Annotated in this window: 60 protein-coding genes and 1 tRNA gene (2 of these 61 running past the window's edge); 22 read left to right on the top strand and 39 right to left on the bottom strand. The window is 68.6% G+C overall.

All coding sequences use genetic code 11. The annotated features are described in order from the left end of the window. Positions 1-409: the 5' portion of a 4-hydroxybenzoate polyprenyltransferase gene (locus KBY65_RS08450; protein WP_255001263.1), read on the bottom strand. Its footprint begins 527 nt before the window's first position; the window shows 409 of its 936 coding nt (coding positions 1-409); it begins with the start codon at positions 407-409; its stop codon lies beyond the left edge, outside the window. Between the two features lie 90 nt (positions 410-499). Here KBY65_RS08450 and KBY65_RS08445 point away from each other — a divergent pair, with 90 nt between their 5' ends. Beyond that, on the top strand, positions 500-2,110 hold the full coding sequence (locus KBY65_RS08445; protein WP_255001261.1) for a Ppx/GppA phosphatase family protein: 1,611 nt from the start codon (positions 500-502) through the stop codon (positions 2,108-2,110). On the opposite strand, the gene KBY65_RS08440 is transcribed toward KBY65_RS08445, so the two are convergent. After that, positions 2,091-2,852, bottom strand: coding sequence for a helix-turn-helix domain-containing protein (locus tag KBY65_RS08440; protein WP_255001260.1), 762 nt, complete (start codon positions 2,850-2,852; stop codon positions 2,091-2,093). The genes KBY65_RS08445 and KBY65_RS08440 overlap by 20 nt on opposite strands. Before the next feature lie 133 nt (positions 2,853-2,985). Then, positions 2,986-3,057 (bottom strand) — tRNA-Val (locus KBY65_RS08435). Positions 3,058-3,126: 69 nt separating this feature from the next. Between KBY65_RS08435 and KBY65_RS08430 the strand changes: the two genes are divergently transcribed. Beyond that, positions 3,127-4,605: an FAD-dependent oxidoreductase gene (locus KBY65_RS08430; RefSeq protein ID WP_255001259.1), complete on the top strand. Its 1,479-nt coding sequence runs from the start codon at positions 3,127-3,129 to the stop codon at positions 4,603-4,605. On the opposite strand, the gene cobM is transcribed toward KBY65_RS08430, so the two are convergent. The 4 genes from cobM to petC are packed head-to-tail and all read right to left on the bottom strand — an operon-like array spanning position 4,567 to position 7,757. Beyond that, positions 4,567-5,355 (bottom strand): precorrin-4 C(11)-methyltransferase, encoded by a 789-nt coding sequence (gene cobM / locus KBY65_RS08425; protein WP_255001258.1) that lies wholly within the window; start codon positions 5,353-5,355, stop codon positions 4,567-4,569. The two genes, KBY65_RS08430 and cobM, sit on opposite strands and share 39 nt — an antisense overlap. Beyond that, entirely contained in the window at positions 5,352-6,212 is an 861-nt protein-coding gene (lgt, locus tag KBY65_RS08420; protein WP_255001312.1) for a prolipoprotein diacylglyceryl transferase, read from the bottom strand. The genes cobM and lgt overlap by 4 nt, the downstream gene beginning before the upstream one ends. Then, entirely contained in the window at positions 6,209-7,156 is a 948-nt protein-coding gene (gene petA / locus KBY65_RS08415; RefSeq protein WP_094559731.1) for a cytochrome f, read from the bottom strand. Before petA ends, lgt begins: the two co-directional genes overlap by 4 nt. Positions 7,157-7,208: 52 nt before the next feature. Next, positions 7,209-7,757, bottom strand: coding sequence for a cytochrome b6-f complex iron-sulfur subunit (gene petC / locus KBY65_RS08410; RefSeq protein WP_094559732.1), 549 nt, complete (start codon positions 7,755-7,757; stop codon positions 7,209-7,211). A 130-nt stretch (positions 7,758-7,887) separates the two neighbouring features. Here petC and KBY65_RS08405 point away from each other — a divergent pair, with 130 nt between their 5' ends. Next, on the top strand, positions 7,888-8,244 hold the full coding sequence (locus KBY65_RS08405; protein WP_233128511.1) for a DUF3067 family protein: 357 nt from the start codon (positions 7,888-7,890) through the stop codon (positions 8,242-8,244). Positions 8,245-8,254: 10 nt separating this feature from the next. On the opposite strand, the gene tatC is transcribed toward KBY65_RS08405, so the two are convergent. Further along, on the bottom strand, positions 8,255-9,091 hold the full coding sequence (tatC, locus tag KBY65_RS08400) for a twin-arginine translocase subunit TatC (RefSeq protein WP_094559734.1): 837 nt from the start codon (positions 9,089-9,091) through the stop codon (positions 8,255-8,257). Then, positions 9,088-10,755: an NFACT family protein gene (locus KBY65_RS08395; protein WP_315860062.1), complete on the bottom strand. Its 1,668-nt coding sequence runs from the start codon at positions 10,753-10,755 to the stop codon at positions 9,088-9,090. Before KBY65_RS08395 ends, tatC begins: the two co-directional genes overlap by 4 nt. Positions 10,756-10,851: 96 nt before the next feature. Between KBY65_RS08395 and gmk the strand changes: the two genes are divergently transcribed. Continuing rightward, positions 10,852-11,415, top strand: coding sequence for a guanylate kinase (gene gmk, locus KBY65_RS08390; protein WP_254994795.1), 564 nt, complete (start codon positions 10,852-10,854; stop codon positions 11,413-11,415). A gap of 69 nt (positions 11,416-11,484) precedes the next feature. Here gmk and psaJ read toward each other — a convergent pair whose 3' ends face one another. Next, positions 11,485-11,601 carry a photosystem I reaction center subunit IX gene (gene psaJ / locus KBY65_RS08385; protein WP_094559737.1) on the bottom strand — a complete coding sequence of 39 codons (117 nt, stop codon included), beginning with the start codon at positions 11,599-11,601 and terminating at the stop codon, positions 11,485-11,487. A 70-nt stretch (positions 11,602-11,671) separates the two neighbouring features. Further along, on the bottom strand, positions 11,672-12,166 hold the full coding sequence (locus KBY65_RS08380) for a Photosystem I reaction center subunit III (RefSeq protein ID WP_254994796.1): 495 nt from the start codon (positions 12,164-12,166) through the stop codon (positions 11,672-11,674). Positions 12,167-12,227: 61 nt separating this feature from the next. On the opposite strand from KBY65_RS08380, the gene tsaD reads away from it, so the two are divergent. Beyond that, positions 12,228-13,307 carry a tRNA (adenosine(37)-N6)-threonylcarbamoyltransferase complex transferase subunit TsaD gene (gene tsaD / locus KBY65_RS08375; protein ID WP_255001254.1) on the top strand — a complete coding sequence of 360 codons (1,080 nt, stop codon included), beginning with the start codon at positions 12,228-12,230 and terminating at the stop codon, positions 13,305-13,307. Positions 13,308-13,347: 40 nt separating this feature from the next. After that, on the top strand, positions 13,348-13,542 hold the full coding sequence (locus KBY65_RS08370; RefSeq protein ID WP_255001252.1) for a high light inducible protein: 195 nt from the start codon (positions 13,348-13,350) through the stop codon (positions 13,540-13,542). 12 nt (positions 13,543-13,554) lie between these two features. On the opposite strand, the gene KBY65_RS08365 is transcribed toward KBY65_RS08370, so the two are convergent. Continuing rightward, positions 13,555-14,724, bottom strand: coding sequence for a type IV pilus twitching motility protein PilT (locus tag KBY65_RS08365; RefSeq protein ID WP_255001250.1), 1,170 nt, complete (start codon positions 14,722-14,724; stop codon positions 13,555-13,557). Between the two features lie 101 nt (positions 14,725-14,825). On the opposite strand from KBY65_RS08365, the gene wecB reads away from it, so the two are divergent. Continuing rightward, positions 14,826-15,935 (top strand): non-hydrolyzing UDP-N-acetylglucosamine 2-epimerase, encoded by a 1,110-nt coding sequence (gene wecB / locus KBY65_RS08360; RefSeq protein WP_255001248.1) that lies wholly within the window; start codon positions 14,826-14,828, stop codon positions 15,933-15,935. Here wecB and KBY65_RS08355 read toward each other — a convergent pair. Further along, entirely contained in the window at positions 15,932-17,092 is a 1,161-nt protein-coding gene (locus KBY65_RS08355; RefSeq protein ID WP_254987499.1) for an efflux RND transporter periplasmic adaptor subunit, read from the bottom strand. The genes wecB and KBY65_RS08355 overlap by 4 nt on opposite strands. Before the next feature lie 96 nt (positions 17,093-17,188). Between KBY65_RS08355 and ychF the strand changes: the two genes are divergently transcribed. Further along, entirely contained in the window at positions 17,189-18,280 is a 1,092-nt protein-coding gene (gene ychF, locus KBY65_RS08350) for a redox-regulated ATPase YchF (protein WP_254987498.1), read from the top strand. A gap of 131 nt (positions 18,281-18,411) precedes the next feature. Next, entirely contained in the window at positions 18,412-18,621 is a 210-nt protein-coding gene (locus KBY65_RS08345) for a hypothetical protein (RefSeq protein ID WP_255001246.1), read from the top strand. On the opposite strand, the gene KBY65_RS08340 is transcribed toward KBY65_RS08345, so the two are convergent. Then, positions 18,575-19,837, bottom strand: coding sequence for an MFS transporter (locus KBY65_RS08340; RefSeq protein WP_261355932.1), 1,263 nt, complete (start codon positions 19,835-19,837; stop codon positions 18,575-18,577). The two genes, KBY65_RS08345 and KBY65_RS08340, sit on opposite strands and share 47 nt — an antisense overlap. A gap of 78 nt (positions 19,838-19,915) precedes the next feature. On the opposite strand from KBY65_RS08340, the gene KBY65_RS08335 reads away from it, so the two are divergent. From KBY65_RS08335 to KBY65_RS08325, 3 genes are read left to right on the top strand one after another with little or no spacing between them, the layout of a single operon-like run. Beyond that, positions 19,916-21,559, top strand: a complete 1,644-nt coding sequence (locus KBY65_RS08335) for an alpha/beta hydrolase (RefSeq protein WP_255001244.1) — start codon at positions 19,916-19,918, stop codon at positions 21,557-21,559. Between the two features lie 56 nt (positions 21,560-21,615). Continuing rightward, the gene (locus tag KBY65_RS08330; RefSeq protein ID WP_255001242.1) at positions 21,616-21,888 is read left to right on the top strand and encodes a DUF1778 domain-containing protein; all 273 of its coding nucleotides are present in this window, start codon (positions 21,616-21,618) and stop codon (positions 21,886-21,888) included. Then, positions 21,888-22,424 carry a GNAT family N-acetyltransferase gene (locus tag KBY65_RS08325; protein WP_255001240.1) on the top strand — a complete coding sequence of 179 codons (537 nt, stop codon included), beginning with the start codon at positions 21,888-21,890 and terminating at the stop codon, positions 22,422-22,424. The genes KBY65_RS08330 and KBY65_RS08325 overlap by 1 nt, the downstream gene beginning before the upstream one ends. Positions 22,425-22,523: 99 nt before the next feature. Here the strand turns inward: KBY65_RS08325 and KBY65_RS08320 are convergent, their stop codons facing one another. The 16 genes from KBY65_RS08320 to KBY65_RS08245 all read right to left on the bottom strand — a co-directional run bounded on the left by KBY65_RS08320 (position 22,524) and on the right by KBY65_RS08245 (position 34,865). Next, a complete protein-coding gene (locus tag KBY65_RS08320; RefSeq protein ID WP_094559745.1) occupies positions 22,524-23,555 on the bottom strand; it encodes an ABC transporter permease in 1,032 nt (343 codons plus the stop codon). Further along, positions 23,552-25,144, bottom strand: coding sequence for an ABC transporter substrate-binding protein (locus KBY65_RS08315; protein ID WP_409996639.1), 1,593 nt, complete (start codon positions 25,142-25,144; stop codon positions 23,552-23,554). Before KBY65_RS08315 ends, KBY65_RS08320 begins: the two co-directional genes overlap by 4 nt. Positions 25,145-25,217: 73 nt before the next feature. Then, positions 25,218-25,430 carry a hypothetical protein gene (locus tag KBY65_RS08310; protein ID WP_094559746.1) on the bottom strand — a complete coding sequence of 71 codons (213 nt, stop codon included), beginning with the start codon at positions 25,428-25,430 and terminating at the stop codon, positions 25,218-25,220. Between the two features lie 299 nt (positions 25,431-25,729). Further along, the gene (locus KBY65_RS08305) at positions 25,730-27,046 is read right to left on the bottom strand and encodes a homoserine dehydrogenase (RefSeq protein ID WP_255001239.1); all 1,317 of its coding nucleotides are present in this window, start codon (positions 27,044-27,046) and stop codon (positions 25,730-25,732) included. 54 nt (positions 27,047-27,100) lie between these two features. Then, entirely contained in the window at positions 27,101-27,526 is a 426-nt protein-coding gene (locus KBY65_RS08300; RefSeq protein ID WP_094559748.1) for a SufE family protein, read from the bottom strand. Then, positions 27,526-28,023: a hypothetical protein gene (locus tag KBY65_RS08295; protein ID WP_255001237.1), complete on the bottom strand. Its 498-nt coding sequence runs from the start codon at positions 28,021-28,023 to the stop codon at positions 27,526-27,528. Before KBY65_RS08295 ends, KBY65_RS08300 begins: the two co-directional genes overlap by 1 nt. 7 nt (positions 28,024-28,030) lie before the next feature. Next, positions 28,031-28,207, bottom strand: coding sequence for a hypothetical protein (locus KBY65_RS08290; protein ID WP_255001230.1), 177 nt, complete (start codon positions 28,205-28,207; stop codon positions 28,031-28,033). Positions 28,208-28,335: 128 nt separating this feature from the next. Next, positions 28,336-28,959, bottom strand: a complete 624-nt coding sequence (locus tag KBY65_RS08285; protein ID WP_255001228.1) for a 5-formyltetrahydrofolate cyclo-ligase — start codon at positions 28,957-28,959, stop codon at positions 28,336-28,338. Continuing rightward, complete coding sequence (gene ruvC, locus KBY65_RS08280) at positions 28,956-29,435, bottom strand: crossover junction endodeoxyribonuclease RuvC (protein ID WP_094559752.1); 480 nt, start codon at positions 29,433-29,435, stop codon at positions 28,956-28,958. The genes KBY65_RS08285 and ruvC overlap by 4 nt, the downstream gene beginning before the upstream one ends. Positions 29,436-29,438: 3 nt before the next feature. Beyond that, complete coding sequence (locus tag KBY65_RS08275) at positions 29,439-29,837, bottom strand: type II toxin-antitoxin system VapC family toxin (protein ID WP_233128496.1); 399 nt, start codon at positions 29,835-29,837, stop codon at positions 29,439-29,441. A gap of 1 nt (position 29,838) precedes the next feature. Further along, positions 29,839-30,057 carry a CopG family transcriptional regulator gene (locus KBY65_RS08270; RefSeq protein ID WP_255001227.1) on the bottom strand — a complete coding sequence of 73 codons (219 nt, stop codon included), beginning with the start codon at positions 30,055-30,057 and terminating at the stop codon, positions 29,839-29,841. 97 nt (positions 30,058-30,154) lie between these two features. Next, the gene (gene bchI / locus KBY65_RS08265; RefSeq protein ID WP_255001225.1) at positions 30,155-31,246 is read right to left on the bottom strand and encodes a magnesium chelatase ATPase subunit I; all 1,092 of its coding nucleotides are present in this window, start codon (positions 31,244-31,246) and stop codon (positions 30,155-30,157) included. Then, positions 31,243-32,697 (bottom strand): DUF3370 domain-containing protein, encoded by a 1,455-nt coding sequence (locus KBY65_RS08260; protein ID WP_255001223.1) that lies wholly within the window; start codon positions 32,695-32,697, stop codon positions 31,243-31,245. The genes bchI and KBY65_RS08260 overlap by 4 nt, the downstream gene beginning before the upstream one ends. After that, positions 32,694-33,752: a serine hydrolase gene (locus KBY65_RS08255; protein ID WP_233128497.1), complete on the bottom strand. Its 1,059-nt coding sequence runs from the start codon at positions 33,750-33,752 to the stop codon at positions 32,694-32,696. Before KBY65_RS08255 ends, KBY65_RS08260 begins: the two co-directional genes overlap by 4 nt. 28 nt (positions 33,753-33,780) lie before the next feature. After that, the gene (locus KBY65_RS08250) at positions 33,781-34,551 is read right to left on the bottom strand and encodes an RNA methyltransferase (protein WP_254987484.1); all 771 of its coding nucleotides are present in this window, start codon (positions 34,549-34,551) and stop codon (positions 33,781-33,783) included. Beyond that, complete coding sequence (locus KBY65_RS08245) at positions 34,548-34,865, bottom strand: c-type cytochrome (RefSeq protein ID WP_094559844.1); 318 nt, start codon at positions 34,863-34,865, stop codon at positions 34,548-34,550. The genes KBY65_RS08250 and KBY65_RS08245 overlap by 4 nt, the downstream gene beginning before the upstream one ends. Before the next feature lie 207 nt (positions 34,866-35,072). Here KBY65_RS08245 and petG point away from each other — a divergent pair, with 207 nt between their 5' ends. Beyond that, positions 35,073-35,183, top strand: a complete 111-nt coding sequence (gene petG / locus KBY65_RS08240; RefSeq protein ID WP_094559756.1) for a cytochrome b6-f complex subunit V — start codon at positions 35,073-35,075, stop codon at positions 35,181-35,183. 24 nt (positions 35,184-35,207) lie between these two features. Here petG and rsmD read toward each other — a convergent pair whose 3' ends face one another. From rsmD to KBY65_RS08205, 7 genes are all read right to left on the bottom strand, one after another. Further along, a complete protein-coding gene (rsmD, locus tag KBY65_RS08235) occupies positions 35,208-35,780 on the bottom strand; it encodes a 16S rRNA (guanine(966)-N(2))-methyltransferase RsmD (RefSeq protein ID WP_094559757.1) in 573 nt (190 codons plus the stop codon). Beyond that, positions 35,777-36,400, bottom strand: coding sequence for an imidazole glycerol phosphate synthase subunit HisH (hisH, locus tag KBY65_RS08230; RefSeq protein WP_254987479.1), 624 nt, complete (start codon positions 36,398-36,400; stop codon positions 35,777-35,779). Before hisH ends, rsmD begins: the two co-directional genes overlap by 4 nt. After that, on the bottom strand, positions 36,397-37,365 hold the full coding sequence (locus KBY65_RS08225; RefSeq protein ID WP_254987477.1) for a TIGR00730 family Rossman fold protein: 969 nt from the start codon (positions 37,363-37,365) through the stop codon (positions 36,397-36,399). Before KBY65_RS08225 ends, hisH begins: the two co-directional genes overlap by 4 nt. Positions 37,366-37,488: 123 nt before the next feature. Next, a complete protein-coding gene (gene trxA / locus KBY65_RS08220) occupies positions 37,489-37,812 on the bottom strand; it encodes a thioredoxin (protein ID WP_094559760.1) in 324 nt (107 codons plus the stop codon). A gap of 197 nt (positions 37,813-38,009) precedes the next feature. Beyond that, positions 38,010-39,173, bottom strand: coding sequence for a GuaB3 family IMP dehydrogenase-related protein (locus tag KBY65_RS08215; protein WP_094559761.1), 1,164 nt, complete (start codon positions 39,171-39,173; stop codon positions 38,010-38,012). A 67-nt stretch (positions 39,174-39,240) separates the two neighbouring features. Next, a complete protein-coding gene (locus KBY65_RS08210) occupies positions 39,241-39,840 on the bottom strand; it encodes a CAAD domain-containing protein (protein ID WP_255001220.1) in 600 nt (199 codons plus the stop codon). An 83-nt stretch (positions 39,841-39,923) separates the two neighbouring features. Beyond that, the gene (locus KBY65_RS08205) at positions 39,924-41,081 is read right to left on the bottom strand and encodes a homocysteine biosynthesis protein (RefSeq protein WP_255001218.1); all 1,158 of its coding nucleotides are present in this window, start codon (positions 41,079-41,081) and stop codon (positions 39,924-39,926) included. 73 nt (positions 41,082-41,154) lie between these two features. On the opposite strand from KBY65_RS08205, the gene gyrA reads away from it, so the two are divergent. The 8 genes from gyrA to KBY65_RS08165 all read left to right on the top strand — a co-directional run bounded on the left by gyrA (position 41,155) and on the right by KBY65_RS08165 (position 50,589). Further along, the gene (gyrA, locus tag KBY65_RS08200; protein WP_094559764.1) at positions 41,155-43,821 is read left to right on the top strand and encodes a DNA gyrase subunit A; all 2,667 of its coding nucleotides are present in this window, start codon (positions 41,155-41,157) and stop codon (positions 43,819-43,821) included. A gap of 17 nt (positions 43,822-43,838) precedes the next feature. After that, complete coding sequence (locus KBY65_RS08195) at positions 43,839-44,972, top strand: CARDB domain-containing protein (protein ID WP_255001215.1); 1,134 nt, start codon at positions 43,839-43,841, stop codon at positions 44,970-44,972. After that, on the top strand, positions 44,965-46,251 hold the full coding sequence (gene crtL, locus KBY65_RS08190; protein WP_255001214.1) for a lycopene beta cyclase: 1,287 nt from the start codon (positions 44,965-44,967) through the stop codon (positions 46,249-46,251). The genes KBY65_RS08195 and crtL overlap by 8 nt, the downstream gene beginning before the upstream one ends. After that, entirely contained in the window at positions 46,251-48,158 is a 1,908-nt protein-coding gene (locus tag KBY65_RS08185) for a cation:dicarboxylate symporter family transporter (RefSeq protein WP_255001213.1), read from the top strand. Before crtL ends, KBY65_RS08185 begins: the two co-directional genes overlap by 1 nt. Continuing rightward, complete coding sequence (locus tag KBY65_RS08180) at positions 48,142-48,417, top strand: hypothetical protein (protein WP_255001212.1); 276 nt, start codon at positions 48,142-48,144, stop codon at positions 48,415-48,417. The genes KBY65_RS08185 and KBY65_RS08180 overlap by 17 nt, the downstream gene beginning before the upstream one ends. Positions 48,418-48,676: 259 nt before the next feature. Next, positions 48,677-49,810: an ATP-binding protein gene (locus KBY65_RS08175; RefSeq protein ID WP_094559769.1), complete on the top strand. Its 1,134-nt coding sequence runs from the start codon at positions 48,677-48,679 to the stop codon at positions 49,808-49,810. A 9-nt stretch (positions 49,811-49,819) separates the two neighbouring features. After that, on the top strand, positions 49,820-49,978 hold the full coding sequence (locus KBY65_RS08170) for a hypothetical protein (protein ID WP_255001210.1): 159 nt from the start codon (positions 49,820-49,822) through the stop codon (positions 49,976-49,978). Positions 49,979-50,073: 95 nt separating this feature from the next. Beyond that, positions 50,074-50,589 carry a GNAT family N-acetyltransferase gene (locus KBY65_RS08165; protein WP_255001209.1) on the top strand — a complete coding sequence of 172 codons (516 nt, stop codon included), beginning with the start codon at positions 50,074-50,076 and terminating at the stop codon, positions 50,587-50,589. Between the two features lie 52 nt (positions 50,590-50,641). Here KBY65_RS08165 and KBY65_RS08160 read toward each other — a convergent pair whose 3' ends face one another. Further along, positions 50,642-51,472, bottom strand: a complete 831-nt coding sequence (locus KBY65_RS08160) for a 2-dehydropantoate 2-reductase (protein ID WP_255001305.1) — start codon at positions 51,470-51,472, stop codon at positions 50,642-50,644. Positions 51,473-51,647: 175 nt separating this feature from the next. On the opposite strand from KBY65_RS08160, the gene KBY65_RS08155 reads away from it, so the two are divergent. Next, entirely contained in the window at positions 51,648-52,067 is a 420-nt protein-coding gene (locus KBY65_RS08155) for a hypothetical protein (RefSeq protein WP_255001207.1), read from the top strand. A gap of 39 nt (positions 52,068-52,106) precedes the next feature. On the opposite strand, the gene KBY65_RS08150 is transcribed toward KBY65_RS08155, so the two are convergent. After that, positions 52,107-53,625 carry the 3' portion of a glycoside hydrolase family 57 protein gene (locus KBY65_RS08150; RefSeq protein WP_255001206.1) on the bottom strand. Its footprint extends 53 nt past the window's final position, so the window shows 1,519 of its 1,572 coding nt (coding positions 54-1,572); its start codon lies beyond the right edge, outside the window; its stop codon occupies positions 52,107-52,109.

Raw genomic sequence — 53,625 nt, 5'->3', positions numbered from 1 at the left:
CCGGCGGCAGCGCCGCCAGCGCCAGCAGCAGGCAGAGGCTGCGGCCGCTAGCCGGCAGACCCAGCATCAGCACCAGCAGCACCGTCAGGGCCACCACCAGGGCGAGCAGCAGCAGCGCCAAGGCCTCCCGCACCCCCACCCGGCCATCGGCCAGAGGGCGGTTGCGGGTGCGCTCCACCAGGGGGTCGATGCGGCGGTCCCAAAGGTCGTTGGCGATGCAGCCGGCGGCGCTCACCGCCAGCCCCCCCAGCACGATCAGCCCCACCAGCAGCGGCGCCGGTGGGGCGTTGGGGGTAAGCCAGAGGCTCCAGCCTGCGGGGATCAACAAAATCAGGCGGCCACTCGGCTTGTGCCAGCGCACCAGCTCCAGCCAGGCCCCCAGCCTGGTGCCGCTTGCGGAGTTGGCCATGCCCCATTTCCGTTGCGAGGCACCCTAGTTGTGCCGGCAGAGGGGGCCATGGGTGGCAAAGTGGCGCCCCTGCGGCTGCTGCCGAACCCCATGGTTCAGGCCCCCAACCTCAAGCAAGCCGGGCGTCGCCGGGTGGCCGCCATCGATATCGGCACCAATTCGATCCACCTGCTCGTGGCGGAGGTGGATCCGGAGCTGTGCAGCTTCAGCGTGGTGCTGGCCGAAAAAGCCACCACCCGGCTCGGGGAGCGCGACCCCCACACCGGCGACCTCAGTGCCGAGTCGATCGAGCGCGCCTTTCGCACCTTGCGCCACGATCGCGACCTGGCCCTGAGCCACGGTGTTGAGCAGATCGTTACGGCGGCCACCAGCGCTGTACGAGAGGCCCCCAACGGCCGCGACTTCCTGGTGGCGCTTCAGGAGCAGCTGGGGCTGGAGGTGGATCTGGTCAGCGGCCCGGAGGAGGCCCGGCTGATCTACCTGGGGGTGCTCTCGGGCATGGCCTTCGGCAACCAGCCCCACCTGATCATCGACATCGGCGGCGGCTCCACCGAACTGGTCCTGGCCGACGGCCGGGACGCCCGCAGCCTCAGCAGCACCAGGATTGGGGCGGTGCGGCTGCAGCGGGAGTTCTGCCAACAAGACCCCCTATCAGCAGACCGACGCTCCTTTCTGCAGGCCTACATCCAGGGCGCTCTCGATCCGGCCGTGGCGGAGGTGAAGGCGGCCCTGCAGCGCGGTGAGCAACCGTTGATGGTGGGCACCAGTGGCACGGCCATGGCCCTGGCGGCTCTGGCGGCATCGGAGGATCCCAAGCCGCCGCTGAAGCTGCAGGGCTACCGGCTCAGCCGTGAGCGCATCGACCAGCTCACCGCTCGGTTGTTGGCGATGTCGCCGGAGCAACGCCGCGCCCTGCCCGCCATCAACGACCGGCGGGCCGAGATCATCGTGCCTGGAGCCATGATCCTGCAGACGGCGATGGCCATGCTCCAGGTGCGGGAGCTGGTGGTGTGTGATCGGGCCCTGCGGGAGGGTCTGATCGTCGACTGGATGCTGCGCAATGGGCTGCTGGGGGATCGCTTTTCATTCCAGAGCACGATCCGGGAGCGCACGGTGCTGCATCTGGCCCAGCGCTTCGGTGTGGACCGGGCCAGGGCCGATCGGGTAGCGGCCCATGCCCTCAGCCTTTACGACCAGTCCCGCGGCCTGTTGCACCACGACGACGGCCCGGGTCGGGAGTTGCTGTGGGCTGCCGCCCAGCTGCACACCTGCGGCAAAAGCATCAACATTTCCGCCTATCACAAGCACAGCTGGTATCTGATCCGCCACGGTGAGCTCCTTGGCTATTCCGAGGCGGAGCACCTGATGGTAGCGGCCATCGGTCGTTACCACCGCCGCAGCCTGCCGAAGAAGCGCCATGAGTCGTGGCAGCTGATCGAAGACCGCGATCAGCGCCGCACGGTGACGTCGATGGCGTTGCTGCTGCGCCTGGCTGCCGCTCTGGATCGTCGCCCTGCCGCGGTGATCGGAGCGCTGCAGGTGCAGCCCCTCGCTGGCGCCGTGAGCATCGGCCTCGAGCCACTGGTAGCAGCCCCGGGTGAGCAGCCTGTGGATCTGAGCCTGGAGCGCTGGAGCTTGCGCTCCTGCGCCGATGTGGTGCAGGAGGCCTGCGGGCTCGACCTCAGGGTGCCGGAGCCTTGAACTGCTGCCAGCGCACCTGATCGATCCGGCCTAGGGGTTTGGCCGGCCCGTTGCCCAGCTGGGCCTTCACCAGGTCGGGCCGTCCGGCCAGCACGCTCAGCCCGCTGCCGAGTGGGAAGCTCCGCTCGCCTTCGAAGGTGCCTCGGAACAGACTCTCGCCACCCTGCTGCTTCACCTCCAGCCAGCAGGGCTGGCTGCTGCTCAGCAGCAGCTCGGAGCCGCTTGGGGTTTGGGGAGCTGAGGCTTGGGGTGTGGTGATTTGTGGTGCGTTGGCCGGTTCCGGTTCGGCTGGACGGGACGCCTGAAGGCGCTGCCACTGCTGCCAGCCCGCTGTGCCACCGGCGCCCAGGGCCGCCACAAGCCCAGCCGCCAGGGCTAGTCGACCGACGGCCTGTACGGGCGACGGCCGACCGGCTCCAGGGGCCTCTCCCCGAGGGGCGAGTTCGGCCACCTTCACCGGCCTGGGTTGGAACCCGCCGCTCTCCCGCAGGGTCTGCAGGGGGGCGTCAACGTTGATGGCCAGGGTGTTGGCCACCCGGCGGGCCTGGGCGATCACGAACACAGGCTCGGGGAGCCGGTCGGCATCGCCATCTTCCAGGGCTTGCAGCTGTTCTTGGCCCATGTTGAGCCGTTGGGCCAGCTCGGCGATCGCGAGCCCCTGCCCCTCACGGCCTTGGCGCAGTGCTTGGCCTAGGGCCTGCAGGGCAGCGATGGGCTCGTGGCGAGAGGAGTCAGACGCCAAATGGGTCAAGCCGGATACAAATCTGAATTATTTTGCCGAGTCGAGCTGGGCGCGCAAGCAGTTGATGCGGGCGCGCCAGAGCTTGGTCGGGGGGCTTTGCCGGAGGGGCTTGGGCCCGAATTACCAGGTCAAATGGGCGATACTGGATTCGAACCAGTGACCCCTTCCGTGTGAAGGAAGTGCGCTACCGCTGTGCTAATCGCCCGCACCAAGAGAGCTTAAAACACCACCGGCACCCCATCGGCGAGCATGGGTTCAGAACCAGCCGTCTCGCGTGAGCGCCACCCCCATCTCTGCCCCGGCTCCTGCTGAACAGCCAGCCCCTGCGGCACAGGGGGAGGCAGACGTCGATGTGTTGATCGTGGGCGGTGGGGTGTGTGGAACGGCCCTGCTGTTTGAGTTGGCTCGCTACACCGATGTGGAGCGGATCCTGCTGGTGGAGCGCTACGACCAGCTGGCCCGGGTGAATTCCAAGGCCACCAACAACAGCCAGACGATCCACTGCGGCGACATCGAGACCAACTACACCCTCGAGAAGGCGGTGAAGGTCAAGCGCACCGCTGAGATGATCGTGCACTACGCCGAGCTGCTCGATCCGGCCACCCGCGAGCGCTGCGTGTTTCGCACCCCGAAGATGGTGCTGGGCGTGGGCGAGACGGAATGCGCCTTTCTGCGGGAGCGCTTTGCGCGTTTTTCGCCCCACTTCCCGGCGATGGAACTGCTCGACAAGGAGCAGATTGCAGCGTGGGAGCCCCAGGTGGGTTTGGTGGACGGTGCGCTGCGGCCGGAGGAGCTTGTGGCGATCGGCATCCGTCGCACCTACACCGCCGTCGATTACGAGGAGCTCTCGGCCTCATTTGTGGCCCAGGCCAAGAAGGGCGTGGCCGGCACAGCTCGCCAGCTCACGGTGCAGCTCGGCACCAGCGTGGGCACGATCACCGCTGAGGGCGACGGCTATCGGGTGGAGCTGGCCCCCACCCCCGGCTGCAGCGCCGGCCTGGCTCCACGCTCGGTGTGGGCCCGGCACGTGGTGGTGAATGCCGGCGCCCACAGCTTGCTGATGGCCCAGCGGATGGGCTACGGCCTGGAGTATTCCTGCCTGCCGGTGGCGGGCAGCTTCTACTTCACGCCCGACCTGCTTCAGGGCAAGGTGTACACGGTGCAGAACGACAAGCTGCCCTTCGCCGCCATCCACGGCGACCCGGATGTGCGCGCCCCCGGCAAGACCCGCTTCGGCCCCACGGCCCTGCTGCTGCCGCTACTGGAGCGCTACAAGCCGGCGTCCTTCTGGGAGTTTCTGCAGGTGCTGCGGCTGGATTGGGCCGTGCTGGCGGTGTTCTGGCAGCTGTTCCGCATCGCCGACATCCGCAACTACATCTTTAAAAATCTGCTGTTTGAGGTGCCCTGGCTGCGGCGACGCCTGTTTCTGGCTGATGCCCGCAAGATCGTGCCCGGCATGCAGCTCAGTGATCTCACCTTTGCCGAGGGCTATGGCGGCGTGCGGCCTCAGTTGATTGACAAGGCCAACCGCAAGCTAATGCTGGGTGAGGCCAGCATCCCCGCCCGGCCGGGTCTCGTGTTCAACGTCACCCCGTCACCAGGGGGCACCTGCTGCCTTGGCAATGCCGCCCGCGATGTGGAGGCGATCGCCGAGCGGCTGGGCTGCAGGTTTGATCGCGAGCGGTTGGCCCAGGAGCTCTATGGAGAGACGGCCTCAGATGCCGCCGCGGAACAGGTGGTTGTGGCTGGCTGAGTAGAGCTTGGAGCGGGCTTCTGCCGGCCCCGCCAGGGCCGGACTCACCACATAGAGGGTGGTGCGGATCAGCTGCCGCTCCTGGCTCACCCGGGCCATCTCAGCCAGGGGCACCACCTGGATCCACTCGTCGGGCCAGCTCACCCGGTAGGCAATCGCCACGGGCGTGTCGGCGGGGTAGTGGCGCAGCAGCTCGCTCTGCACCTCCTCCACGTGGCGGGCGCTCAGGTAGAGGCACAGGGAAGCCCGCAGGGCCGCCAGCCGCTCCAGGCTCTCGCGCTCCGGTACACCGGTGCGGCCGCCGGCACGGCCGAGCACGATCGTCTGCACCAGGCCGGGAATGGTCAGTTCGCTCTGCAGCGCTGAGGCGGCGGCCTGGTAGGCACTGAGGCCGGGTACCACCTCCACGCCGATGCCGGCATCGGCCAAACGGCAGATCTGCTCGGCGATGGCGCCGTAGAGGCAGGGATCGCCGTCGTGGAGTCGCACCACGGTTTTGCCGGCCCGGGCCCGATCCAGCACCACCTCCATCACCTGCTCCAGGGTGAGGGTGCTGGTGCGCACCTGTTCACAGCCCTCGGGCGCCAGGGCTGCGACCTGGGGATTGACGAGGGAGTCGGTCCACACCAGCACCTCCGCCTGCTCCAGCACCTTGGCGGCGCGCAGGGTGAGCAGGTCGGGGGAGCCGGGGCCAGCCCCGACGATCCACACGGGTTTGGAGCTCAGCTCAGCTGCATCGGTTGGGGTCAAACGGACACTCCACTGGGGTCGGGAAGGGGACGGCGGCGGCGGTAGAGCCACCAGAGGCCCACGCCACCCAGGGCGATCAGCAGCAGGCTCACCACTTGGGCCATGCGCAGACCACCCTCACAGAAGGGGGGACTGGAGAGCAGGCAGAGCGGATCGAGCCGCAGGCCCTCAATCCACACCCGGCCGCTGCTGTAGGCCATCAAATAAACGCAGCTCAGGGCTCCCGGCAGCAGCTGGATGCGGCCGCGGCTGGCGACGCGGAACAGCCACAGCAGCAGGATGCAAACCCCCAGATTCCAGATGGATTCGTAGAGGAAGGTGGGGTGAAAGTAGAGCTGCTCGAGAAATTCGGCCGGGCGGCTGTCGGCCGGAATCTTCAGTTTCCAGGGCAGATCGGTGGGTAGCCCAAAGGCCTCGGAATTGAAGAAGTTGCCCCAGCGGCCGATCGCCTGGCCCAGGGCCACCGCCGGCACCAGCACATCGAGCAGCGACCAGAAGGGCTGCTTGCGCCAGCGGCAGTAGAGCACCGTGGCCAGGCTGCCCCCCAGCAGGGCGCCGTGGATGGCGATGCCGCCGCGCCAGATGGCGAAGGCATCCAGCCAGTTGCCCGAGTATTGGCGCCACTCCAGGGCAACGTAATAGAGACGGGCGCCGATCACCGCACCCAGCACCAGCACGGGCAGCAGGTCGGCGATCAGGGCGGGTTCGATGCCCCGAGCCCGGCCCAGGCGGGTCGCCAGGCTGAGACCCAGCAGCACGGCCACGGCGATCAGCAGGCCGTACCAGCGCAAGGCAAAGGGGCCCAGCTGGAAAACCAGGGGCCCCGGTGAGGTGAAAGTGGCCAGCACGCTGCTCAGACGAGGCCTTCTGCCGCCTGAACTTTCTCCACCTGACGCTTCTTGAGCACCAGCATGATCTGGGCCAGGGCGATGGCGGCGAAGAAGGCCAGCAGGCCGTATATCCGAACGGGGTTCTGCAGCACGATCTCGGCGTCGATCTGGCCAAAGCCGCCGACGTTGGGATCGTTGGTGAGAGCCGCACCAGCCACCACGGCATCGCCCACGGCAGCGGTGAGGGTGGGGCCGGCGGGCACGGTTTCCGTGGCCTTGCTGCCGTCTTCAGCGGTGATTTCCACCACGGTGGCGCCATTGTCGCCAGGGGTGATCGCGGAGATGGTGCCGGCGACCGGTGCGTTGAAGACGCCGTTGTTGCTCTTCTCACCGGTGGGATACACCTGGCCGCGACCGCGGTTGCCGCCCACGTGGATCTGGGTCTTGCCGAAGTGGATGCTGCTGTCGGTGGCGGGGTCGGGCGAGAGGATCGGGAAGACGATCTCCTGGTGCTGGTCACCGGGGAGAGGACCCACCAGCAGGATGTTGGGCTGGTCGTCGGAGTACTGGGTGTAGTAGACGCCGGCGGTCTCTTCCTTGAGTTCGTCGCTGAGACGGTCCTGGGGAGCCAGGGTGAAGCCGTCGGGCAACATCACCACCGCACCCACGTTGAGGCCGGTGGGGCTGCCGTCGCCCGACACCTGCTGGACGCTGGTGTCGTAGGGGATTTCGACCACCGCCTTGAACACCGTGTCGGGGAAGACGGCCTGGGGCACCTCCACCCGGGTGGCCTTCTTGGCCAGGTGGCAGTTGGCGCAGACGATCTTGCCGGTGGCTTCCCGGGGGCTGGCGTAGTTCTGCTGGGCCCAGAAGGGATAGGCCCAGCTGGGGCTGGCGCCGCTGAGCAGCACGGCCAGGCTCAGGGAGGTGCCGATCAGGGTGCCGAGCAGGAGGGAGAGGGAGCGACGCATCACGGGATCAGGCGACAGACGGGGAGGGAAAACGCGGGGATCGGGCGGGGGATCAGGCCCACCAGGGCTTGTCGCCGTTGCGGAAGTCCGTTTCGGTCCACTGGCTCAAGAACACGGTGTCGTTCTCAACCGACACGTGGGCCAGGGCCAGGGAGAGCGGGGCGGGGCCGCGCACCACCTTGCCGGTGGCGTCGTACTGCGAGCCGTGGCAGGGGCACATGAACTTGTTGGCGCCGCTGTTCCAGGGCACCACGCAGCCCAGGTGGGTGCAGATGGCGTTGATGCCGTAGCTGCCGATGGCGTCGCTGCCTTCGACAATCAGATAGGTGGGGTCGCCCTTGAGGCCCTGCACCAGGCTGCGATCGCCTTCCTTGTGGGTGCTGAGCCAGCCGCTGGCGGTGACGGTGTTGCCCAGTTCATCCTTGGCGGTGGTGCCACCGCCGCCGCCGGCTGCCTTGGGGGGGATGAAGTAGCGGGCCACGGGATAGAGGGCACCCAGGGCGACGCCAGTCACCGACCCGAAGGTCAGCAGGTTCATGAATTGCCGACGACCCATTCCGGGCACGTCTCCAGTGGAAGCGCTCGCTGGCATCTGGGTCATGAAGACGCGCCGGGACAATGTGGCGCCCATTATGAACCTTGCCTGCGCGGCCCCGGGGCCCGCTCGCCAGGGTGCGCCTGGGCCTGCAACATGCTGTTGTGCAATTCGTCGTGTGCGCCCCGGCGTGTCCCTGCCCTCCAGCGCCCTGCCACCCTCCGCCGATGACGGCGCACCCCTGTTGGCCCAGGAGCTCTGGGACCTGCTGCAGGAGCGCTGGCAGGCCTCCTACGACCTGCAACTGGTGCAGCGCCGCGGCCGGATGTATCTGCAGGTGATGTGGGCCTACCTGGAGCAGCAATCCTTTCCCCTCAGTGAGGAGGGCTACCGCAACAAGCTGGAGGAGCTGGTGGGGTTGCTCAACGGGCTGGGGGTGGCGGCCCAGGTGCGCAGCTGGCTCCGCACCACCAGCGACAAGCCGCGGCTGGGCAAGGCCATGGGGCTGGCCCTGGAGATTCCCGCTGGCCGGGCCAGTGAATTCCTGCTTTAGGCGGGCCGCTTCAGGCTGGACGCAGCCGCTCGGTGAAGGCCACCAGCGCCACGCCCACCAGGTAGAGGGCCGTGATGGCCCCGGAGAGCAGCAGCATCGTCACCGGGTCGGTGGACGGGGTGAGCACGGCGCCGGCCAGGGCGCTGGCCAGCACCACCCAGCGCCAGCCGGCCAGCATCGGCTTGGCCTTCACCAGCCCAAGGGCGCCGAGCAGCAGCTGCAGCACCGGCAGCTGGAAGGCCAGGGCGGTGGCCACCATCAGCAGCAGCACGAAGTCGAGGTAGCGCTCGATCGACCAGCTCGGCTCCACCACATCGGCGCCGTAGCTGACCAGAAAGCGCAGGGCCGCTGGCACCAGGGCCCACCAGGCGAAGGCCAGCCCGGCGGCGAACAGCACCGCCGAGCCCGCCACCGCGGGAGCCACCAGGCGCCGTTCGCGGCGGGTGAGGCCCGGCAGCACGAAGCAGAGCCCTTCGTAGAGCACATAGGGCAGGGCCAGGGTGAGGCCGGCGTAGCCCGCCACCTTCAGCGACACAAACAAAAACTCCCCGGGGGCCAGCTGCAGGAAGCGAATGCCCTCGGCCGGCATCTCCAGCAGGCGCACCAGCGGCTTCACCGCCGCCAGGCAGACCGCCGCCGCCACCACCACCGCCAGCAGGCTGCGCAGCACCCGCCGGCGCAGCTCCTCGAGGTGGTCCACCAGGCTCATCTCGACTTCGTCAGGGAAGTCGTTGTCGGGTTTGTCTCCAGCACCGGAGGGGGCAGGCACCCGGATCGGCGGTGGCGGCGCAAGGGGCGGTGGCGCCAGGGGTGGCTCGGTGGTGGTGGAGTCGGGTTCGGCGCTCATGGTCGCTGCTCTGGCAAAAGGCTAAGAGCGCGTTGCGGCTCGCCCCAGAGCACGGTGCCGCCGCGATGTCGCACCGTACCGGGAGCGGCGCCTGGAATGCGTTGCAGCTCCTCGATGGGCACCATCACCACCGGCACGCGCCGGTTGCCCCGGCCGCGGCTGAAGTGGGCCGCCAGATCGGCAGCCGCCTGCAGATCGCCCTCACTGGCCTCCTGCTGCGAGCTTTTCAGCACCACGTGGCTGCCCGGCAGTTCCTGGGCGTGGAACCAGAGATCGCCGCGGCGGGCCTGGCGAAAAGCGATCCACTCGTTCTGGCGGTGGTTGCGCCCCACGTGCAGCGGCAGGCCCGAGGCGGTGTGGAGCTCCAGGGGCTGGGGTACCCCTTCGGTTGCGGGGCTGCGCCGCGCCTGGCGGTTGCCTGTCTGGACTCCGCCCCCCTGGCTCCCCCGACTGCGCTCCGCCAGCAGGGCTTCGAGTTCACCGGCCAGCTGCTCCACCTGCTCGAGGCTATCGGCCTGCTCGAGGTAGGTGAGGCTCGCTTCCAGCCAGGTCAGCCGCTGCTGGTGCAGCTCGAGACGCGGGGTGATCGCCGCCACGGAGCGGCGGCGTTTGCGGGCGGTTTTGTACAGCTTCTGGGCCTCCTCGATGCACGCCCGGCCCGGCTGCCGTTGGCTGAGCAGGGCATCGGCACGCCGCTGCAGCGCCTCGCTTTCGGGCACGGCCGCCAGCAGGGCTTGCTGCTCCGCGGCCTGGCGGTGTTCTCGCTCGGCGGCGGCCTCGAGCCGGCGGCCCAGCTGCTGGCGCCGTTGCAGCAGCACCTGGGCCGTGAGGTGCTCGTCGATATAGGCCGCGAGGCCCTGGTTGACCGTCACCGTGGGCTCTATCGCGCCAGCTTTAGGTGCCCACCAGCAGCGGAAGCCCTCGGGCTCGAGCTGCCAGCCGAAGCGCTCGCTCTCGACGGCCTCCAGCCAGCCGCGCCAGGCCTGCCAGAGCTGCTGCCACTCGGGCGGGCTCAGCGTGTCCACGGGCCGCTCCCCCCAGCCGGCCGGCAGCAGTTGGCGCAGCAGGGCCGGGCTGATGCCCTGGTAGGCGCCGCGCAGGGCCTGGGCCAGGGGCACAGGCAGCAGCTTGAGCCGCCGCTGCCAGCTCTCGAAACCTTCCTCCAGCCGAGGCGGCTCGCCCGCCAGGGGCGGGGGCGGTTGGTAGGGGTCGCCGGTGCCGATCGGCCGCAGCCGCGACTGCTGCGGCTTCACCTGGCGCGCCAGGGCCACCACCTGACGGTCGCCATCAAGCAGCAGCAGGTTGCTGTAGCGCCCCATCAGTTCGGCCACCAGCCAGCGCTGCACCGGGTCGTCAGGACGCCGGGCGAAGCCCAGCTCCACCACCCGCTCCCAGCCCTGCTGGCGGATCTCCACCAGGGCCAGGCCCCGCAGGCCGTGCTGGAGCTGTTGGGCCAGGGTGCTGCCATCGCCCTGGCGCGGCGGCGGTGGGATGGTGTGCAGCCGCGCTGCGTCCGCCTGCCAGCTGAGCTCGAGCCAGTGGATGCCACTGAGGCTGCGCAGGCCGATCTGCAGGGCGTGGGGGCTGGCCTGCTGGGCCTTCTCGAAGCGGGTGGGCACCAGCAAGGGCCGCCATTCAGCCAGCACCGCCCGTAGGGTCGTCACGTCAAATGCCTGAAGGCGAGAGGGTGCCTGAAGGCGGGAGGGGGCCATGGGCTTCGAGGCTGGCTTCTACTCTGCAGGCCAGAGCTGACGCCCGCCATGAGCGCCCCGCCCGGTCGCCTCACCCTGATTACCGGCCCCAGTGGCGTGGGCAAGGGCACCCTGGTGCAGCGGCTGCTGGCGCATCACCCTCAGATCTGGCTGTCAATTTCGGCCACCACCAGGGCTCCTCGGGCCGGGGAAGTGGAAGGCGAGCACTATTTCTTCCTCAGCCGCGAGGCATTTGAGGCGCAGGTGGCTGAGGGCGGCTTTTTGGAGTGGGCTGAATTCGCGGGCAACCTCTACGGCACCCCACGCCAGCCGGTAGAGGCCCAACTCGCTGCTGGCCGGCCCGTGCTGCTGGAGATCGAGCTGGAGGGCGCCCGCCAGGTGCGGCGCAGCTTTGCGGCGGGCTTTCAGATCTTTGTGGAGCCCCCCAGCTTTGCGGAGCTGGAGCGGCGCATCCGCGGCCGCGGCACCGACAGCGAGGAGGCCATTGGCCGGCGGCTCGAGCGGGCCCGGGTGGAGCTGGCGGCGGCGCCGGAATTTGATGCCGTGCTGGTCAACGGCGATCTGGATGCGGCCCTGGCGGAGCTGGAGCGGTTGATGGGTCTGGCGAGCTAGCGCCCACAACAAGCGCCACAAAAAAGCGGCCCCTCAGGGCCGCTGCAGATTGCGTTGTCCCAGAGCCGCTCAGAGGGGGTGGAACAGCAGGTCGGGGAAGAAGCGGTTGAACTCGATCACGATCCCAGCGGTGACGGTGAACCAGATGGCTGCGAACACCGGAGCGGTGGTGAGGAACTTTTTCATGGCTGGACGTTGGGGAGGAAGGAAACCAGAGGAGGCGCTGGGGCTTGCTGCGTGCAGCGGCTGACCCCGTTCAGCGAGGCGAAACCGTGACCTTGTCGTCGGATTCGAGCAGCTTGCCGCTGGTGAGCTCACCGAAGGCGGCCAGGGGCCAGGTGGCGGCGGCCAGGGTGCTCTTGAAGGCCAGGGGCAGATCGATCTGGATCTCCTTCATGGTGGCGTCCTTGTCGCCGCGGATGGCGCGCAGGTAGTTGCGGCCCGCCCAGCCGATGCAACCGGCGATGTAGAGGAAGGCGATGCCCGGGATCATGAAGTCACCGGCGTGGTCCCAGCGACCGTCCACGATCAGGTGGGGCAGACCATCGGTGCCGCAAACGGCCTGGCTGTACATCGCAAAGCGGGCCTTGGCCTGATCGGTTTTGGCTCCAGCGGCACGCTGCTGGAAGCGGGCGTTTTCGGAGCAGGGGGTCAGGCCTGCCACATCGGCCTTGGCCACGGGAGCGAAGCCGAGGAGCAGGAAGGCTGAGAGCAGAACTGCGAACAGTCGGCGGGAAAAAAGACGGCGCATCAGACGCAAGGCCGCGGGGCAGGATGACACCACCGGACAGTACGGGAGCTGCTTAGGTCCAATGCCCACGGTTCTTGCCCTCGAAACAAGTTGTGACGAGTCAGCGGCAGCGATTGTGCGCGATCAGACGGTGCTGGCCAGCGCCGTGGCCTCCCAGGTGGAGGAGCACGCCCGCTGGGGTGGCGTGGTGCCGGAAATCGCCTCGCGGCGCCATGTGGAGGCCCTGCCCCAGTTGATCGAGCAGGTGTGCCGTGAGAGCGGTGTGGCCCTCGCGGAGCTCGATGGCATCGCCGCCACCGCTGCGCCCGGGTTGGTGGGGGCCCTGTTGGTGGCCTCGGTGACCGGCCGCACCCTGGCCCGCCTCCACGCCAAGCCCTTTGTGGCGGTGCATCACCTGGAGGGCCACCTCTGCTCAGTGCAGCTGGGTGAGCCGCTGCCGCCAGGGCCCTACCTGGTGCTGCTGGTGAGCGGTGGTCACACCGAGCTGCTGCGGGTGGATGGGCCGGGCCGCTACCAGCGCCTGGGCCGCAGCCACGACGACGCGGCCGGGGAGGCCTTCGACAAGGTGGCCCGGCTGCTGGGGCTGGGCTATCCGGGCGGTCCGGCGATTGAGGCCGCTGGCCGGGATGGCGATCCCCGCCGCTTCGCCCTGCCCAAGGGCCGGGTGTCGCGGCCGGAGGGGGGCTACTACCCCTACGACTTCAGCTTCAGCGGCCTCAAGACGGCGATGCTGCGCCAGGTGCGGGCTTTGGAAGCAACTCGGGATTCCGCCCCAGACACGGCCGCCGAGCCCTTGCCGCTGGCCGATCTGGCGGCCAGCTTCGAGCAGGTGGTGGCGGAGGTGCTGGTGGAGCGCAGTTGCCGCTGCGCCCGCGAGCAGGGGCTGGCCACCCTGGTGCTGGTGGGCGGAGTGGCCGCCAACCGGCGGTTGCGGGCCCTGCTGGAGGCGCGCTGCCAGCGGGATGGCTTGGCCTGGCGGGTGGCGCCGCTGGCCTACTGCACCGACAACGCCGCCATGATCGGCGTGGCAGCGGCCCAGCGCCTGCAAGGCGGCCAGAGCAGCTGTCTCGACCTGGGGGTGGCGGCGCGGTTGCCGCTGGAGCAGGCGGATCGGCTGTACGAACGGCAACCTTGCTTTTAATGCCCGTAGGCTGGGAGCCCTGCGGGATCGGTGTGGCGCCATGACCCCCCTCGACAGTGAGTGCGATCCCCACGCCGTTGTTGAACACGACGTTGAACGGGTGACGCCGACCGAGCTCAACGCCTGGAGGCGCGGTTTCACGCCCCAGGCGGAGATCTGGAATGGCCGACTGGCCATGCTGGGGTTGTCGGTGGGCCTATCGGTGTTGCTGGTGGCCCGGCTGGCGAGCCACTGAGCGCGCCCCTGTTTACGTGCGACCGCGCAGGGCCTGGGCCAGTTCGTTGGGCTTGAGGCTTTGGGCGATGGCGTCTTCTGCGGTCACCCGGTCATCTTCCACGAGCTGTTGCAGCGACTGGTTGGCCGTCTGCATGCCATCGAAGGCGCTGCGCTTCATGATCTCCTCGATCTCGTCGAGTTCGCCCCGCTGGATGTAGTCCTTGCAGGCATCGGTGTTGATCAGGATGTCGTGGAAGGCGGCCCGCTTGCCATCGGTGGTTTTCAGCAGCCCCTGGGCAATCACCCCCAGCAGTGATTCCGACACGGCCCGCCGCACGCTGTCCTGCTCATTGGGGGGAACCATGCCGAGCACCCGTTCCACCGTCTTGACAGCGGAGTTGGTGTGCAGCGTGCCGAACACCAGGTGACCCGTCTGGGAGGCCTCGATGGCGGTGGCCAGGGTTTCCTGGTCGCGGATTTCTCCGATCAGGATCACGTCGGGGTCCTCGCGCAGGGCGGCGCGTAGAGCGTTCTGGAACACCTTGGTGTGCTGGCCCACTTCCCGCTGGCGGATCAACGACCGGCGGCTCTCGTGCACAAACTCCACCGGATCCTCAATCGTGAGGATGTGGCGGCTCATGTTGCGGTTGATCCAATCGATCATCGCCGCGAGGGTGGTGCTCTTGCCGGAGCCGGTGGGGCCCGTCACCAGCACCATTCCCTTGGGCCGCGCTGCCAGCTCCTTGAGCACCGGCGGCAGGTTGAGGTCTTCGAGGCTGGCGATGGTCTGAGGGATCAGCCGCAGCACCATCGCCGGGCCCCGCAGCGAATCCAGCAGGTTGATGCGCACCCGCACGAAGGGAAAGGCGTGGGAGCCGTCGAATTCCTTGTCGCGTTGGAAGGCGTCGATCTCGGCGGGGCTGAGCATCTCCCGCATCCAGCCGTTGAAGGTGGCCGCATCGGTGATCGGCCAGCCGGTGCCCGCCATCTCGCCCCGGGCCCGGTAGCGGGGCTCCTCGCCCACGCCCAGGTGCACGTCGGAGTGGCCCTTCTCGCTGGCGATCCGCACGATCTCTGCGAGGGCGCCGGGTTGGCTGCCGGTGTTGGCAGCAGCTGGGCGGGTGGCAGCGGGAACCTGGGGAGCTGCCGGGGGAAACGGTGACGGCGGGAAGGGGGAGGGGGGAAAGGGCGAGGTCGTCATCGGCGGCCACCGGGATCGCCCCAGCTTCGCCGCTGCAGCGGTTTCTGTCAGTCCCGGATCCCTCCCAGCAGCGTTCGTAGGATCCCCCTGTCTGCAGCGCTTTGGTGTCCAAGCCCCTTGTCACGATCGTGCTGGGCACCCGTCCGGAGGCCATCAAGCTGGCGCCGGTGATCCGGGCGTTTCAGCAGGCCGAGGATTTCCGCACCCGGGTGGTGCTCACCGGCCAACACCGCGAGATGGTCAGCCAGGTGATGGGGCTGTTCGGCCTGACGGCCGACCACGACTTGGCCCTGATGGCCCCCAAGCAGACCCTCACCCACATCACCTGCGGCGCCTTGCAGGGGTTGAAGGAGGAGTTCACCGCCCATCGGCCCGATCTGGTGCTGGTGCAGGGCGACACCACCACGGCCTTTGCCTCGGCCCTGGCGGCCTTCTACGAGCAGATCCCGGTGGGCCATGTGGAGGCCGGGCTGCGCACCGACAACCTGCTCGACCCCTTCCCCGAGGAGGCCAACCGGCGGTTGATCTCTCAGCTGGCCCAGCTGCATTTCGCCCCCACGCCCCTGTCGGCAGCCAATTGCCGCGCCTCGGGCGTGGTGGGCACGGTGCTCACCACGGGCAACACGGTGATCGATGCCCTGCTGCTGATGGCCGAGCAGGCGCCGCCCTATGTGCTTCCCGGCCTCGATTTCGCCACCCAGCGGGTGATCCTGGCCACGGTGCACCGGCGCGAAAACTGGGGTGAGCGGCTGCAGCACATCGGCCGCGGCTTCCGCGAGCTGCTCGACCGCTACCCCGACACGGCCCTGCTGCTGCCGCTGCACCGCAACCCCACCGTGCGCGAGCCCCTGCAGGCCCTGCTCGGCGACCATCCCCGCGCCTTCCTGGTGGAGCCGCTCGACTACGACCAGCTGGTGGCGGCGATGCGCGGCTCCACCCTGGTGCTGAGCGATTCCGGCGGGTTGCAGGAGGAGGCGCCATCGCTGGGCAAGCCGGTGCTGGTGCTGCGCCGCACCACCGAGCGGCCGGAGGCGGTGGAGGCCGGCACGGCCCGGTTGATTGGCACCGACAGTGCCGACATCGTGGCGGAAGCCAGCCGGCTGCTCGATGATCCCGCCGCCTACGAGGCCATGGCCCGGGCCCACAACCCCTTCGGCGACGGCCAGGCCTCAGGTCGGATCGTTGAGGCCGCCCGCACCTTCCTGGCTTAGGGGCGCTTCTTGGCCCAGGGCGGTAGGTCGATGAACACCCGGGTGCCGCTCTTGAGGCCCGAGAGGATCTGGGTGTTCTTGCCGCTGCTGATGCCGAGCTCCACCGGTTGGAAGTTGGGCTGGTTGTTCTTGCCCACCAGCAGCACCCCCGGCCGGCCCGACTCGGTCACGATCGCCACGGTGGGCACGAGGGTGTCGGCCTGCACCTGGCCGGTCTGGAAGCCCACGTCGGCGGTCATGCCGATGCGCAGCTGGGCGGTGTCGCCTACCAGGCGCAGCACCACGTCGAAGGAGGTGACGTTGTTGAGCTTCACGGCCCGTGGTGTGATCCGCTTGACCCGCGCTTCAAAACGCTGGTCGGGAAAGGCATCCACACGCACCGTGGCGCTTTGGCCCAGCCGCACCCGGCCGATGTCGCTTTCGGGCACCTTGGCCACCACCTCGAGGCCCTGGGCCAGCTCGACGATCGAGGAGCTGGTGGCGCCGGCGGTGGCCGAGGCGGTGGTGGTGGGGGTCACAAACGCGCCGGGATCGGCGAAGCGCTGGGTCACCACCCCATCGAAGGGGGCGCGCACGATCAGGTCGGCCTGCTCCACCCGGCGGGCGGCCAGACGCTGGCGGGCGGCCTGTTCGGCCGCTTGCTCTACCAGGAAGGTGCTGCGCACGCTGTTGTAGTCGCTGAGGCTGATGGCGTTCTGGCGGTAGAGCCGCTCGTTGCGTTCCAGCTCGCTGCGGCTGCGCACCAGCTGGGCCTGGGCGGAGCGCAGCTGAGCCTGGAGCTCGGCCAGCCGCTCGCCCAGGTCGCCGCGATCCATGCGTGCCAGGGCCTGGCCGCGGCGCACCGGATCGCCCTCCTCCACAAACAACTCCTCGATCACCCCCTGGCGTTTGGGGCTCACATTCACCCGCTTTTCCGCCTCCAATTCACCGCTGGCACTCACCACGCCGGGCAGGTTGCCCGATTCGGCCAGCACGGTGTAGGGGGCGAGATTGGCGTTGCCGGCGCTGCGTTGGCGCTGCACCACGGCGAGGCCAGTGACCAGCACCAGCCCCGCGGCCGCAGCCGCCCAAACGCGCCGTCGCTGCCAGCGCGGTCGAGGCGGCGGATTGGGGCTGGGGCTGGTGGCTGCTCCTGGAACCACGGACTGGCTGGGCACGGCCGGCGGTGGGATGAGGGTGGGAATCGGCCTGTGGGGCAGTGGCCTCCAGTTTCGCTGCTGGATGGCTTGACCTGCGGCCCGTAGATTTCAGCCATGCTCAAAGCCGGAATCGTCGGCCTGCCCAACGTGGGCAAGTCGACCCTGTTCAACGCCCTGGTGGCCAACGCCCAGGCCGAAGCCGCCAACTATCCCTTCTGCACGATCGAGCCCAACTCGGGCATTGTGTCGGTGCCGGATCCGCGCCTGCAGCAGCTCTCGGATCTGAGCCGCAGCAAAGAGATCATCCCCACCAAGGTGGAGTTTGTGGATATCGCCGGCCTGGTGAAGGGGGCCAGCCAGGGCGAGGGCCTGGGCAACAAGTTTTTGGCCAACATCCGCGAGGTGGACGCGATTGTGCACGTGGTGCGTTGCTTCGACAACGACGACGTGATCCATGTGAGCGGCTCGGTGGGCCCGGCCCGTGATGCCGAAGTGATCAACCTGGAGCTGGGCCTGGCCGATCTCTCCCAGGTGGAGAAGCGGCGCGAGCGCCTCAAGAAGCAGGTGCGCACCAGCAAGGAGGCGCAGGCAGAAGACGCGGCCCTGGAGCGCATCCAGGCTGTACTCGAGGCCGGCGGTGCGGCCCGCAGCGTGGCGCTCAGCGCTGAAGAGGCCTTGATGGTGAAGCCCCTGGGCCTGCTCACCGCCAAGCCGATCATCTACGCCACCAACGTGAGCGAAGACGATCTGGCCAGCGGCAATGCCTACTGCGAGGAGGTGGCGGCTCTGGCGGTGAAGGAGGGCGCCGGCACGGTGCGCATCTCGGCCCAGGTGGAAGCCGAGCTGATCGAGCTGCCGGAGGAGGATCGCGCCGAGTTTCTCGCTGGCCTGGGGGTGGAGGAGGGCGGCCTGCAGAGCCTGATCCGCGCCACCTACGCCCTGCTAGGCCTGCGCACCTATTTCACCACCGGCGAGAAGGAAACCCGCGCCTGGACCATCCAGGCCGGCATGACCGCCCCCCAGGCCGCCGGTGTGATCCACACCGACTTTGAGCGCGGCTTCATCCGCGCTCAGACCATCGGCACCCAGCAGCTGCTGGAGGCCGGTTCGCTGGCCGAAGCCCGCAACAAGGGCTGGCTGCGGGCCGAGGGCAAGGAGTATGTGGTGGCCGAGGGCGACGTGATGGAGTTTCTGTTCAACGTGTGAGGTGCCTGGAGCTGGCGGGTTTTCTCACGTCGGAGATTCTGTACAGCTCCAGTCCCATCCCGTTCGGGTTCAGCCCTCCAGTCCCCGCCTCCGGGGTGCTCCAGAATGGCTGAAAGATGTTCTGTGGTGCCATGACGGATCCGGCCCAGCAACCCGCACCTCCCCACGGCACCTCCCCCGAGACGCAGCACGATTTCGAAGTGCAGAAGGAGCTGCACCAGAAGATCCGCAACGATCCCGACTACGACGACTGGGAGTACGGCACCGAGCCCCTGCCCCACGAGGCCTGGGTGGCTAAGCAGACCCCCCAGGCGTCTCCTGAGCCGCCGGCCGCCGCCTGAGCCGCTTCACCAGGTTGAGCGCCGCCAGGCAGAGCAGGGTCATCACGATCCAGAGGCCGCCGGCGTGGCGCTGGGCATCGAGGGCCAGGCCGGCCAGCAGCGGCGCTGCCAGGGCGCTTAGGGCAAAGCACTGGGAAAACAGGGCCATGGCTAACCCCTGGTGCTCGCGTGGGCTGAGCTCGATCACCGCTTCGGTGGCAATCGGCAGGAAGGCTGCCGCCCCCAGGGCCAGCGGCAGCTGGGCCAGCAGCACCAGCCACAGGCCGAGGCTGCTCAGCGCCGAGAAGGCCAGCAGCACCGTGCCCGCCGCAAAGCAGGCCAGGCTGAGCCCCAGCCCATGGGCCACCGGCCGCTTCGCCAGGGCCTGACCCACCGGCCATTGGATCAGCACCAGCAGCCCCAGCTGCAGGCCGACCAGCAGCGCCCCCAGGCTCTCGGGCATCGCCGCCCGCTCCAGCCCACCACGCACAAGATCCAGCGGCAGAGCGCTCTGCATCAGCGCCGGCAGGGAGGTGGCGAGCAGGCTGATCGCCAGAACCGGCAGCAGCGGCGGCAGCCACTGGCGCCAGGGTGTTTGGTCGGCGGGATCGCCGCTGGGGGGGGTAGGCCGCGGCAGGGGCTGGCGCAGCAGCAGCACCACCACCGCCACCAGGCAGGCGATGTCCACCAGATAGATGCCCCGCAGCCGCCCGCCCGCCGCCAGCAGGGCTCCCAGCAGCGCTCCAGCGGCGATGCCGGCCGCATCGGCGCTGCGCGCCAACGCATAGCCCCGGGCCGACGGGATTGGCCGGGGCCCCATATGGCAGCCCAGCGGCACCGCCAGCTCGATCGCTGGCCAGTAGAGCCCAGCGGCGATGCCCAGCAGCAGTTGGCCCTGCACATAACCGCCAAAGGCGCTCGTGCCCAGCAGCCGAACGTCGCCCAGCAGCGCCGCGACGGCCGCCAGCAGCACCGGGACCGAGCAGGCCAGCCCCCGGTCCAGCAGCGCGCCGCTCAGAAACCGGCCCACCGTGCCCGCCAGGGCCGCCAGCGCCAGCCCCTGGGTTACCGCCTGGGCGCTGAAGGCCTCCTGGTGAAACACGATCGGCGTGAGATACAGCACGCCACCGGCCCCCAGCGAGGCCACCAGCCGCACCAGAGCCACCTCCCGCAGGGCCTTTGGAAACTGGGCCAGCCAGGACCGAAGGCTTGGGCTCAGGCGGTGGGGTGGGCTCAAGCAACAGGGCAGTCAGTTCGGGTGCAGTCTGCTGCCGCGGCCCGGAGGGAGGAGACTGGAGCACTCATGCCGCTTGATTTGCTTCTCCCCCCGCCTTGCCGCCGGGCCGCCCTGGCCGGGTTGCCGGTCCTTCTGGCGGCGTGGGCCGTGTGGGCCCCGCTGCCGGTGCGGGCTGCCGAGGAGCTGAGGCTGCAACTCGATGGGCTGGAGGTGCCGATCGATCTCGTGGCGCTCGAGGCCTGGGCCCGCCAGCCCGACCAGGCCAGCCCGCCCGGAGCCGTGGGCGGCGATCTGGCCGTGTGGCTCAACCTGCTCGAGCCCTCCAGCCGCCGCGACCTGATCCGCCTGCTGCAGGCGCCCTTGCTGCGCGATCGCAGCTTCGGCCTGGAGCTGCTCAACAGCTGGACCGGCGAGCAGATGCTCAAGGAGGCAGGCACCCTGCTGACCACTCAAAATAGCCGCAGCACGGCGCCACTGCTGCTCAGCAGCCTGCGCCAGCTGCTGGAGCGTCAAAGCAGCGTGTCCAGCCTGGAGCTGTTGCGGGCCCTGCCGGTGCCCAGCGTCACCCTGCGCATCGACGGTCTGCTGGAGCTGGCCAGCCAGTGGCGCAGCCAGCTCAAGCGCCAGAACGGCGCCCTGGCCCAGTTGCGCCAGCTGCCCCTGCCCCGGCGCAGCTCCCGGGCCCTGGCTTTCACCAATGTGGTGCGGCGCCAGCCCCGGCGGCTGCAGTTGGCCGTGCCCCACCGGGTGACGCCCGTGCCGCTGGAACTCTGGCCCGCCCAGCAGGCCCGCCAGGGCCCTTGGGTGCTGCTGATGCCTGGCCTCGGCGGCAGCCCCGACCAGCTCAGTTGGCTGGCGGCCGCCCTGGCTGATCGCGGCTGGCCCGTGCTGGTGGTGGATCATCCTGGCAGCGATCAGCAAGCCCTCCAGGCCTCCCTGCTCGGTGATGCGCCGCCCCCCGGTGCCGAAACCCTGCCCCAGCGCCTGGCTGATCTGCAGGCTGTGTTTGAGGCCCAGCGGGATGGCCAGCTGCCGCCGTTTGGTCCGGCGCCGGCGGGGGAGCAGGGGGTGGTGCTGATGGGCCATTCCCTCGGTGGGCTGGCGGCGTTAATGGGCGCAGGCCTGGTGCCGGAGCGGGGCCTGGGCCGCCGCTGCGAACTCGCCCTGGCGTCGCTGCCGCTCACCAACCTGTCGCGGCTGCTGCAGTGCCAGCTGCCCCAGGTCACCGGCGATGGGGCCGCGAGCTCCGGCCCGTTGCCGGTGGCGATGTCCGCGTCGTCGCCCCTGTTGGGGGTGGTGGCCTTCAACGGCTTCGGCAGCCTGCTCTGGCCCTATCGGGGCCTGGAGGATCTCAATGTGCCGGTGTTGCTGGTGGGGGGTGGGCTGGATCTGGTCACGCCGCCGGAGCAGGAGCAGCTGGCGGTGTTCGCCGGAGCTCGCCACCCCCGCAGCCGCCTGGTGCTGGTGGAGGGTGCCAGCCACTTTTCGCCGGTGCGCATCGACAACCGCGGTGAGGTGTTGTTCCGCCTTGGCAATGAGCTGGTGGGCATCGAGCCCCTCAAGGTGCAGGCCCTGCTGCTCAACCTCACCACCGAATTCCTCCAGGGCCTGGAGCACCCGCTGCTGCTCTCGCCCCAGCGCCGCGACCAGGACGGCGTGCGCGCCTACGTGCTCGACCGCAACCAGGCCCGCCGCTGGCGGGGCTTGATCCCGGCGCCCTGAGCTTCAGCCTGTGGCGATTGATAGACGGTGTCTATCAGTTGCACTACGCTGATCCCATGGCTGCGACTCCACGTCTGAGTTGGAATCTGAGGGTGTCTCCCGGTGATCAGGAGCTGATTGATCGCGCTGTCAGCGCCTCAGGCCTCAACAGAACTGACTTTTTGCTGCAAGCGGCTCGCTCAGCCGCCCAGCAGATCCTGGTGGAGCAGGCATGGTGCGCTGTGTCTCCAGACCAGCTCGAGGTGTTTCGCCGTGAGCTGGACGCACCTCCCAGGCCCAGTGATCGGCTGCGTCGCACCATGGCAGCTCCCAGGCCCTGGCAGGCTTGATGCCGTTCCAGCCGCCGCAGCCCCTGGCTGAGAGGCACGTCATAGCTGGATTCGATTGCGGCGATGCCAGCCTTAATCAGTGGCTCCAACAGCGGGCGCTTGCTAACCAGCGCAGCGGGGCAACCCGCACGTTTGTGGTGTGCGATGACGATGGCGTGGTGAAGGCCTACGGGGCTCTCGCCTCTGGCGCCGTAGCGGTGGCCGCCAGCCCGGGACGGTTCCGTCGGAACATGCCGAACCCAATCCCGGTGGTGGTTCTGGCCCGCCTGGCGGTGTGCCGCAGCGTTCAGGGCCAGGGCATCGGCCGCGCCTTGCTTGCTGATGTCTTTGAACGTGTGCTCTGGGCCAGCGACCACATCGGCGTTCGAGGCATCCTGGTGCACGCTGCTTCACCTGCGGCTCGCAGCTTTTATCTCCGCATGGGCTTTGATCCCTCGCCCATGGATCCGAACACCTTGATGCTGCGCCTCTCGGATGTTGAGGCCGCGATGAAGCCACAGGATTCTCAATCGGGGAATTCGGCTGCTGAACGCTGAACGGATGCCTTTGTTGCGATGGTCCAGCGCGCCACCGTGCTCGCCCGAGTTGGGCCTGGTGCCTAATTTGTAAGGGTCAAAAGGCCTTGATCTTGCTGTTCAGAAGCTGATGCGCGGGTCGAGCAGTGCCACTAGCGCATCTACCGCCACAGTCACCAGCACCACCAGGCCCGCCACCACCACCACGATCCCCTGCACCAGCGGGTAGTCGCGCTGTGCGATCGCCTCCTGCAGCCGGAAGGCGATGCCGGGCCAGGAGTAGGTGACCTCGATCAGCAGGGCGCCGCCGATCAGCGACGCCACCGTGATGCCCGTGATCGTCAGCACCGGCAGCAGGGCGTTGGGCAGGGCGTGGCGCAGCACCACCCGGGCTTCGCCCAGGCCGCGGCTGCGGGCCGCTTCCACGTAGTCGGAGCCGAGGGCGCGGCGCAGGTTGAGCCGCAGCGCATTGGCGAAGATGCCGCTCAGCAGCACACCCAGGGTGGCCGCCGGCAGCACCAGATGGCGCACGCTGCCCACCAGCTGCTGCCACTGGCCGGTGGCCAGGCCGCTGCGCAGGCTGTCGAGCAGGTAGAAGCCGCTGCCCTCCGGCGGCAGCAACGTGGGCGGGAAGCGCCCCCCCACCGGCAGCCAGCCCAGCCACACCGCAAACACCAGTTGCACCACCATCGCCGCCCAGAAGGGCGGCAGGGCATAGGTGCCGATGCCGTAGAGCCGGCCGGCCAGGTCGAGCTTGCCTTCCGGGCGGGCGATGCCCGAGAAGCCCACCGCCAGCCCCACCACGGCTGCCAGCAGCAGGGCCACCACCCCCAGCTCCAGGGAGGCCGGCAGGCTTTGGCGGATCACGTCGGTCACCGGTTGCTGGTTGGTGAGCGAGGCGCCCAGATCGCCGTGCAGCAGCTTGCTCAGGAAGGTGCCGTATTGCTGCAGCAGCGGTTGATCCAGCCCGAGCTGGGCCCGCAGGGCAGCCCGGGCACTCTCGGGGGCGCGGGTGCCGAGCAGGGCGTCGATCGGATCGCCCGGCGCCACCCGCAGCAGCAGGAACACCAGGCTGGCGATCAGCCACAGCATCACCGGCGCCAGGGCCAGCCGGGCCGCCAGATAACGCAGCAGGGTGCGTCGGCGGCTCATCGCACGCCACCTCCAGCCGTTGATGCGTGGGTGCGGTGCAGCTCCTCCAGCAGCAGCCGGCCGGAGCCATCGAAGCGGGGTTGGCTCACCTGGCGCTGGGCCCAGGCCCGCGGTGCCACCAGCCACACCGGCAGGTAGGGGTTGGCGGCAGCGGTCTGGTGCTGGATGCGGCGCAGCAGGGCTGTGCGCGCCGGACCCGCCAGGGCGGCGCTGCGCTCCAGCTCCTGCTGCAGGCCCGGCTGGCTCCAAAAGCTGCCGCTGGCGGCTGCGGCGCCCTTGCTGCAGCGCTCGCCTTCGGCCTGGTCGCAGCCCAGCAGCGGTACCAGGTAGTTGTCGGCGTCGGGGAAGTCGCCCATCCACTCCAGCAGGATCAGCGGGAAGGCGCCATCGCCCAGCTGGCGGTAGGCGGTGGTGGCCTCCATGCCAGTCACCTCCAGGGCGACGCAATCGCCAAGATCCTGCCTCAGCTGGGCCTGCCAGGTGAGGGCAAACAACTTGTCGGCGGGCACGTTGGAGCGGAAGGTGAGCGGCAGGCTCAGCCGCTTGCCGTTGCAGTAGCCGGCCTGGCGGTAAAGCTGGCGCGCCTTGGCCGGGCTGTACCCCGGCCAGGCGGTGGGATCCGCGCCCTTGAGGCTGGGCGGCACCAGGTCGTGCAGGGGCGGCCGCAGCCCCAGGGTCACCCTGCGGCTGATCGTGCTGCGATCAAGGCTGTAGGCCACCGCCTGGCGCAGGCGCGGATCGTTGAGGGGTGGCTGGTCGGTGAGCAGGGTGAGGTAGCCGATCTCCAGGGCTGGTCCGCTGCCCTCCCGCAACGCCCCCGCCGCCGCCCGCCGCCGCAGGGCCGCCTGCTGGTCGATCTCCAGGCTGGTGGAGAGCAGCACATCCACCTCGCCGCTCTGCAGGGCGCCGAACAGGGCGGTGGAGTTGCTCAGGGCCACCAGATCGAGGCCGCCGTTGGCGGGCTTGGGCCCCCAGTAGCCGGCGAAGGGCTCCAGCTGCTGCTGCTGGTTGGTGAAGAAGCTGAGCCGGTAAGGCCCCGTGCCCACGAAGCGGTCGTTGAGGAAGCTGCGGCGGTGCTTGCGGTAGGCGCTGGGGGAGAGCGGCGTCAGGTTGACGGCGCTGAGCAGCTCGGCCAGGGCGCTGTAGGGCCGTTTGAGCTTCAGCTCGAGCGTGTAGGGCCCCACGGCCCGCACGGCGCTCACCCGATCGCCGAGCAAGTAGCTGAGCTTGCCGATCGCCAGGAAGCGCTCAAGCGTGAACACCATGGCTGCCGCGTCAAACGGCGTGCCGTCGTGGAAACGCACCCCCTGGCGTAGTTCCACCCGAGCGGTGAGGCCGTCTCCGCTGAGCTGGGGCAGGGCCACCGCGAGCCGCGGCTCCAGCTGGCCTCGGGCGTTGATCGCATACAGCGGATCGCCGATGGCGCTCAGCAGCTGCATGGCGCCAAAGGTGTAGGCGCCCGCGGGATCGACCGTGTCGATGCGGTTCTTGCTGGCCACCACCAGGCGGTTGTTGGCCGGGTGGGATGCGTTGGTGCCTTGGCGGGGTTGGCAGCCCCCGAGGGTGAGACCCATCCCCAGGCCGGCCATCAGCAGGGCTGCAGCCTGGATGCGGTTCAGCCGCGGAGCGCGGGGCAAGGGGCGTCCGTCAAAGCCTCGCCATTCAAGACCGATGCGGCCGGGCCGGACGCACCTGCTGCAGGGAAATTTCAAACACCTCCGAACCCTGGCGGTCCAGGGGCCAGCGGCGCAGCCAGCAGCGGTCGTGATGGTCGTCGATGCCGATCACCTGGTAGAGCTGCTCATCGCTGCCGAGGTGCACGCAGGCGCCCTGGTGAAGGGCGGGTGCGGCGGTGGAGCAGGTGGGACCGGTCATAGGGGAAGGCGGCGATGGCTGCCGGATGGATGGATGACGGGGCTGGAGCGTGGGAATCGGGACAGAGTGGTGAAGGGTTGCAAAGGGACCCTTTACACAACGCAATCCTGCAGGTCCTACGAGGGCTGAAACTGTTCGTGTCGTTACCGAGGCCGGCCTGGTGAGGGGATCGTCACAGTCACCGGGCGGAAGGCGTCTTAAGGATTGCTTCAGATTGATGCACCCACTGTGGCCTGCCATGGGCCCAGCCGGCCAGCGGGTGGCGATTTGCGGACCTGATGGCCTTGATCAGTCGCGCTCTAGAGGGTGCGCAGGCAGGCGGCCACGGCCTGCACGTCAGCCAGGGCTTCGATCGCGGCCAGGGCCTGGCGGAAGTTGGCTTCGCACACGTCGTGAGTGATCACCACGATTTCGGCGTCGCCGGCGCTCTGGGTTTCGAACTGCACGATCGACTGGATCGACACGCCCGCTTCGCCGAAGCAGGTGCCGATCTTGCCGATCACACCGGCCTCGTCGCGGGTGCGCAGCCGCACGTAGTTGCGGTGGGTCGTCTCGGCGCTGTCCACCAGGCGGCAGGCCCGCCAGCTGCCCGCGGCCAGCAGGGGATCGAGGGGGGGCTTGGCTGAGCCTGCGGTGGCCTGGCGGATGCCGGCGATGTTGAGGATGTCGGCCACCACGGCCGAGGCGGTGGGGCCAGCGCCAGCTCCCGGGCCGTAAAACATCACCTGGCCCACCGGATCCCCCTCCACCAGGATCGCGTTGTTCACCCCGTTCACCCCTGCCAGCGGATGGGCTTTGGGCAGCAGGGTGGGATGCACGCGCACATCCAGCAGCTGCTCGGCGCCCTGATTCAGGTTGGGCATGGCCTGGGCCACCGCCAACAGCTTCACCACATAGCCCAGCTGGGCGGCGTAGGCCACGTCGCGGGCCTCCAGCCTGTCGATGCCTTCGGTGGGGATGGCGGCCCGGGGCACGCTGCCGCCGTAGGCCAGGCCCGCCAGGATGGCGATCTTGTCGGCGGCGTCGCCGCCCTGCACGTCGGCGGCGGGATCGGCTTCGGCGTAGCCCAGCCGCTGGGCCTCGGCCAGCACGTCGGCGTAGGCGGCGCCCTCGGCCGCCATGCGGCTGAGGATGTAGTTGGTGGTGCCGTTGATGATCCCGCTCACCCGCTGGATGCGGTTGGCACCCAGGGACTGTTTGAGCGGCTCGATGATCGGAATGCCGCCACCCACGGCTGCTTCGATCAGCACATACACGCCCTGCTCGGCGGCGGCCGCAGCGATCTCCTCGCCGTAGCGGGCGATCACGGCCTTGTTGGCGGTCACCACCGGCTTGCCGGCGGCGATCGCCCGCAGGATCAGGGAGCGGGCCGGCTCCAGGCCGCCCATCACCTCCACCACGATGTCCACGGCCGGGTCGTCCACCACCGCCTCCGGATTGGTGGTGAGCAGCTCAGCGGCCAGCTCCACGGGCCGCGGCCTGGTCAGGTCGCGCACCGCCACCCGACGCAGGTCCAGTTCAGCCACCAGCGGATGGCGCCCGGAGGGGGTCGCCAGAATGCCGGCCACGCCTGCCCCCACCGTGCCGAGGCCGAGCAAGCCGATGCCGATGGTCATGCGCTGGGGGATTGCAGTGGGGCGATCCTAGAAATCAGCCCGCCTGTGCCGAAATCAGCCCGCCAGCGCCTGGGCCTGGGCCTGCATCAGCCGCAGGATGTTGAGGAAGCCGTTGGCCCTCGACGGCGTGAGGCTGGCCTGCAGACCGGTGGCCGCGATGAAGCTCGGATCGATGGCGGTGGCCTGCGCGGGCGTCAGCCCCTCCAGTCCTTGGATCAGCAGGGCCAGCAGCCCCTTGGTGATCGCCGCATCGGAATCGCCGCGCCAGTGGAGCTTGCCGTCCACCAGTTCCCCCACCACAAACACCTGGGAGACGCAGCCCTTCACCTTGAAGGCGTCGTCGCGAAAATCTTCCGGAAGGGGCTCGAGCTTCTTGGCCAGCCACAGCACGTATTCGTAGCGCCGCCTGGGATCGGTCGTGCCGGCTAGACGCGCCACGATCTGGTCGAGGGCAGGGCTGCCGGTGGGGGCGGCTGCCATCAGCGGCGTCCGGTGCGCCGGCCGCGGCGCCAGGTCATGGTTATGCCCAGGGTCCCAACAATGGCTCCAACGCCCAAGACACCACCGCTGCCGCTGAAGGCCAGCGGCTGCCAGCCAGCGGCGCTTGAGCTGGAGGTGGTGGGGCTGGTGCCGGGCAGTTCCAGGTAGTCGCGATGCCCAGGCCCCTTGTCCACCTGCACTTCCCAGGCGGTGGTGGCCCCTGGGGGCAGGCGGAAGCGCAGCTGGCCGTTGGCGTCGGTGCGGCCCACGTCGATCGGGGTGCCGCCCGGTGGCACTAGCCGCACCACCGCATCATCGGCCGGTTCGCCGTTGCCGAAGCGGCTGTCGAGCACCACTTGGTTGGTGAGGCTGCTCAATCGCTCGAGGCTGCTTTCCAGGGCATGGCTGCGGGCCGGGGCTGGCCCAATCAGCAGGGCTGCAACCGCCGCGAGGCCGCTGGCGGCACTGAAGCGGACCACTGGATGGCGCAGGGTCATGGCTGGATCAGGACGCTTTCCAGCGACTATCGCTACTTTTGCCGGCCTGCACCATCCGCACCATCGAGCTCACCATCATCGAGAGGGCGTCGTGGCTCTGGCCCCGCTCCTGCAGTTCGGCGGCCAGCACCTGCTCAGGGGCTGAGGCGTGGCTGCTGGGGGTGCGCGACGCAGACAGGTCCAAGGCGGTGCAGGTGTAATGAAGATGATCCTGGCAAACGAGGGCAGCTACTGCGCTGCTTGTGAAGCCTTTGTTGAACAAGTTGTTCAACAAGTTGTTCAACAAGTTGTTCAACAAGTTGTCCGACCGGTTCAACACCGAGGCGCGGGATCCAGCCAGCCGGGCCCGTTTTCATCCAGCCAGCCGTGGAGTGGCACGTCCCAGGGGTCGCGGGGCAGTTGCTCCAGCCGGCAGCCCTGGGGCAGCACCGCCAGCGCCGGCACCCGCGCCCAGGCCGGATCGGCCCGCAGCCGGTCGTACCAGCCGCCGCCATAACCGAGCCGAATCCCGGCGGCGTCGCAGGCCAGGGCCGGAATCAGCAGCAAGCCCAGCATCTCCGGGTCCAGCCCGCCCCCTCCTAGCTCGTCATTGTGATCCGCTGGGGCGGGGATACCGCAGCCATCAGGCGCCAAGGCCTCTGCGTTGTGCCAGGGCCGGTACACCAGTCGGGCATCACCATCCTCTGCGGCGTGGGTGATGGCCGGCAGGGCGACCCGGCCGGGCAGCAGGGTCCGCAGGGCCCGCAGATCCACCTCGCCGGGCAGGGGCCAGTAGAGCCCCAGGAGCTGATCCGGGGCCAGCAGCCCGGGCACGTGCCGCAGCGCCTGGGCCTCAATCGCGGGCTGGGCCGCCGGCAGCAGGGCCTGGCGCTGGGCGCGGAATTGCCGCCTCAGCGCGGCTTTGGTGCTGGCGGTGGCCTCATCCGCGGCGCTCATCGCTGGAACCAACCCGTCAGGGCGGCGGCCAAAGCATCGGCGGCGTCATCGGGCCGGGGTGGGGTGTCGAGGTTGAGCTCGCGCATCACCGCTTCGAGCACCTCGTCTTTCTGGGCATGGCCGTGGCCGGTGAGGGCCTGCTTGATCTGCATCGGCGGAAACTCCACCACCGGCACCTTGAAGCGCGCCAGGGTCATCATCAGCACACCGCGGGCCTGCACCACGGCAATGGTGGTGCTGGAGCGGTAGAAGAAAAACTTCTCCACCACCGCCAGCTCGGGTCGCCAGGTGCGGATCAGCACCCGCAGGTCGCGGGCGATCTCCACCATCCGCTCCCCCTCGCTGCGGCCGGGCTCGGTGCGCAGGATGCCGCAGTCGAGCAGCGCCTGGCGGCCGCTGCGGCCCCGCTCGCTCTCCACCTCGATCACCCCGTAGCCCACGCGGGCCAGGCCGGGATCGATGCCGAGGATGCGCATGGCTCAGTCCTCGGGGCTGAGTCGGTACGGAACCCGCACACCGCCGAGGGACTCCGGGAAATCGCGGGTGTTGCGGGTCACCAGCTGCAGGCGATGGCAGCGCGCCGTAGCGAGGATGATGGCATCCGGGATTTTCAGGCCCAGGCTGCGGCGGCAGGCCACCGCCTCCCGGGCGATGGCCTGGGTCAGCTCCAGGCGCGGAAAGCTGCTCAGCCAGGGTTCCACGGCGCCCAATTCGTCATCGCGGCAGCCCACCAGGATTTCCATCCAGCTGATCACGCTGATCGAGGCAGCCCCGGCGTGGGTTTCGATCCAGGCGAGGGCCTGGGCTTCCCCGCGTAAGAGATCGATCAGGATGTTGGAGTCGAGCAGCAGCCCTGCAGCTGCAATCCCAGCGGCCACGTCAGTGCTCCCATTCGCTGCGCAGCGCCCGCTCCAGGCTCAGGGAATCTTCCGGGCGGTTGCGCCACAGGCCAAAGACGCTCTGGTGCTGAACGCCCTGGTGGTCTAGCCAGCTGCGCAGGGCCTGGCGCAGGCCTTCGGCGCGGGACAGGCCGCGCTGGCGGCAGAGGCTGTCGAGCCGTTCCCGATCGGCATCGGGCAGATCGATGATCGTGCGCATCGGGCCCGCGCCCCCGCGGTCAAGATTGATATCGACATCATATGCCGTTATCAATGCCGGTTTCGGTCGTCCTTCCAGCGCTGTGATGGCCGGCCGCTCAAGCCGCCAGAGCCAGTTCGAAGGCGCTGCGGTCGCCGCTGTCTGTGCGGTTGAACACCTTGCAGAACATCTTCACCACCCGGTCGCCCGAATCGATCTGCTCGAGCGGATCCTTGCGCAGGCGGTGGCGCAGGCAGCAGGCCACCACGCGGGATACGTCGTCTTCGGTGACCTCGGTGCGCCCCTCGAAGGCCGCCAGGGCGCGGGCCGCCCGGTTGGTGACGATGTCGCCCCGCAGGCCATCCACATCCAGCTCGCCGCAGATGCCGGAGATGCGAATGCGCAGGTCGTCGTCGATCTGCACCTGGCCCAGCAGCCGTTGGGCCGCCACCACCCGCGCCTGCAGGGCGTCCTGGGTGGTTTGCACAGCGTTGTTGAAGCTGTCGGGATCGCTGTCGAAGTTGGTGCGCTGGTCCACCACCTGCACCCGCAGTTCGGGATCGCGCACGGTGCGCACCTCCACGCTCATGCCGAAGCGATCGAGCAGCTGGGGCCGCAGCTCGCCCTCCTCCGGGTTGCCGGAGCCGATCAGCACGAAGCGGGCCGGGTGGCGCACGCTGACGCCCTCGCGCTCCACGGTGTTCCAGCCGGAGGCAGCCGAGTCGAGCAGCACGTCCACCAGGTGGTCGTCGAGCAGGTTCACCTCGTCCACGTAGAGCAGGCCGCGGTTGGCCTTGGCCAGCAGGCCCGGCTCAAAGGCCCGCACGCCCTCACTCAGGGCTTTTTCGATATCGATCGTGCCGCAGAGGCGATCTTCCGTGGCGCCCAGGGGCAGGTCGACCATTGGCACCTGGCGGGGCTCCACCGGCAGCTCTTCGCCCTGCTCGGCGCGGGCGCGTACCTCGGCGCTCTGCAGGTCGGGGTCGTCTGGGGAGCTGTTGTAGGGGTCGCCGGCCACCACGTCGATCTCAGGCAGCAGGTCGGCCAGGGCCCGGATCGTGGTCGATTTGCCCGTGCCGCGGTCGCCCATGATCATCACGCCGCCGATGCGCGGATCGATCACGTTGAGCAGCAGGGCCAGCTTCATCTCCTCCTGCCCGACGATCGCGGTGAAGGGGAAAACCCTGCGCTTGCGGGGGGCTGGCGTCACGGATGGCTGGCTGGAGTGGTTTTGGATTGTTTCACAGCTGGCTCTGGCACGGGCAGCAGGCTGAGCACCTGGGGCGGGGTGGCATCGGCCGGATAGATCAGCCGCACCTGCAGCTGGCGGCTTGCCCCTGGCGCCAGGCTCACCGTGCCCAGGGGAGGGGAGGGCTCGCCGGCCCGCTGCACCAAGTGGAAGCTGCGCCGACCCGCCGGCCGGCCCGGGGCGCCCGAGGGGGAGGGCGTGCCATCCAGCCCCGTTACCTCCACCGTGCCGCGGAACATCACCGGTCGGCTGCCACTAGTGATGCCGCCAATGCTGTGGAAGCGCAGGCCCCCGGCGGCAGCATCGCCCTTGATCGGCGATTCCAGCGCCAGCAGCAGCGCCACTGGCTGGGTCGTGTCGTTTCGCAGGGGGATGCTCAGGTCGTATTCGACGCCGTAGTTGCCGTGGGCGGCCCAGGCGGTGCCGGGGTAAAAGGCCTGGAGCTCGGCGGTTTGCACCTGGCCGGTGCCCAGGGTGCCGCGCTCCAGGCTGCTGATCGGCCAGGAGATCGGCGCCCGGCGCACGCTCAGCCAATTCTGGCCCGGATCGGTGAGGCGGCTGCGCCAGACGCTGCCCACCTGCACCCCACTCACCCGCGAATACACCATCCCCCCCTTGCTGCCCCGGGGGGTGGGGGCGTGCTCCCGCGGGCTCAGGCCCCCCTCCAGCAGCGCGGCCCAGGTGCTCGCCGGCGGCGGCTGGTTGCCGCTGCCGAAGGCGGCCAGGGTGGCGAGGCTCACGGGGCCGGAGCTCTCCAGGCGCATCTGCAGGTTGAGGCCATTAAGCAGGGGGTCGAGGCCTCGCACCGGCAGGGGTAGCACCACCAGGGTGCGGGGGGCGCCGGGCGGCAGGGTCCAGCTGGCGGGCAGTTGGGGGCTGCGCTGGCGGGCCAGCAGTTCGGTGGCCACCCGGCTGCCGGGTCCGGCCCACACCGGCGTGCTGCCCTGGGCCATCAGGGCCGGCAGTGGCAGGAAGGGGGCGCCGGCCTGGCCGGGCTCCACCGCCTGGGACAGCGCCGTGGAGCCGCTCAGCAGCTTCAACATCACCGGCTCCGGCTCGCGGGGAGCCGCCAGCACCGCCAGCCACAGGGTGGAATCGAGGCTCTCCGGCTTGCCGGCGTACACGTGGTGGCTGAACAGATCGAAGCGGCCGTTGAGGACCACATCCAGGTGGGCCGACGGCACGCCGCGGCCGCTGCCGGGGAAGGTGGACAGCAGGATTCCCGGCTCGCGAATCAGCTCAGGGTTGTTGTCGTTCACCAGCAGCACCCGGTCGAGGCCGCCGCTGAGGGGCGCCACGGTTTGAGGGCGCAGCACGGGAGCTGGTTGGGCGAGCGACGGGGTCGGAGCGACCAGGACGGCCAGCAGCAGCAGGGGTAGGCGGGCGCGCCGCCGTCCGGAGGTGGAGTTCATTTACGGCCTACCAGGGTTTTGGACACTTCGCCGGCCATGGCACGGATCAGATCGGCGGAACGGGGGTCGTTGAACGGGCCCTTGACCATGAACGCCGCCACGGCCCGCTGGCCATTGGGCAGTTGGATCAGGGCCGCATCGGAATAGGCGATGCCGATGTCGCCGGTTTTGTTGTAGGCGGTGATCCCGAAGCTCAGCAGCTCGCTGTCGGGGTCGGCGGAATCCTTGCCGAGCCCCAGCAGCAGCCCCAGGGGAATCAGGGTGTTGGTGCGGGAGGTGCCCATGATTTCCCGAAACAGATCGCGGGCCCGGGGACTGAGTTTCTCGCCGGTGTCCACCAGAGCGATCGAGCGGGCCAGGTCGCGGCTGCTGGTGGTGTTAGTGCCTTCAAGGTCGGGCAGCCAGTTGTTCACCGCTGTGGAAGGCAGGCCGATGGCGGTGAAGCGCTCGTTGAGGGCGGTTTTGCCGCCCAGGCGCTTGATCAGCAGGTTGGTGGCGCTGTTGTCGCTCACCCGGATCATCTCGGTGGCCGCCTCGAAAAATGGGAAGCGGGTGCCGACTGGTTTGCTGGCCATCCAGCCGGCACCTCCACCCACCACCTCCTTGGTGAGGGGCAGCGGCTCGTTCCAGCGCAGTTTGCCGTTGTCGAAGTCTTCCAGACCCGCCAGCAGGATCGGCGTTTTGATCGAGCTGGCGGCCGGCAGGGCCAGGTCGGGCTGCAGTTGGGCGAAGCGACCGTCGTCGAGCACCAGCAGGAAGGCCGAGCTCTGCAGCCCTTTCTGGGCGGCGGCGAGCTGGGCCCAGCGCTGGCTCAGGGCTGTCAGCTCGGTGCGGGGTTCGAACTGGCCGGGGTCGAGCCCCTTGCCGGTGTTGGCGGCCCCGAGGTCGAGGCTGGGTGCCTCCATGGCGCCCTGGGCCAGGCGGGGGGCCAGCAGCTTGAGGCTGGTGCCGGTGATCACCCCCAGACCGATGCCCATCACCATCAAGCGCAACACCAGCCGCAGGGGCTGGCCCCAGCGGCTTTTGGGGCTGCGGGGCGAACGGCCAGCAGTCACAGGGCCATGCAGTCGAAGTGGTCCGACGCTAAGGGGTCTGGCCAGGCTTGCTGCCTCGCTGGCTGGCCCAGCGCAGCTGACGCACCATGCCGCGCACCAGGGCCACCTCCTCGGCCGAGATCTGGGCCCGTTGCAGCAGGGCCCGCAGTTTGGCCATGCGGGCGTGGGCGGTGTGGGGATAGAGGAAGCCCACGTCGAGCAGCAGGGCTTCGGCGTCGCCGAGCATGGACTCGAGGGCCCGGCGGTCGCCGGGGTTGGGGGCCAGGCTTGGGGCTGGGGCCGGCGCAGAGGCGCCAGCAGCTCCGAGGCCGTGCCAGCTGTGCAGCACCAGGGCGGCAGCGTGGGAGAGGTTGAGGGAGCTGTAGGCCTTACCGCTGCCCAGGGTCAGCAGCCGACCCGCCTGGAGCAGCTCGTCGTTGCTGAGGCCCCGGTCTTCCCGCCCGAACACCAGGGCCCGGGCGCTTGGTGGCCCCTCGGCCAGCCAGTGCAGGGCCGGCTCCGGGGCCAGCAGGGGCAGGGGTTCACCGGCGCGCCGGCCGCTGGTGGCCACCACCCGGTGGCAGTCGGCCAGGGCGGCGCTGAGGCTGGGGAACAGGCGGGCCTGGTCCAGCACCCAGGCCCCATGCACGGCCATGCGGCGGGCCTCCTCGCCCAGGTGGTCGCAGCGGGGGGCCACCAGGCGCAGCTCCGCCACCCCGAAATTGGCGCAGAGCCGGGCGACGCTGCCGACGTTCAGGGGCCCGGCGGGCTCCACCAGCACCACGGCGAGCGGGGGAGGCGGTTGGGGTGTGGCGCTCACACCAGGCCGTTGAGATAGGCCAGCAGGTCGGCCATGGCCTGGGGCTCGGGTTGAAAGCGCGGCATCGGCGGGGTGCGGCCGCTCACAACTTGTTGGATCAGTTGGCGTGGGGCCTTGCGTTCCGCCACCCCGTGCAGGTTGGGGCCCACCAGGCCCTGGCCGGCAATGCCGTGGCAACCGGCGCAGTTGAGCCGGAACAGCCGGCCGCCGTTTTCACTAGAGCCGCTGAGCTCGAGGGTCTGGCGCGTGTAAGGGTCGGCCTGGGCTGCTGGCAGCACCAGCAGCACCGCCACGATGCAGGCGGCCGCCGCCATCCCCACCAGGGCGGCGATCAGGCCGCGGCGGCCGGTGGCGGCAACGGCTGCCGGGGCGACGGCTGCCGGGGCGACGGGTGCCGGGGAGGCAGGAGCTGGGGAGACCTTGGGGGTCAGGGGTGGGCCGGTCACAGTTGGTGCAGCAGGCTCGCGGTGAGAGCCATGGACGTGGAACAATTGTGCCCAGATTGATGCCGTAACCGCCCCATGATCGAACCCCTGCTCTGCGGCATCGTGCTCGGTCTGATTCCTGTGACCCTGGCCGGCTTGTTTGTGGCGGCCTGGAACCAGTATCGCCGCGGCACCCTGCTCGACTGAGGCTTGCTTGTCGTTTTGCGGCGATCAGGCCTGTTGCAGCACCACCAGGCTTGTGCTGCCATAGCGCCGTTCGTCCCGCTGCTGCCACCCCTTGGGCTTGGGTGGCACCGCTGAGCTGGCGCATTCCCACACCAAAGTGCCGCCGGGCTTAAGCCAGTCGCCTGCGGCCACGCCAGCGGCGATCGCAACGTAGAGCCCGGCGGCATAGGGCGGATCGGCGTAGATCAGATCAAAGCCTTCGCTGTCAGGCTGGGCCAGCCAGCGGCTCACTTCGCGGCAGTGCACCTCCCAGTGGGGAGATGCCCCAGCGGCCCGCGCCAGCCCCTGATCAAGCCCCTGGCCCACCGCATCCAGGTTGGCCCTGGCCACGGCGGCGATCCGCCGGTCCTGCTCCACCGCCACGACGCGTCGGGCGCCCCGCTGCAGCGCCTCGCAGGCCATCACGCCGCTGCCGCTGCACAGATCCAGCCAGGCGCAGCCCGGCAGCTCCGGCGCCAGCAGGTTCATCACCGCCAGCCGCACCCGGGAGCTGGTGGGGCGGGCCGTGTTGCCAGGCGGGCTCTGCAGGCGCCGGCCACCGCTCAGCCGCAGGCTCATTGGGCGGCGAGCCAGGCAAGCCAGCGGCGCAGGATCACCTCCCCGTGGGGGCCGGATTTCTCCGGGTGAAACTGGCACGCCCCGATGGCGCCCTGCCACACCGCGGCCGTGACGGCGGTGTCGCCGAAGCGCACCAGGGCGGTGTTGCAGGCCGGATCGTTGGGTTCGGCGGCGTAGGAGTGCACGAAATACACCCAGGTGTCTGGGCCGCCGGCGGGTAGCAGCGGGCTGGGGTTGGCGGCGATCAGCGGCTCCCAGCCCATGTGGGGAATCGGCTGGCCCGGGCAGCGCGGCAGGGCCCGCACCCGGCCTTTGAGCAGGCCGAGGCCTGCCGCCGTGCCCTCGTCGCTGGCCTCAAACAACAGCTGCAGGCCCAGACAGATGCCCAGCAGGGGCTTGCCCGCGGCACACCAGCGGGTGATCGCCTCGGCCAGGCCGCCCTGGCGCAAGCGTTGCATCGCCGGATCAAAGGCGCCCACCCCCGGCAGCACCAGGGCCGTGCAGCCATCCATCTCGGCGGCGTTGGACACCGGCTGCACCACGGCGCCGAGCCGCTCAAAGGCCCGCTGCACCGAGTGCAAATTGCCCATGCCGTAGTCGATCAGGCCAAGGCGCGTCATGGGGGCGTGATGGGTTGGCGCCGCCCAGGCTGCTCCAGCACCTGGTCGGGCGGAACGGGCAGGCTGTTGAGGACATCGAGCAGCTGGTAGAGGCGGCCGATGCGGCGGCGGTCGAAGTGGAAGTGCAGGCAGGGGCGCAGCAGGCCGTGGTCGTCGACGGTGTCGCGGGCCTGGATCACGCCCTCATCCACCAGATCGTCGAACTGGAGATTCAGGGCCTTGAGCTGCTCGCTCTGGAGGGCGGCGTTGAGCAGCAGCTCGATGCGATCGTCGCCGAGCCGCGCCGAGTGAAACAACCGGTAGAAGTGGCTGATGCGGGCCACCGCCTCCTCGCCCGTGTGGGCTTCGCTCAGCAGGTCGCCGTCTTCTGGGGAGATCACGCCGCGGGCGGCCAGCCCTTCGTTGAGATCCCGCTGCCAGCCGCTCCAGAAGCTGTCGTCTTCGGGGGCGAGCAGCACCAGGGGGATCGGTGGGGTGCGGCCGGTCTGAATCAGGGTGAGCGATTCGAACAGCTCATCGAGGGTGCCGAAGCCCCCCGGCAACACCACCAGGGCATCGCTCTCCCGCAGGAAGAACAGCTTGCGGGTGAAGAAATAGCGAAAGTGCAGCAGCCGGCCATCGCAGCTGCTCATAAAGCGATTGGCGTGCTGCTCGAACGGCAGATCGACGTTGAGGCCGATGCTGGCTTCGCAGCCGGCACCGCTGTTGGCGGCCTCCATGATGCCGCCGCCGGCTCCGGTCATCACCTCGAAGCCGGCTTCAACAGCACAGCGGGCCAGCTGCTCGGCCAGGCCGTAGCAGGGGTCGCTGGCGACGGTGCGGGCCGAGCCGAAGACGGTGATCTTGCGGGTGTCGCGATGGGGGTGAAACACCTCCAGCGCTTCGCTGATATCGGCCAGGGCACCGCTGATCAGGCGCCACTCATCTTGGCCGCGTTCGTGGCGACTCACCTGCAACAGCGACACCAGCGATCGCTCGATTAGGTGCCGCTGGGGGTGGTTTTCGAGCTCCTGGGCCAGAACCTGCAGCGGACTCTGGCCGAAACGGGATGGGTCGCTCAGCTGTCTGCCCTCAACCAGCAGGGATGCTTAGAGGTACTTGGAGATCGTGCCTGAGAGGGTGGTCTTGGGTACGGCACCCACCACGGTGTCGACCTTCTGGCCGCCCTTGAAGATCATCAGGGTGGGGATGCTGCGGATCCCGTACTGGCTGGCGACGTTGGGGTTTTCGTCGGTGTTGAGCTTGAACACCTTGATCTTGCCCTCGAATTCGGCGGCGATCTCGTCCACGATCGGCGCAACCATGCGGCAGGGGCCGCACCAGGGGGCCCAGAAGTCGATCAGCACGGGCAGATCACTCTTGAGCACATCTTGCTCAAAGGAAGCGTCAGTGACAGCGGCAGCGCTGGACATCCTTGCTGGATCAGGGTTTCAGGGAATCTAGCAAGGTTATTTCGAGGCAACCATGGACCGTTGCAGGACGTGATCAGCCTGGCTGGGTGGCTGCTGACTGGGTGCCGGGGGAAGACAAAAGGCCCGGACGCGCCGGGCCGGAGGGTGTGAGGAGTGTGTGAGCCGAAGCCCCCACGCCTTCACGCTAACGCCGCGATCTATTTGCCCATGCCCAGCTGCTGGGCCTTTTGATACACCTTGCCCTCGGTGAGCAGGGAGGGGGCCACCACCACCTCCACCTGCTGCATCTCCTTAATGGTGCGGGCGCCCAGGGTGCCCATGGAGGTGCGGATGCAGCCGAGCAGGTTCTGGGTGCCGTCGTCGAGGGAGGCGGGTCCGCGCAGGATTTTTTCAAGGCTGCCGGTGGTGCCCACTTTGATGCGGGTGCCGCGGGGCAGCACCGGGCTGGGGGTGGCCATGCCCCAGTGGAAGCCGCGGCCGGGGGCCTCGGCGGCGCGGGCGATGGGTGAGCCGATCATCACGGCGTCGGCGCCGCAGGCCAGGCATTTGCAAATGTCGCCGCCGGTGACGATGCCGCCGTCGGCCACGATCGGCACGTAGCGGCCGCTTTCGTTGAAGTAGTCGTCGCGGGCGGCAGCGCAGTCGGCCACCGAAGTGGCCTGGGGGATGCCGATGCCGAGCACGCCGCGGCTGGTGCAGGCGGCACCGGGGCCGATGCCCACCATCACGCCGGCGGCGCCGGCCCGCATCAGCTTGAGGGCCACGTCGTAGGTGACGCAGTTGCCGATCACCACGGGCACGCCGAAGTCGCGGCAGAGGGCCTCAAGATCGAGGGTTTCCTGGCCCTCAGGGCCGATGTGCTCAGTGCTGACCACCGTGGCCTGCACAAAAAACAGATCGGCGCCCGCTTCAGCAATGGCACGGCCGAATTTCAGGGCCGCCACCGGGGTGGCGCTCACCGCGGCGATGCCGCCCTGCTGCTTGATTTCAGCGATGCGCTGGCGGATCAGGTCTTCCCGCACCGGCTGGCTGTAGAGCTCCTGCATCAGCGGCACGAAGCTGTCGCGGTCGACGGCGGCGATGCGATCGAGGGCAGGGTTGGGGTCGTCGTAGCGGCACTGGACGCCCTCCAGGTTGAGCACACCCAAGGCGCCCTGCTTGGCGAGTGCCACACACATGCCCACATCCACCACGCCGTCCATGGCGCTGGCGATGATCGGGATCTCGCGGCTGATGCCGCCCAGGCTCCAGCTGCTGTCGGTGACGGCGGGGTCGACGGTACGGCCGCCCGGAACCAGGGCGATCTCGTCGATGCCGTAGGCGCGGCGGACGACGCGATTGCGACCGAGCTGGATGTTCACCGGAACTGTGCGTATTCGGGCCAAGCTATCAACCGGTGCGCCCCGATTCCTTTGGAGCGATGTCGGCTCAGCCTTTGCCGCGGAAGGACTTCCAGCGATTGCCCAGGCCGCTCAACAGCCGTTCCCGCTCGCTGCTGCGCAGCAGCTTGGGCACGCCGTAGCGCACCGACCACACCACGCCAGCCAGCTCCAGGAGCCCGGGCACCAGCGGCAGGCTGTCGAGGGCACCGAGCACGGCGTTGTAGACGCGCAGCACCAGCAGCAGGCCCACCAGGGCTGCCAAGAACGTGACGGGTTTGCGGGCCTGGCTCCAGAGGCTCTGCAGTTCACCCTGGTTGAGCCACTGGCCCAGCTTCTGCAGCAGCAGCTCCCACTCACCGCCCTCCCCCTCGCCTGTGCCCTCGCCGCCGGCTGATGGGCCCGGCTGGGTTGCGAGGGGAGCTGGTGAGGGCTCCACCAACAACGTGGTGGCAACGCTGGGCTCGGGGGGGGCGGTCACCGCTGCTTCAGCGGTTTGTTCAACAACCTGTTCAACAAGTCCAATCGGCTCAATCTGCTCAACCAGCTCCACCGACTGCTCCACCGATTCGACTGCTTGCTCAGCAGGCTCGGGAGTGTTCGGGTTGGTAGCGCTCTGGTCGGGGCTGCTGGTGGTGTCGTCGGCCATGGCAGGCGGCGCCGCGGGTGCACAGGTGTGGCGGGAGCTTACGTGTGGTTGGCAGCCAGACCAACACCCGGCCGACCCACAGCTCAGGCTTCGATCGGCAGCAGGCTGGGGCGAGGGCTCAGCGGCACCAGGGGCAGCCGCAGCGGGAAGGCGCCGCTGCGCAGGGCTTCCGCCAGCGCTTCGGCGGCGGCGGTGGCCAGCCGCGGGCTATTGGAGGGGGCGCAGGCCACCGGGCGGCCCCGCACCGTGATCGTGCCGCTGAGCAGCTCCGCATAGGTCACCGCCCCCAGGCTGGGCTTGACCCGCCGCGGCACCGAGAGGTCGAGCACGGGGGCCTCCAACGCCTCCGGACCGGCGGCGGCCTGGCGCGCTACCGAGCCATTGATCAGCGGCACCGGCGCCGCGATCGCCACCAGCAGGGCGCTGCCGTGGCCCTCAAAGAAGCAGGGGCGCACCCACTCGGGCCGCAGGTCGTGCAGATCCACGCACACTGCGGCCGCCGCCCCTGGGGTGCGGGCATGGCCGCTGGCCTGGCGGCGGCAGCCGGGCTGGTGGCCGCTGCCGGCCCCCACCACCCAGCCGAGGGCGCCCCCCACCAGCACCGGTGAGCCCGGGCCCAGCAGCGATAGCCCCGGCATGGTGAGGCCGATGCTGCCGGCGCCGCCGCAGGAATAGAGGGCGTTGGCGGCCGGTCCCAGCAGGGTGCCGTAGGGGCTGGGGCAGGGGCTTTCGGCCTGGCTGAGGGCCACCACCCCGTTTTCACTGATGGCCCGGTGCAGCAGCAGGCGGCCGGTGCCGATCTGCTCCAGGCCCAGCTCGGTGTGCAGCTCGCGGCGGGGGTGCAGGGCGGTGGCCTCGCCACGGGCGTCGAATGGCAGCGCCTGCCCCTGCAGCAGGGCGGCCAGCAGTTCAGCGCCGCCAGGGGCATCGCCAAGCCCGCCGCCGATCGGCAGCACCAGCTCGCCGCTGCCGCAGCCCGCCAGCCCCTGCACGCCGGCCAGCTGTCCAGCGCGCAGGCGAATGGGTGGATCCGTTGGCCCGAGGCTCAGGAGCAGGCTGGCCTGGTCGGTGAAGCCCGCATCGGCGGCCACCACCACATCGGTGGCGGCGTAGGCCTCGGCCAGCCCGGCTTGCTGCACCAGGCTCCGAAACTCGGCGGCGGCGCGCACCTGCAGCTGGCCCCGCTCCTGCTTGCGGCGCAGCTCCGCCTCCTGGCGTGGCGGCAGTTCACGGCTACTCATCGCGAGCTTGGCGCTGATTTGGGCATTTCCCGGGGGGCTTCGATAAACTGACCCTTGCTCAAGACGGTCATCCATGGCGGACCCCAGCGGACCCGGTGCTGGCTCACCGGGGGAGTCCGGCGGCAACGGCGATTCGCGGATCATCCAGACCGATCTGCGCAACGAGATGTCGCGCTCCTATCTGGAGTATGCGATGAGCGTGATCGTGGGCCGGGCCCTGCCCGATGCCCGCGACGGCCTCAAGCCGGTGCACCGGCGCATCCTGTATGCGATGTACGAGCTGGGCCTGACCAGCGACCGGCCTTACCGCAAATGCGCCCGTGTGGTGGGTGAGGTGCTCGGTAAGTACCACCCCCACGGCGACACGGCGGTGTACGACGCCCTGGTGCGGATGGCCCAGGACTTCAACATGCGCATGCCCCTGGTGAACGGGCATGGCAACTTCGGCTCGGTGGACGGCGACCCCCCGGCCGCCATGCGCTACACCGAGTCGCGGCTGCAGGCGCTCACCACCGACAGCCTGCTCGAAGACATCGAAGCCGAGACGGTCGACTTCGCCGACAACTTCGACGGCTCCCAGCAGGAGCCGACCGTGATGCCAGCGCGGATTCCGCAGCTGCTGCTCAACGGCTCCACCGGCATCGCCGTGGGGATGGCGACCAACATCCCGCCCCACAACCTCACCGAGCTGATCGACGGGATGCTGGCGCTGATCGCCAACCCCGAGATCGACGATCTCCAATTGATGGCGATCATCCCGGGGCCCGACTTCCCCACGGGGGGCCAGATCCTGGGCCGCCGCGGCATCCGCGAGACCTACACCACCGGTCGTGGTTCGGTGACGATGCGTGGCGTGGCCTCGATCGAAACGGTGGAGGTGAAGGGCCGCCCCGATCGCGATGCGGTGATCATCACCGAGCTGCCGTTCCAGACCAACAAGGCCTCGCTGATTGAGCGGATCGCTGAGTTGGTGAACGACAAGAAGCTCGAGGGCATCGCCGACATCCGCGACGAATCCGACCGCGACGGCATGCGGATCGTGATCGAGCTGCGCCGCGACGCCTACCCCCAGGTGGTGCTGAACAACCTGTTCAAGCTCACCCCGCTGCAGAACAACTTCAGCGCCTACATGCTGGCGTTGGTGAAGTCGGAGCCGGTGCTGCTCACCCTGCGCAAAATGCTGCAGGTGTTTCTCGACTTCCGCGTCGAGACGATCGAGCGCCGCACCCGCTACTTCCTGCGCAAGGCGGAAGAGCGTGACCACATTCTGCTGGGTCTGCTGCTGGCCCTCGACCAGCTCGATCCGATCATCGCCCTGATCCGGGCCGCCTCGGATGCGGCCACGGCCCGCCAGCAGTTGCAGGAGCGCCACGGCCTCAGCGAGATCCAGGCCGACGCCATCCTGCAGATGCAGCTGCGCCGCCTCACCGCCCTGGAGGCCGACAAGATCCGGCTCGAGCACGAAGACCTCGTGGTCAAGATCGCCGACTACAAGGACATCCTGGCCAACCGCGAGCGGGTGCTCACGATCATCACCGAGGAGCTCGGTGTGATTCGCAGCCGCTACCTCTCGCCCCGCCGCACCGAGATCCTGGATCTGGAGGGCGGCCTTGAAGACATCGACCTGATCGCCAACGAGCGCTCGGTGGTGCTGCTCACCGAGAACGGCTACCTCAAGCGGATGCCGGTGAGCGAATTCGAGGCCACCAGCCGCGGCACCCGCGGCAAGGCCGGCACCAAGAGCCAGGGTGAGGAGGCCGTGAAGCTGTTCATCAGCTGCAACGACCACGACAACCTGCTGCTCTTCTCGGATCGGGGTGTGGTGTACACCGTGCCGGCCTACCGGGTGCCGATCTGCAGCCGGGCCGCCAAGGGCACGCCGATCGTGCAGATGCTGCCGATTCCCCGCGAGGAGCAGATCACCTCGCTGCTGGCGGTGAGCGAATTCGCCGAAGATGCCGTGCTGGTGATGCTCACCAGTGGTGGCTATGTGAAGCGCACCAGGCTCTCGGCCTTCGCCAACATCCGCTCCAACGGCCTGATCGCCATCTCCCTGGAGGACGGCGACGCCCTCACCTGGGTGCGGCTGGCCCAGCCCGGCGACAGCGTGCTGATCGGCTCGCGCAACGCCATGACCATCCACTTCCGCCTCAGCGATGAGGAGTTGCGCCCCCTGGGCCGCACCGCCCGCGGGGTGCGCGCTATGAACCTGCGCGCCGGCGATCAGCTGGTGAGCATGGATGTGATCCCGGCCGAGCTCGCCGACCAGGTGGCCAGCAGCGCCAGCGACGACGCTGACGCAGACGAGGGCGACGAAGTGGCGCCGAGCGAGGGTCCGTGGGTGCTGGTGGCCAGCGCCAGCGGCCTGGGCAAGCGGGTGCCGGTGAATCAGTTCCGGCTGCAGAAGCGGGCCGGCATGGGCCTGCGTTGCATGAAGTTCCGCCGCGCCGGCGACGTGCTGGTGGGCCTCAAGGTGCTCGGCGCCGGCGAGGAGCTGCTGCTGGTGAGCGAGAAGGGGGTGATCGTGCGCACCCAGGCCGATGCCATTCCCCAGCAGTCCCGCGCTGCCACCGGTGTGCGCCTGCAGAAGCTCGACTCCGGCGACCGCCTCACCGAAGTGGTGCTGGTGCCGCCCGCGCCGGAAGAGGAGGATGCTCCCACCCTGGAGGTGCCCGCTCTGGAGGGGGCCGAGGACCCGATTGATGCCGCGGTCAGCCCCGATACCGCCCCAGACGCCTGAGTCCCAGGCCTATCCCCATGGCCGACTTCTGGATTGCTAACACCGTCCGCGATCTGATTCAGGGTGATGTGAATGAGCACCTGCCCCTGGAGCGCATTCCTCTCCAGGGTGACGTGCTCGGCCTGGGCACCACCACCAGCATCGACAACGGCGAGCTCACCTTCCTGCAGGATGCCGATGGCGCGGCAACCACGATCTGGAAATGCCAGGCCAGCGATGGCGGCATTCGGCCCTTGCGGCCTGGGGATGGCAGCAGCCACTTCCCCTACGTGTGCTTCAGCGGTGATGCCACCGCCGTGCGCACGCCGGTGGATCTGGCCAGCCTGTGCGAGGTGCGGGGCCGGCCGTTGCAGGAGCTGGTGGCCGAGGCGATTGCCCAGCTGCGGCACCAGGGTCGGTTAGCGGAGGCGCCGATTTATGGCCTGCGCCTGGTGTCGCAGTGGGAGTCGCTGGTGATCACGGTGGCCTCGAAGCTGTGCATGGGGCAGCAGCGGCGCAACACCGCCATCGCCAGCAGTGCGGCCAGCGACGGCAGCGCAGCGCGCAGCATCTACCAGCTGCTGCAGCACTACCGGTTGGCTCCGGAGGATCCTGGGGATCCCAGCGATCCGATCCGCTTTCTGGACCGCTCCCTGGAGTGGGATTGCTGCGGCTTCTTCGATACCGATCCGGCCTTGGGCCGGGTCACCATCCCCGACCCCCATGCCCATCTGCATCTGCACGGCTGCAGCACCGATCTGCGCTACGGCGGCCACCTGCACCACGAACATCCCGGCACGCGGCTGGCCTCCCTGCAGCGGCTGGTGCTCTATCCCCTGCAGCACCTCCACCAGCTGGTGAGTGATCTGGCCATTGAGGCGCTGCACTTCCGCGATGGCAGCGCCCACTTCACCGTGGCCAACCGTGGGGCGATGGATGTGAGCGATGTGGGCGTTGCCGTGGTGGTCAACGACCGCTACAGCGGCCATCGCTATCTGCGGCTCCCCTGGCTGGCGGCCGGTGCCAGCGAAACCTTCAGCGTGCCCCTGCAGCTGCCCGCTGGGACCCATCGCCTCGTGGTGATCGCCGATCCCGAGGGTCAGATCCTGGAGGAGGCCGCTCTCCAGCTCAACAATCGCGCCAGCCTCGACATCCACCTGCCCGATGTCTGACGTGCCGGTTTCTGACGTGCTGGTGGTGGGTGGCGGCCCGGCGGCCCTGGCCATCGCCGCTGAGCTGGCGGAGCGCCAGCTGCAGGTGGCCGTGCTGGCCGCGGCTGATCCCCGCGATCCCTGGCCCAACACCTACGGCATCTGGGGCGATGAGGTGGATGCCCTCGGCCTGGGCCATCTGCTGGAGCACCGCTGGAGCCACACCTGCAGCTACTTCGGCTCCGGCAGCAGTGATCCTGCCGATCCAGCCAACAGCCCCACCCGCCACGGCCGCGACTACGGCCTGTTCGACAAAACTCGGCTGCAGCAGTTCTGGCTGGGGCGCTGCGAGGCGGCTGGCGTGCAGTGGCTGCGGGGGTTGGCGCAGGAGCTGAGCCATGGGGGTGGCCGCAGTCGGCTCACCTGCACGGATGGCGCCGTGCTTGAGGCGCGGCTGGTGGTGGATGCCAGCGGCCACCAGGCGGTGTTTGTGCAGCGGCCTGAGCGGGGGCCAGTGGCGGGGCAGGCGGCCTACGGGGTGGTGGGGCGGTTTTCGGCGCCGCCGGTGGAGCCGGGGCAATTCGTGCTGATGGATTACCGCGCCGATCACCTCAGCGCCGCGGAGCGGCAGGCGCCCCCCACGTTTCTGTATGCGATGGACCTGGGCGGCGGTCGTTTCTTCGTCGAGGAAACCTCCCTAGCCCTGGCGCCGCCGGTGCCCTATGCGGTGCTGCAGCAGCGGCTGGAGCGGCGCCTGGCCCATCGCGGCGTGGCGATCGAGCAGGTGGAGCACGAGGAGTTTTGCCTGTTCCCGATGAACCTGCCCCTGCCGGATCTCGATCAGCCGGTGCTGGGCTTCGGTGGGGCCGCGGCGATGGTGCATCCGGCCTCGGGCTACATGGTGGGGGCGCTGCTGCGCCGGGCTCCGGCGGTGGCGGATGCGGTGGCGGCGGCGCTGGAGGCGGATCCCGCGGCTTCACCAGCCCAATTGGCCCAGGCGGGCTGGCAGGCGTTGTGGTCGTTGGAGCTGCGCCGCAAGCATGCGCTCTACCAATTCGGACTGGAGAAGCTGATGCGTTTCTCCGAGTCCCAGCTGCGGGCCCACTTCGCCACCTTCTTCGCCCTGCCCGATGCCCAGTGGTATGGCTTCCTGGCCAACACCGCCAGCGTTCCCGAATTGGTGGCGGCCATGGTGCGGTTGTTTGCCACCGCCCCCTGGAGCGTGAAGGCCGGCCTGATGGCCATGCAGGGGCGGGAGCTGGCGCTGGGCCTGCGGCTGGCCTGGCCGGTGGGCAGCTGATGGCTGCGCGCCGCACTCTGGGATCGCTCTGGCCGCGTTCAATCGGCAACCAGTGCCTGTTGATGCTGCCGCTGGGCGTGCTGGTGGGCCTGCTCTGGCCCCAGGCTGCCGAGGCGCTCGAGCCCCTCGGTCGGCTGTTTCTGCAGGCCTCCCAGATCGTTGTGATGCCGTTTTTGATCTGCGAGCTGGTGGTGGGCTTCGGCTCGTTGCAGCCGGGCATGCTGCGCAGCTTCGTGCGCTCCGGGCTGGTGGTGCTGCTGGGCCTGTGGTTCGCGGCGGGGGCAGTGGTGCTGCTGCTGCCGTGCTTCCTGCCGCCCCTGGTCACCTCCCAGTTTTTTCACGCCGGGCTATTCGAGCGACCGCAGCCGGTCGATCTGCTGGGGGTGTATTTGCCCGACAACATCTTCAGCGGCCTAGCCGCAGACAATTTTCCCGCCGTGGTGCTGTTCAGCTCGGTGCTGGGGATGGTGCTCCAGAGCCTGGAGACCAAGGCCCGGCTGCTGGAGCCCCTGGAGGTGATCCGGCAGCTGTTTTCGGGGCTCAACCGCCTGGTGGCGCGGATCGTTCCCTTCGGCATCTTCGCGCTCACGGCCCTTAACACTGCCCGGCTCGACTGGCCGCAGCTGCTGCGCATCCAGGGTTTCTTCCAGCTCTCGATGCTCGACTTCCTGCTGCTCACGATCCTGTGCGCCGGCATGCTGCTGGCCCTGGTGCCTCTGCCGGCGGGTCTGCTCTGGCGCGCGATCCGGGGGCCGCTGGTGCTCACCGCCAGCAGCGCCAACCTTCTGATTACGCTGCCGATGCTGGTGGAGAACCTGCGCCACGAACTGCCCGCCAGCCTCGATCCAGGCGGGCGCCAGCCCCAGGCCGCCGATGAACTGGCCCCGCTGGTGTCACTCGGCTATGCCCTGCCCACCCTGGGGCAGGTGGCGGCGCTCTGGTTCATCCCCTTCGCCGGCTGGTATGTGGATCAGCCGTTGAGCCCCGCCCAGAGCGCCAGGATGCTGCTCACGGCCATCCCGGCCGCCGTTTCCGGGCTGAAGGCGGTGATCCGCGAGGAGCTGCAGGCCCGCGGTCTGCCGCTTGATCTGCTCCAGCTGATCTACATCAACGGCGAGTGGCTCTACCGCTTTGAGAAGGTGCTGTCCCTCGAGGGGTTGGTGGTGCTGGCGGTGCTCGTCTATGCCCGGGCTGTGGGCCGCTGCCGCCTGCGGCCGCTGCCTCTGCTGGCGGCGCCTCTGCTGGCTGCTCTGTTTGCCTTGGGCGGCGGCCGCTTGGCCCGGGCCCAGCTGGCGCAGGCGCTCGAGGGCACCTACCGCAACGATCAGAAGCTGCTGGCCCTCGGATCTATCGACCAGCTCAAGCCGCCGCCTGCGCTGCAGCAGCTGCAGCCGGGGCCGGTGAGCCTGGCGGCGATCCTGCAGCGGCGGGTGCTGCGGGTGGGGGTTCGCTCTGACGGCATGCCCTGGGCGTATCGCAACGGCCGCGGAGAGCTGGTGGGCTACGACCTTGATCTGGTGTCAGCCCTGGCGCGTAGCCTCGGCGTGCGCCTGGAGGTGCGCGAGGCCGATCTGGAGAGCCTGGAACGCTGGATGGATTCGGCCTGGATTGATCTGGCGGTGGGCGGCATCCAGACCAGCCCTCAGCGGGCCGTGCGCCACCAGCTCAGCCAGGGCTACCAGCGGGTGCATCTGGCCCTGGCTGGTGGTGCCCGATGCCAAGGTGGCCCTGCTCCAGAACCTGCGCCAGCAGCGGTTGATGCGGCCGCTGCTGATTGCCGTTACCGATCCGCAGCTGCTCACCCCGGAGCTGCGCGATCAGCTGCGCCAGGAGCTGGCGGGCACCCAGGGGCGCCTCAGCCTGCAGCTGCAGCCCCTGGCCAGCAAGGATTTGTTTTTCGGCGCTGATGGTCAGAGCCGTTTCGATGGCCTGCTCACCACCGCCGAGGGTGGCTCCTCCTGGGCGGTGCTGCACCCCCGCACCACCTTGATTGCCCCGTTCGAGGATCGCCTGGCCGGCGAGCTGGTCTGGACGATCGCAGGTGATGACGCTGCCCTGCGCCGCTACATCAACGCCTGGCTGGCGCGCGAGCAGGCCCGCGGACAGATGGAGGCGCTCTTCGATTACTGGGTGCGGCTCAGCCCGTCGGAGCGGACAGGGCGCTGATGGCGTGCTGGCGGCACCGGGGTTGTCTATCCCAGCCATCACCCACCAGGTGTTGCAGCAGCAGGCGTCTGCCCGCAGCCCAGGCAGTCCTGAGGCCCCGGCGGTGGGTTGGGTTGGCAGGCGTTGCAGCGCAGCCTGGCGGCGCTCGCATGTCTTTGCCAGCGCCAGGGCGCCGCTGTGATGCCGGCAAGTTGCGACTTTCTGCCAGCTCGTGATCAAAAAGTCGCGACTTTTTGCCACTAGCCGCTAGTTTGGTCGCATGCAACGCTATCTCGAGGCCCAGCTTCGCCGTGATCTGGCCCGCAAGGCTGTTGTGCTGACGGGTGCCCGTCAGGTTGGCAAGACGACACTGGCCCGGCAGCTCATCGGGCAGGTCAGCTCGGCGAGCTACCTCAACTGGGACGTCCCCGCCGATCGTGCTGTGCTGCTGCGGCAGTCATGGGATCCGCGGGCAGCTTTGGTGGTTCTCGACGAGATCCACAAGATGCCTGCGTGGAAGCCATGGCTCAAGGGGGTTATCGATGCCAAGCCTGCAGAGCAAGCGCTGCTGGTCACCGGCAGTGCCCGCATGGACACCTTTCGGCAATCGGGCGAGTCATTGGCCGGCCGTTATCTGCATCTGCACCTCGATCCCATTTCGGTGCGCGAATGGTGCACGCAGACCGGAGCTGGGCCCGAGCGGGCGCTGCTGCATCTGATCGAGCGCGGTGGCTTCCCCGAGCCTGCACTGGCTGAAAGTGCCGATGAAGCCAGGCGTTGGCGCCGTCAGTACGCCACTGACCTGATTCGTGAAGACGTGCTCGAGTTTTCACGCCTGCAGGAGATCAATGCGATGCGGGTGTTTGTGGAGCTGCTGCGCGAACGCGTGGGCTCGCCCCTGTCGCTGGCTTCCGTGGCCCGAGACCTGGCGGTGTCGCCCACCACCTTGAAGCGTTATCTGCAGATCCTGCAGGCGCTCCACGTGGTGATTCTGGTACAGCCCTGGCACCGCAACATTGCCCGCTCACTGCTGCAGGCCCCAAAGGTGTATTTCATCGATACCGGCATGGTGAAGGGTGATGAGGGCGTGCGTTTTGAGAATGCGGTCGCCGTCATGCTCTGCAAGCAGGTGCACTACCGCGGCGACACCACCGGCCGCGACGTCGGCCTTCACTACATCCGCACCAAGGATGGTGCCGAGGTTGATTTCTGCCTGAGTTGTGATGGTGCCCTCTACCAGCTGCTGGAGTGCAAGTTGTCAGACACCAGGCCCCATCGGGCCTTGGCACGCTTTGCAACACAATGCGTTGATGCCGAAGCGGTGCAATTGGTGCGCGATGCCAGACAGGTCGAACGGCGCGGAGTCATTGCGATCGAACCTGCTGCAGCCTGGTTGGCCCGCCTTGATGCCTGATCGGAGCGCATGACCGCCTTGCTCGGGCCCGCCGCCCTGGTTGCCCGCCTGCAGGCCGGCGAAGCGGTGCTGCTCCCGCCCGACAAGCCCCTATTCTTGATGGGGCCGACCTGGCCCAGCTGCAGCAGCCTCGGGCTGCGGCTGCCCGCCTGCTCGATGGCCCACTAGTTGCTGGCCAAAAACAACTTACTGAAATCCAATTAAGCTCAGGGAATCGTATCGCCAACATCATGAATCGAGCTGAAAGTAGTCCCGTTGAGCTGATGCTCGCTGATTTTGATAAGCCTGAGCATCGGCATATCGTCTTGGTTTTAACCAGTGACTACTTTGCGTGGATGAACGGTGAGATTCAGCAGGCGATGGGCTGTTCCATCCCAGAGCTAGTTGGCATGGAGCTGGAGCCGTATATCGACTCAGTCATGGTGAGCGTCTGCCGCAGCACCCCTCCTGAAAGTGTGTTCTATTTCGCCACAATCCACGGACGGTCCGTTGGCATGGGTGGATTGCGCCGTCTACCCGACGGCAGTGCCGAAGTGGTTCGAATTTATACGAGACCCGAATATCGTGGATGTGGCATCGGCACAATGGTGTTGCAGCAGCTGATCAGCGAGGCGCGCCGCTTTGGCTACGCCATGCTCAAGTTGGATACCGGTGTGTTCATGAAGGCGGCCCAGTCCATCTACAAGGCAGCAGGCTTCGTGGAGATTGAGCCTTATCAGGGGGCAGAGCCTCCAGCAACAGTTCACGCTATCTGGCTGTTCATGCAGAAAACGCTCTGATTCGAGGATGGTGACCAATCGCCACATCTGGTCACGTCACTTACAGCACCGCCTAATCGATGGAGGTGGGTGCCTCCAATTCCCCCAGCAGTTGGGCCGTCTCGGGCATCGCCGCCCCGCAGCTCTGTCCGCGTTGCAGGGGGTTGCGATAGATCGTCTGCAGCTCCATTGGCCGTCCCGCCCGCGCATCCAGTTGCATGCTCGGTGCATAGTCGGGAATCGCTTCAGTCTGGGCGAGGAAGCTGGCCACTACGTTGGCATCCAGGGGATTCCCCGTCGCCGCTGCCGCCTCCACCACCTCCTGCATGATCCGCTCGAGACGGTCCCGCAGAGCGGCGTCAGCCAACACCCCCTGGGTGCCCCTGCCGCTGACAACGCACAGACCCGAGAACGCCATATTCCAGACCAGCTTGCGCCAGCGCATGCGCTGGAGGCTCTCGCCGCAGTCGATTGGAACACCAGCGGCTCGTAGGTCGTCCGCCACCCAGTTGCAAGCCTGCTGAGCTTCATCGGACGGTTCGCCCGTGGCGCTCCAGGGGGCGAGATGGATCAGTCCCGCGGCGTAATGCTTCACATGCGCTGGGGCCACCCGGCTGCAAGCGATGTCGCAGACCCCTCCCAGCACGATCGAGCCCGGTGAGGCCTCGGCAACGGCTTCTCCACCCAGCCCGTTCTGCAGCAGCAGGATCACCGCTGCTGGCGCCGCAAGCCCCGCCAGCAGCCCAGCAAGCTGGTGGTTGGCGGTGGACTTGATCGCCACGATCAGCCCATCGACCGACCCCAGTTCCCGTACGTTCCCCACCAACTGGGAGGCGGGCACGGTGACATCACCCCAGGGGGAATCCACCCTTAATCCCTGCCGGCGGCCCCGCCTGCAGGGGATGCCGCTGGCCGGCTGGCAGCGCCGTGGCTCCTCGCGATGTGCAGTAACCAGGCCGCGTATCCGTTGGGCCGGGAGAAGCTGATGCAGTTTTCGAGGCTAGCTGCGGCTCAACTGCTCCACTTTCTTATCCCTGATGGATGCCGAGTGGAGTTGATGGCTGCAATGCTGATCCTGTTTGCCACTATCACTGGGTGTAAAGCCGGCCTTCTGGTGCCCAGCTGGGTCTGAGCACCAGAAGAACACGGAGCATGTAGTTCGCCCCTGGTATGATTTATTTGTTGCTGGATTAGCTGCTGGCGCAATGGTCCTCAACAATTTCACCAACATGACGACATTTTCACGTGCTCTCCTGCTCCTCGGTCTTTTAGCCGGAGCGTTCGCGCCCCTTGCGGCCAACGCCGACTACTCGAAGTGCACGAAGAAGATTAAGTCCATGGGCTATTTTATTACCGATGTCGACAACGACTGGGATCGGCCATATGACAAGTTTGATGCCGTAAAAAATGGAAAAGAGTATAATATATGGGTCGATAAAAACACCTGTGAAATCAAGCAGGTTATCCTGGATAATGAAGACCGTCGCTGGAATGATTGAATCCGTCTGCTTGATTGGTTTGGGCCGCTGATCGCCTGCTCAGGCCGATGGCATGCCTGCCCAATCAGCGGCATTGAGCAGCGGAAACAGCCCGTCTTCGACGCTGATGGCCTCGAGCCATTGGGCCGGAAGCTCGGTGCCGTTGTCGATGGCATCGATCAGGCGCCAGAAGCGGTCGAGGTGACGCTCGATCCGCTCCTTGGCCAGCTCGGTGGTGGTGCCGGCCCGCAGGATGAAGCTCCAGTCGGAGCTCTGGGCCAGCAGCAGCTCGCGGCCAGCCTGGGTGAGCAGGTTGCGCTGGGCCTCGCTGCCCACTCCCTGCTGCACCCGCCGCACCATCGCCAGGGAGGCCCGTTGCCACTCCGCCACCACCCAGGCGTTGGTCTCGTTGAGCCAATAGTCGTGGTAGCCACCCTGGCCCCAGCTGCTGGGGGAGGGGCGGCACACCTGCAGGGGATCGCCGCTGGCCAGGCTCTCGCGCAGGGTCACCAGGCGCACCCCGGCTGCGCTGGCTTGGCGAAACAGGGCGGCCAGGAACTGGGGCCCTTCAAACCACCAGTGGCCAAACAGTTCAGCGTCGAAGGGGGCCACCAGCAGGGGCCGGCGCTCCATCGAGCGTGCCAGCCCGGTCAGTTCCTCGGCCCGGCCCTCCAGGTAGGCGGCGGCGTGTTGCTCAATGCGCTCGGCGGCAACCTCAGGCTCGTAGGGCAACTTCTGGTGGAGTGGGCAGCCCTGGGCCGTGACCCGATGCAGCTTCAGGCCGAGGGGCCGGCGGCTGGCGATGGCATGGCTGGTTAATTCGCTGTCGGGTAGATCCCAGCCCAGGTCGCGGTGGAATTCCCGGTAGGCGCCATCGCCGGGGTAGCCCTCGCGGGCGCTCCAAACCGGCAGGGTGGCGCTGCTGTCGCGGCCAAAGAAGGCGGCCCCAGCCGGCGAGCAGATCGGTGCGAACACGCCATAGCGGGGGCGCGGCAGGGCGTGCAGCAGGCCGTGGGCATCGAGCACCGAGTAGCGCAGGCCGCAGCTCACCAGCTGCTGATCGAGGCCTTCGTAGTAGGCGCATTCCGGCAGCCAGATGCCCAGGGGCCGCTCACCCAGCAGCCGCTCGTGCTCGCGCACTGCCGTGACCAGCTGGGCCCGCACCGCCTCGGGCACCTGGCGCAGCAGGGGCAGGTAGCCGTGGGTGGCGCCGCAGGTGATCAGGTCGAGCACGCCCTGCTGCTGCAGGCGCCGGAAGCGGGGGATCAGGGCCCCCTCGATCTGGATCCACTGCTCCACCACCGCATCAAGCTGGCTGGCCAGGTGGGTGGCAGCCTCGCCGAGCTCCTGCGGCGCCTGCTGCAGCAGCTCCTGGCGCAGGGCGATCCAGGGCAGGAAGCGGGCGTTGAGGGGGCGGTCGGCCAGCAGCGACAGCAGGGTGGGCGAGAGGCCGAGGGTGAGCCGGGCGTGCTGGCGCCGGTCAGCCGCGGCGGCCTCGAGCACGGCCAGCAGCGGCAGGTAGCACTCCTGCAGCGCCTGGAAATACCAGTCCTCCTCCAGCGATCCGGGCTCGCTCGAG

The organism is Cyanobium sp. Alchichica 3B3-8F6, from assembly GCF_024346435.1.
Taxonomy (GTDB): domain Bacteria; phylum Cyanobacteriota; class Cyanobacteriia; order PCC-6307; family Cyanobiaceae; genus Cyanobium_A.
This window is presented reverse-complemented; position numbering and strand designations above follow the sequence as displayed.

Excerpts from the sequence above, each read along its gene's own strand:
- KBY65_RS08260 (WP_255001223.1), bottom strand. The coding sequence starts at position 32,697 with ATGAACTCCACCTCCGGACGGCGGCGCGCCCGCCTACCCCTGCTGCTG.
- hisH (WP_254987479.1), bottom strand. The coding sequence starts at position 36,400 with ATGACGCGCCTTGGCCTGATCGACTACGGCATGGGCAATTTGCACTCG.
- gyrA (WP_094559764.1), top strand. The coding sequence starts at position 41,155 with ATGGCGGACCCCAGCGGACCCGGTGCTGGCTCACCGGGGGAGTCCGGC.
- KBY65_RS08210 (WP_255001220.1), bottom strand. The coding sequence starts at position 39,840 with ATGGCCGACGACACCACCAGCAGCCCCGACCAGAGCGCTACCAACCCG.
- KBY65_RS08205 (WP_255001218.1), bottom strand. The coding sequence starts at position 41,081 with ATGAGTAGCCGTGAACTGCCGCCACGCCAGGAGGCGGAGCTGCGCCGC.
- KBY65_RS08195 (WP_255001215.1), top strand. The coding sequence starts at position 43,839 with ATGGCCGACTTCTGGATTGCTAACACCGTCCGCGATCTGATTCAGGGT.
- tatC (WP_094559734.1), bottom strand. The coding sequence starts at position 9,091 with ATGAGCGCCGAACCCGACTCCACCACCACCGAGCCACCCCTGGCGCCA.
- trxA (WP_094559760.1), bottom strand. The coding sequence starts at position 37,812 with ATGTCCAGCGCTGCCGCTGTCACTGACGCTTCCTTTGAGCAAGATGTG.
- KBY65_RS08380 (WP_254994796.1), bottom strand. The coding sequence starts at position 12,166 with ATGCGCCGTCTTTTTTCCCGCCGACTGTTCGCAGTTCTGCTCTCAGCC.
- ruvC (WP_094559752.1), bottom strand. The coding sequence starts at position 29,435 with ATGCGCATCCTCGGCATCGATCCCGGCCTGGCCCGCGTGGGCTACGGG.
- KBY65_RS08245 (WP_094559844.1), bottom strand. The coding sequence starts at position 34,865 with ATGGCGGCGGCCGCCTGCATCGTGGCGGTGCTGCTGGTGCTGCCAGCA.
- KBY65_RS08295 (WP_255001237.1), bottom strand. The coding sequence starts at position 28,023 with ATGACCCTGCGCCATCCAGTGGTCCGCTTCAGTGCCGCCAGCGGCCTC.
- KBY65_RS08165 (WP_255001209.1), top strand. The coding sequence starts at position 50,074 with ATGCTCGCTGATTTTGATAAGCCTGAGCATCGGCATATCGTCTTGGTT.
- tsaD (WP_255001254.1), top strand. The coding sequence starts at position 12,228 with ATGCCCACGGTTCTTGCCCTCGAAACAAGTTGTGACGAGTCAGCGGCA.
- KBY65_RS08305 (WP_255001239.1), bottom strand. The coding sequence starts at position 27,046 with ATGACCATCGGCATCGGCTTGCTCGGCCTCGGCACGGTGGGGGCAGGC.
- petA (WP_094559731.1), bottom strand. The coding sequence starts at position 7,156 with ATGCGTCGCTCCCTCTCCCTCCTGCTCGGCACCCTGATCGGCACCTCC.
- petG (WP_094559756.1), top strand. The coding sequence starts at position 35,073 with ATGATCGAACCCCTGCTCTGCGGCATCGTGCTCGGTCTGATTCCTGTG.
- KBY65_RS08175 (WP_094559769.1), top strand. The coding sequence starts at position 48,677 with ATGCAACGCTATCTCGAGGCCCAGCTTCGCCGTGATCTGGCCCGCAAG.
- KBY65_RS08320 (WP_094559745.1), bottom strand. The coding sequence starts at position 23,555 with ATGAGCCGCCGACGCACCCTGCTGCGTTATCTGGCGGCCCGGCTGGCC.
- crtL (WP_255001214.1), top strand. The coding sequence starts at position 44,965 with ATGTCTGACGTGCCGGTTTCTGACGTGCTGGTGGTGGGTGGCGGCCCG.
- KBY65_RS08370 (WP_255001252.1), top strand. The coding sequence starts at position 13,348 with ATGACCCCCCTCGACAGTGAGTGCGATCCCCACGCCGTTGTTGAACAC.
- KBY65_RS08310 (WP_094559746.1), bottom strand. The coding sequence starts at position 25,430 with ATGACCGGTCCCACCTGCTCCACCGCCGCACCCGCCCTTCACCAGGGC.
- psaJ (WP_094559737.1), bottom strand. The coding sequence starts at position 11,601 with ATGAAAAAGTTCCTCACCACCGCTCCGGTGTTCGCAGCCATCTGGTTC.
- KBY65_RS08345 (WP_255001246.1), top strand. The coding sequence starts at position 18,412 with ATGACGGATCCGGCCCAGCAACCCGCACCTCCCCACGGCACCTCCCCC.
- KBY65_RS08365 (WP_255001250.1), bottom strand. The coding sequence starts at position 14,724 with ATGACGACCTCGCCCTTTCCCCCCTCCCCCTTCCCGCCGTCACCGTTT.
- rsmD (WP_094559757.1), bottom strand. The coding sequence starts at position 35,780 with ATGAGCCTGCGGCTGAGCGGTGGCCGGCGCCTGCAGAGCCCGCCTGGC.
- KBY65_RS08285 (WP_255001228.1), bottom strand. The coding sequence starts at position 28,959 with ATGAGCGCCGCGGATGAGGCCACCGCCAGCACCAAAGCCGCGCTGAGG.
- petC (WP_094559732.1), bottom strand. The coding sequence starts at position 7,757 with ATGACCCAGATGCCAGCGAGCGCTTCCACTGGAGACGTGCCCGGAATG.
- KBY65_RS08270 (WP_255001227.1), bottom strand. The coding sequence starts at position 30,057 with ATGCGCACGATCATCGATCTGCCCGATGCCGATCGGGAACGGCTCGAC.
- KBY65_RS08445 (WP_255001261.1), top strand. The coding sequence starts at position 500 with ATGGTTCAGGCCCCCAACCTCAAGCAAGCCGGGCGTCGCCGGGTGGCC.
- KBY65_RS08300 (WP_094559748.1), bottom strand. The coding sequence starts at position 27,526 with ATGGCAGCCGCCCCCACCGGCAGCCCTGCCCTCGACCAGATCGTGGCG.
- KBY65_RS08315 (WP_409996639.1), bottom strand. The coding sequence starts at position 25,144 with ATGGCCGGCCTGGGGATGGGTCTCACCCTCGGGGGCTGCCAACCCCGC.
- KBY65_RS08330 (WP_255001242.1), top strand. The coding sequence starts at position 21,616 with ATGGCTGCGACTCCACGTCTGAGTTGGAATCTGAGGGTGTCTCCCGGT.
- gmk (WP_254994795.1), top strand. The coding sequence starts at position 10,852 with ATGAGCGCCCCGCCCGGTCGCCTCACCCTGATTACCGGCCCCAGTGGC.
- ychF (WP_254987498.1), top strand. The coding sequence starts at position 17,189 with ATGCTCAAAGCCGGAATCGTCGGCCTGCCCAACGTGGGCAAGTCGACC.
- KBY65_RS08170 (WP_255001210.1), top strand. The coding sequence starts at position 49,820 with ATGACCGCCTTGCTCGGGCCCGCCGCCCTGGTTGCCCGCCTGCAGGCC.
- KBY65_RS08185 (WP_255001213.1), top strand. The coding sequence starts at position 46,251 with ATGGCTGCGCGCCGCACTCTGGGATCGCTCTGGCCGCGTTCAATCGGC.
- KBY65_RS08325 (WP_255001240.1), top strand. The coding sequence starts at position 21,888 with ATGCCGTTCCAGCCGCCGCAGCCCCTGGCTGAGAGGCACGTCATAGCT.